We start from the raw sequence: 55,382 nt of genomic DNA, 5'->3' as shown, positions 1-55,382 counted from the left end.
GCGATGCGCCCAGGAGCGCATCGATCTCGGCCTGGCTCGCCTGCCCGGCCGCCGCGACCGCCTGTGCGCTGTAGGCGCGGTGCTGCTCGAGCCGTTCCCTGAACGTGGCGAAGGTGAAGGGCTTGACGAGGTACTGCATGACGCCGAGGGCGGCCATCTGACGCACGGTCTCGGCATCGCGCACAGCCGTGATCGCGATCACATCGACGACTATCGATCGTGCGCGCAGATGACGGAGGACGTCGAGCCCTGAGCCGTCCGGCATCGTCATGTCGAGCAGGACCAGATCGATTCCCTCCTTCGGAGGGCTCTCGATCAGCGCGGTGAGGGCCGCACGGGCGCCGCTGCATTCTCCGACCACCGCATAGCCGTCGATCCGCTCGATGTAATCCCGATGCAGTTCCAGAGTCAGCGCGTCGTCGTCGACGAGGAGCGTGTGGATCATGGCAACGGTCCCTTCGTCTCCGCGCGGGATGCACGTGCACCGGGCAGTGTCACACGGAACGTCGTCGGCTCGTCGAGGATCTCCACTGTCCCTCCTGCCTCGTTCACGATCGATCGCACCAGTGCGAGTCCCACTCCTCTGCCCTCTGCGCCGGCGGGCTTCGTCGAGAATCCGTGCTGGAAGATCTGCTCGCGCACGGCTGCCGGAACTCCTGCGCCGCTGTCGGAGACCTCCAGCACGAGCCCGCCGCCGTTCGATGCGGAGCGGAGCACGACACGCAGCCAGCGCACGGGGGCGGCTGCGGCGGCATCCAGAGCATTGTCGATGAGATTGCCGAGCACCGCGATGCTGTCCATCGGCGCGAGGACGGAGCGGGGTGCGTCGGGGGCGATGTCCGCTGACCACTCGACTCCGCTCTCCTTCGCCTGAGAGGCCTTGTCGAGCAGCAGCGCTCCGACGGTCGGATCGCCGTCCCGCCGTGCGGTGACCTGATCCACGAGCGACTGGCTCTGCTGCGACGTCTCCGCAAGGATGTCGATGGCCTCACGGGTGCGGCCGAGCTCCAGCAGCGCGATCGCCGTGTGCATGCGATTGCCGTGCTCGTGCGTCTGTGCGCGCAGCGCCTCGCCGAGGGTGCGCACCGACTCGTACGACGCGACCGCGTCCCTCACCCGGCCGGCCGGCAGATCGCCCGCTATGCGGCGCGTATAGCGGCGCGCGAGGAAGGCACCCAGAGAGCCGGCGGCGATGATGAGTGCCGCGATCGCGACCGCAGATGGCAGCCGCCCGAGGAACGATTCGGCGACGGACTCGACCGTGACGCCTGCCGCGACCCACCCGACGCTCTCACCAGCCGCGTTCGCGACCGGCGTTATCGTGCGGATCGAGGCGCCGAGCGTGCCGGTGAACTCCTCGGTGAGCGTCGTGGGCGTGGCGGGGATCGTGCCGAGGTACTGCTCGCCGAGCCGGGCGGGGTCGGGATGGGTCACGCGCACTCCCGTCGACGTCATCACGGTGATGAAGTCGAGCGCGGAGTGCTCGACGACCGCGGTGGCGTAGGGCTGCAGCGCTGCGGAGGCGGCATCCGCGTCTGCACCGTCGAGCGCCTCGATCACGCTCGGCGAGTCGGCGAGGGACTGAGCGAGCGCGCGTGTGAGCTGCTCGGCCTCGGCTCGGGATGAGCGCTGAGTCTGAAGTGCGAGGATGGCCGCCGCGATCGCTCCGACGAGGACCGCGGCCACGAGGAGGACGACGAACACGTGTGATGCCGCACTGCGGCTGCGCTCCGAACGCACCATCGCGATCTCCCTCTGCTTACTCGGCCCGGTGGGCCACGACCAATACGACCACAAATGGTCAGCGTCTGAGAACCCAGGGAGGGTGAGTTCCGTTCACCCGGCGCTTCGCCGGACGTCATGTGACGACGCAGTTCATGATCACGGAGGTAACCCATGGCCATCACGACGAGCTTCTCGCTTCCCGGCTACAACTGGCGAAAAGGCAAACGCTCCTGGGACAAGCACACCTGGTTGTACGTGTCCGTCCTCATCGCCGTCGTCCTCGGCGCGGCCGTCGGCCTGATCTGGCCGGAGTTCGCGCAGAGCCTGGAACCGCTCGGCAAGGGCTTCGTCTCACTGATCAAGATGATGATCGCACCGATCATCTTCTGCACGATCGTCGTCGGCGTCGGATCGATCGCGAAGGCGGCCACCGTCGGGAAGATCGGCGGTCTCGCGCTCCTGTACTTCATGCTGATGTCCACGTTCGCGCTGGCGATCGGTCTTGTCGTGGGAAACATCATCCACCCCGGCACCGGGCTGAACATGGCCGGCGCGTCGTACGACGCGACCACCACGGAGGCGAAGTCCACGCAGGACTTCATCCTCGGCATCATCCCCACCACGTTCTTCTCGGCCTTCACGGGTGAGAGCGTGCTGCAGGTGCTCTTCATCGCGCTGCTCGTCGGATTCACCGTGCAGGGACTCGGCGAGAAGGGCGCGCCGATCATGGCCGCGGTGAAGCACCTTCAGGTGCTGGTGTTCCGCATCCTCGGCATGATCCTGTGGCTCGCGCCGATCGGTGCGTTCGGTGCGATCGCCGCTGTCGTCGGCAAGACCGGCATCGCGGCGATCTGGGGACTGGGCCTGCTGATGGTCGCGTTCTACATCACCTGCATCGTGTTCATCATCGGTGTGCTCGGCACGCTGCTGTACGCGGTGACGCGACTGAACATCTTCCAGCTCATCAAGTACCTGGGCCGCGAGTACCTGCTCATCGTCGGCACGTCGTCGTCGGAGTCGGCGCTCCCGCGGCTCATCGCGAAGATGGAGCATGTCGGGGTGTCCAAGCCGGTCGTGGGGATCACGGTGCCGACCGGGTACTCGTTCAACCTCGACGGCACGGCGATCTATCTGACGATGGCGTCCCTGTTCATCGCGGCGGGCATGGGGCAGCCCATGTCGATCGGCGAGCAGATCGGACTGCTGCTGTTCATGATCATCGCGAGCAAGGGGGCCGCAGGCGTCACCGGTGCGGGCCTCGCCACTCTCGCCGGGGGTCTGCAGGCGTACCGCCCCGACCTCGTCGACGGGGTCGGCGTGATCGTGGGCATCGACCGCTTCATGTCCGAGGGCCGCGCTCTCACCAACTTCACCGGCAACGCCGTGGCCACTCTGCTCATCGGAACCTGGACCAAGCAGATCGATCCGGCGCGAGCGCGGCGCGTGCTCGGCGGGGGCGAGCCGTTCGACGAGTCGATGCTGGACGGTTCGTCCCACGACGGGATGTCCACCGCGACGGATGCTGTCGGCACTCAGGGCCTGGAAGAAGCGGCCGTTGCAGAACTGGCGGCGAAGGAGACCAGGGCCAAGGCGCGCGCGCAACGCTGAACCCGAGCGTCCGCAAGAGGAAGAGGGCCATCCCGATCGGGGGTGGCCCTCTTGGTGGTCATCCGCTCTTGCGTCGGAACTCACGTCGCGTCTGCGGGGCATTCGCCGCGTGGACGGCGGAGTCGCCGTCCAGATGTGATTCACCGTTGCGGTGATGTGCGTTCTTCTTCTCGAGCGCTTCCTTGAACTTGCGCTTCATCTCCTCGGACGAGGAGGTTGCGCCTTCTTCGGTGCTCATGACGCCAGCCTAGCCGGACGGCAGACGAGTCGCGACAGGATTTCGTCGGCGCGCACGCCTGCGGATGAGCAGATCGATCAGCGCGCCGAGTCCGATGGCGACGACCACGGATATCAGCACCGACACGATCGGCGCGTCAGGGAGGATCGCAGCGAACAGGGCGCCGATCGCGGCCTGGTACGTCGCCCACCCCGTGGCCGCGAGCGCGACCAATCCCAGATAGCGGGGGAACGGGATCCGGGTCGCGCCGGCGACGAGGTTGATCGCGAGTCGCGCGAAGGGGATGAACCTCGCGGTGAACAGCACGACCGCCGTTCCCGCCTCCAGTCGGCCCCGCGCCCACCGCTGCGCGCGCTGCAGACGCTCGGTGCGCATCCATCGCCACCTGTCGAGCCCCACCCATCGGCCGATCCCGTAGCAGAGCAGATCCCCGCAGGCAGCGGCGACGGCTGCGCACAGGATCACCGTCCACAGCGGCGGCGTCCCGGTGGAGGTCGAGAGCGCACCCAGCGCGGTGACCGCTATCTCGCCGGGCACGATCACGAAGAACGCATCGCCGAAGACCAGCAGGCCCATCACCACGAGGGACCATGGGCCGGTCACCGCATCAGCGAGCGCTTCCGGAATCACGCGTCAACTCTGCGCGCCGAAGGTGAACGGAAACGGAATCGGGGACAGCCGGTGAAGGTCAGTCATGCAACAGGTGAACACTCGGGTACAGGGCCCGCCGTTGTCGGATGCGTGTGATCGGCGGCGTCATCCTGAGATCGTGAGAGTCGCAATCGTGACCGAATCCTTCCTGCCGCACATGAACGGCGTGACAGGGTCTGTGCTGCAGATCCTGCGCCACCTCGAGCGCAACGGCCACGAGGCCCACGTGATCGCGCCTGACGCTGTCGGCATCCCCTCCCGGGTGCACGGCGCCCCGATCGAGCCGGTGGCGAGCCTGGCACTGCCCGGCTATCGCAACGTCAGGATCGGCGCCGCGACCACTCGGCGCGTCGCGGCGTCACTGGAACGATTCCGCCCCGATGTGGTGCACCTCGCGTCACCGTTCGCGCTGGGATGGCGTGGTGCGCTCGCCGCATCCAGTCGCGGCATACCCGCTGTCGCCGCGTATCAGACCGACATCGCCGCCTACACGGAGCGCTACCGGCTCCCCGCGACCACGACGTTCGCGCGCAACCACATCGTCCGCCTGCACCGCCGGGCGACCCTCACGCTCGTCCCCTCGACCGAATCCGAGCATCAGCTGACCGGGCTCGGCGTCGACCGCATCCGCCGCTGGGGGCGAGGAGTGGACGCTGAACGCTTCCACCCTTCGCGTCGCGACGAGAGTTGGCAGCGGTGCATGACGAAAGAGGTCATCGTCGGCTACGTCGGACGGCTGGCGGCAGAGAAGCAGGTCGAAGACCTCGCCGTGTTGCAGCAGGTGCCCGGCGTGCGCCTCGTCATCGTCGGAGACGGGCCGTCGAGGGCGCGCCTTCAGGCGGAGATGCCGGATGCCGTGTTCCTCGGCCATCTCGACGGCGATGCCCTCGCACAGGCGATCGCGTCGTTCGACATCTTCGTGCACCCGGGGGAGAGCGAGACGTTCGGGCAGACTCTGCAGGAAGCCCACGCGAGTGGCGTGCCGATCGTCGCGACGGGGCGGGGCGGCCCACTCGATCTGGTGCGGATGGGCATCGACGGATGGCTGTACCGGCCGGGGGACCTGGATGACCTTCGCATGCGGGTGGCCGATCTCGCTGGCGACGGTCGCAAGCGCCGTGCATTCGGGGTCGCCGGCCGGGCCGCCGTCGAGGGACGCAGCTGGCAGGCGGTGTGCGGCCAGCTGCTCGGGCACTTCGAAGAGGCCCGCGGGCTGCACGGTCTCGATCGGCAACTGCGCAGCGCGCGCGTCCGCAGGCCGGAGCCCGCGCCGCCGACGGCGGGGCGACGCTGGCAGCGCTACGTCGCGCTCGGCGACTCGTTGACCGAGGGACTCTGCGACCCAGCGCCCGACGGCGCGCTGCGCGGGTGGGCAGATCGCATGGCGCTCCTGCTGGCTGCCCGCGGCGGCCTGCACTATGCGAATCTCGCCGTGCGATCCCGGAGGGTGCGCGATGTGTCCGGGGAGCAGCTCACCAAGGCGCGCGAGCTGCGGCCCGACCTCGTGTCGATCCTGATCGGTGCCAACGATCTCGTGAAATCCCACGCCGACGTCCCTGCGCTCGCCGCACAGGTCGAGCAAGTGGTGCAGACACTCCGCGACGACGGGGCGGACGTGCTGCTCGTGACACCGTTCCTGCCCGACCGGAGGGCCGCGCGGCTGTTCACCCGCAGATTCGCCGACTTCGCCAGTCGGCTGGCCGGTGTCGCGGAGCGCACGGGAGCGATGCTCATCGACACCGATCTGCACCCGGAGCTCTCGTCCAGGCCGAACTGGGGCGAGGACCTGGTGCATCTCAGCAGCCGCGGACACCGTTTCCTCGCCTATCAGGCAGGAGAGATGCTCGGTGTGCCGCACGCAGACACCCTCGGCGCGCTGGATCAGGTGCTGCACGACATCGATGCCACGACCCGAGCCGCGTGGTGGCAGCACCACGCCCTGCCCTGGGTATGGCGGCGTCTGCGTGGTCGGGTGGCCGGCGACGGACGTGTGGCCAAGCACGACGACTATGTCTACATCGGCCGTTCGTCGTCGATGCGGAGCGTCGAAGTCCATTGAGGCGCCCAGGTCATCCGCGAATTCTGCATGCGCTGGTAGGCTGGGACCGGACTGCTGTGTGCAGTTCGCGCGCCGTGTTGTGCGCGCTGACGTATGATCTCGCCCGTCACACGGACGGACGAGTCTAAACAAAGAAGGAGAGACCTCTTGGAAGGTCCTGAAATCACTGCCGCCGAGGCCGTTCTTGACAACGGCCGCTTCGGCACCCGCACCATCCGCTTCGAAACCGGCCGCCTCGCTCAGCAGGCGCAGGGTTCGGTTGCGGCCTACCTCGACGGGGAGACGATGATCCTCTCCGCCACCAGCGCGGGCAAGCACCCTCGCGAAGGATTCGACTTCTTCCCGCTGACCGTCGACGTCGAAGAGCGTTCGTATGCAGCAGGCAAGATCCCCGGCTCGTTCTTCCGCCGCGAGGGCCGTCCCTCGACCGAGGCCATCCTGGTCTGCCGTCTGATCGACCGTCCGCTTCGTCCGTCGTTCGTCGACGGCCTCCGCAACGAGGTCCAGGTCGTCATCACTGTGCTGTCGATCGCTCCCGGTGAGTACTACGACGCTCTGGCGATCAACGCGGCTTCCGCGTCGACCCAGATCTCGGGTCTGCCGTTCTCCGGCCCCATCGCCGGTGTGCGCCTCGCGCTCATCCCCGGCCAGGGCGAGAACGCCGACCAGTGGGTCGCGTTCCCGAACCAGGCTCAGGTCGAAGAGGCCGTGTTCGACCTGATGGTCGCCGGTCGGGTCGTCAAGAAGTCGGACGGCTCAGAAGACGTCGCGATCATGATGGTCGAGGCCGAAGCCACCGAGAACAGCTGGAACCTCATCAAGGGCGGCGCGGTCAAGCCGAACGAGGAGGTCGTCGCCGGTGGCCTCGAAGCCGCCAAGCCGTTCCTCAAGCAGCTCGTCGAGGCGCAGGCCGAGATGGCTTCGCACTCCTCGAAGGCTCCTGGCGTCTACCCGGTCTTCCCGGCGTACGAGCAGGCAACCTACGACTTCATCGCCGCATCCGCGACGGCTGATCTCGAGAAGGTCTACCTGATCGCCGACAAGATCGAGCGTCAGAGCGCCGATGACCAGGTCAAGGACCGCGTCAAGGCCGAGGTCGCCACCGCCGTCGAGGCCGGAACCCTTCCTGCTTCCGCCGCCGGTGAGGTCTCGGGCGCATACAAGTCGCTGACGAAGAAGATCGTGCGCGGTCGCGTGCTGTCCGAGGGTGTCCGCATGGACGGCCGTGGACTTGCCGACATCCGCCCGCTGGACGCAGAGGTGCAGGTCATCCCGCGGGTGCACGGTTCCGCGATCTTCCAGCGCGGCGAAACCCAGATCATGGGTGTCACCACGCTGAACATGCTCAAGATGGAGCAGCAGATCGACTCGCTGTCCCCGACGACTTCCAAGCGCTACATGCACCACTACAACTTCCCGCCCTACTCGACCGGTGAGACCGGCCGAGTCGGGTCGCCGAAGCGTCGCGAGATCGGGCACGGCTTCCTGGCCGAGCGTGCGATCGCGCCTGTGCTGCCCAGCCGCGAGGAGTTCCCGTACGCGATCCGTCAGGTGTCCGAGGCGCTCGGCTCCAACGGCTCGACGTCGATGGGCTCTGTCTGCGCCTCGACCCTGTCGCTGCTGAACGCGGGTGTGCCGCTGCGCGCAGCCGTCGCCGGCATCGCGATGGGCCTCGTCTCCGACGAGGTCGACGGCCAGACGCGCTACGCCGCCCTGACCGACATCCTCGGCGCGGAAGACGCACTGGGCGACATGGACTTCAAGGTCGCGGGTACCAGCGAGTTCATCACTGCCATCCAGCTCGACACCAAGCTCGACGGACTCCCGTCCGACGTGCTCACCGGTGCGCTGACGCAGGCGAAGGACGCGCGTCTGACGATCCTCGGTGTTCTGAACGCCGCGATCGACGCTCCTGACGAGATGGCGCCCACCGCGCCGCGCGTCATCAGCGTGCAGATCCCCGTCGACAAGATCGGCGAGCTGATCGGCCCGAAGGGCAAGACGATCAACGCGATCCAGGACGAGACCGGTGCGCAGATCTCCATCGAGGAGGACGGCACCGTCTACATCGGCGCAACCGACGGTCCCTCGGCCGAGGCTGCTCGTGCCCAGGTCAACGCGATCGCCAACCCCACCAACCCGGAGATCGGCGAGCAGTTCCTCGGAACTGTCGTGAAGATCGCATCGTTCGGTGCCTTCATCTCGCTGCTGCCCGGCAAGGACGGACTGCTCCATGTCACCGAGGTGCGCAAGCTCGCCGGTGGCAAGCGCGTCGAGAACGTCGACGACGTGCTCTCGGTCGGCCAGAAGATCCTCGTGAAGATCACGAAGATCGACGACCGCGGCAAGCTGTCGCTCGAGCCCGTCCTCGACGACGCAGCCGCTGAGGCACCGGTCGCCGAAGCCGCGCCCGAGGCGGAGACCGCCGAGGCGTAAGCCACACGGAAAGGCCCGGATTCCGCTCCACGTGAGCGGGATCCGGGCCTTCTTCGTATCTGATGTGACCGAAACGTTATGCAAAGTTTGCCGAGCGTTACCGCCAATGGTCAGAGTCGTCTCCGACGTCGCTTACTCTCGAAATACGCACCGGGGGGTGCACACAGATCACGCAGTTCGTAGCTACAGGACATGTGCGGGGGTGATGAGGATGCGATTGTTCAGCGCAGACGCTGCTGATCAGCAGGCGAGCCTGCAGGAGCATTCGCTCGTGCATCCGTCCGCCCCGATCCCCGTGGTCGGTCCAGGGGTCGGCGAGGGCATCCGCGTACCGCTCGGCGAGACAGGCTTGGAGACGTTCCCGCTCATGCTGGGAGCGGCCGAGTTCGGTTGGAACGTCGACCTCGAGACGAGTCATGCGATCCTCGATCGCTATGTGGAGTTCGGCGGCAACGCGATCCACACGGCAGACGGCTTCTCCGGCGGTCGCAGCGAGCACATCATCGGGCAGTGGCTGAGCTCGCGCGGGCATCGGGATCGCACGCTGCTGAGCGTGCGCATCGGCTCACACGCCGATAACCCGGGTCTCGGCTCGGTGAACCTCGTTCGTGCGGTCGAAGGGTCACTCACCAGACTCGGGGCGGAGCGTATCGATGTGCTGCACCTCGATGCGACCCTCGATCAGCAGACGAATCTGGAAGACACGCTGGCCACGGTCGAGTGGCTGCGCGATGCGGGCAAGATCAGCGCGGTCGGGGCTTTCGGCTTCGCGCCTGAGCGACTGGTCGAGGCACGCATCCTCGCGGCCGCGGGGTACCCGCGCATCGAAGTGCTCGACGAGCCCTACAACCTGATCCGGCGACAGACGTTCGAGGGCGACCTCCGACTGGTGGCCGGCGCGCAGAGCCTGGCCGTGACTCCCTCTCACGCGCTGGAGCACGGTTTCCTCTCCGGCAGGCACCGCAGCAAGGCGCTGATGTCGCAGGGCGTGCGTGGGGAGCAGCTGCGCGGACACCTGAACCGTCGCGGCATCCGGATCCTCCGCGCGCTCGACCAGGTGGCGACCGAGATCTCGGCCCCAGTGGCTGCCGTCTCGATCGCCTGGCTGCTCGCGCAGCGCACGATCGCCGCTCCCATCGTCAACACGTTCGCGACGCAGCACGTCGAGGAGCTCATGCAGGGCGCCGGCATCACCCTGTCGCGCACGCAGATCGCCGACCTGACGCGCGCCGGGAACTGACGCGCGTCGATTCGTAGCCGCTTGTCACAGGGGTGACATAGGGTGGAATGACGCCTGGGCGAAAGCCAACGACGACGAAGCGAGTGGGTCTTGACGCATTACCTATACCTGGTCAGACATGGTGAACAGCAGGACGCGGAACACGGACTCGATGACGGACCCCTCTCGCCTCGGGGCGTTCGTCAGGCGGAGCTGATCGCCGACCGGCTCTCCGGTCTCCCTTTGGATGCGGTGTGGCATTCTCCTCTGATCCGCGCGACGGAGACGGCTCGGACGATCGCAGAGCGTTTGCCGGCGGTGACTCCGAAGCCCTCGGCACTGCTGTTCGACTGCGTGCCGACGGGTATGACAGACGAGACGCCCGCGGCGTACGAGCCGTTCTTCGGATCGGTGACGGATGCGGAGATCGAGGCGGGCAGCGCTCAGATGGCGGATGCCGTGAACGAGTTCCTCATTCGCAAGCAGGGCGATGTGCACGAAGTGCTCATCACGCACAACTTCGTGATCTCGTGGTTCATCCGCGAGGTGCTCGGTGCACCGGCGTGGCGATGGATGACGATGAACCAGGCCAATGGCGGACTCAGCATCATCGCGCAGAAGCAGGGCCGTCCGTGGACGATGCTCACTCACAACGATCTCGCGCACCTGCCGGTCGAGCTTCGCACCGGCCTGCCCGACCCGATGCCGGTGTGAACTGCATGCCGGTGTGAGCTGCATCGCCGTTCAGAGCATCTTGCGATACCAGCGCGTCGCATTCTGGTTGTCGTTGTAGGCGTCGATCCGTGCGAAGCCGCTCCTGGCGTACAGCCCGCCCGCGGCTTCGAGCGTGTGGTGCGTGTCGAGCACGAGCTCCACGGCATCCCACTCGCGGGCGCGGCGTTCGAGTTCGCCCAGAATCGCACGCCCCCACCCCTGGCCACGCGTCTCCGGCTTGAGGAAGAGATGCTTGACCTCGTAGCGGACGCCGGCATCGCTGTCCTCCAGACGCCTGATCCCGCCGCAGCCCACTGGTGCGCCTTCGGGGCCGGCCAGCAGGAAGACGCCCGCCGGAGCCTCGAACGCCTCTGGTCTCGGGAACACCGTGGTGTACGAACCCCCGGGGAACTCCTGCGCACGCAGCGCGAAGTACTCGGCGAGGATCGCATGGGATTCGGCTGTCGCGGGTGAGGCCGGGCGCAACTCGAGCATGCTCTCAACGCTACCCGCCGCGCCGTGCTCGGGTGTCACTCGGCGATCAGTCGCTGAATAGACTGGAGGCATGACCAAGCAGGTGGCACTCGTCGGTGGAACCGGCAGACTCGGCACGATCATCGGGCAGGTGATCGACGAGCTCGAGGGTTTCGAAGTCGTTCGCGTGCTCACCTCGTCCAGTGACCTGGCAGAGCTGGATGGATCGGACCTCGTCGTGGACGCGTCGACGCCGCAGGTGAGCATCGACGTCGTGCGCGCATCAGTCGAGCGCGGCATCAACGTACTTGTCGGCACGTCCGGCTGGTCCGCTGAGCGCATCGCACTCATGCGTCCGCTGGTCGATGCAGCGGAGACAGGCGCCGTCTTCATCCCGAACTTCTCCCTCGGCTCGGTCCTGGGCTCCGCTTTGGCGGCCGCTGCCGCACCCTTCTTCCCTTCGGCGGAGATCGTCGAGGCGCACCGCGACACCAAGACCGACTCGCCGAGCGGCACCGCGGTGCGCACCGCAGAGCTCATCGCCGCCGCGCGCGCGGATCTGGGCCCCGTCAACGCCCCGCACGCGGACCAGCGTGCCCGTGGGCAGCAGGTGGCCAGCGTGCCGATCCACTCGCTCCGACGCCCCGGCGTGATCGCTCGCCAGGACATCGTCCTCTCCGGCGCAGGTGAGTCGCTGACGTTCACGCACGACACGGTGGATTCGGCTGAGGCTTATGCACCAGGCATCCGGCTGGCTGTCCCGTTCGCGCTCGACGCGCGCGGCGTGTTCGTCGGGCTCGAGAACATGATCGACATCGGGATCCAGGCCCGATCGTGATGACGCGCATCGCGGTCACCCTCATCGGGGTGTCGCTGGTCCTCTACTTCGTGCTCATAGGGCAGAAGGCGATCCTGTTGATCGCGAGCGGGGAACCGGTCGGCGTCGCCATGGGTGTCGCCTTGATCGTGCTTCCGCTGATCGGGGTCTGGGCGCTCGCGCGCGAGATCCAGTTCGGCGTTGAGGCCGAGCGGCTGGGGACGAGACTCGACTCCGAGGGCGGGATGCCGGCGGCGGAGACCGACCTCACTCCGAGCGGTCGCATCGCGAAAGGCGACGCGGAGACACTGGTCGAGCGCTATACGGCCGAGGCGGATGCCGCCGACGACGATTGGCGAGCGCGTTACCGGCTCGGCGTCGTCCAGGATGCGGCGGGCCGTCGCAAAGATGCTCGTGCGAGCATCCGTGCGGCGATCCGCCTCGCCAAGCAGAAGGCTTGAGCGGAGTTCCTCAGGCGAGTGTCGCCTCGAGGGTGATGTCGATGCCGGCGAGCGCCTGAGACACCGGGCAGCCGGTCTTCGCGCCCTCGGCGATCTCCTGGAACTTCTCGGGCGTCAGACCCGGAACGGACGCGTTCACGTTGAGATGGCTGCCGGTGATGCCGACGCCGGGCTTGAACGTGACGGATGCCGTGGTGTTGACGCGCTCCGGCGGGGTGCCGTTGTCAGCCAGGGCGTTGGAGAGCGCCATGCTGAAGCACGACGAGTGCGCGGCGGCGATGAGCTCTTCCGGCGTGGTCGTCGTGTCGGAGCCCTCGCTGCGGGCCTTCCAGTTGATCGGGAAGGTTCCGAGGTTCGAGGAGGAGAAGGCGACGTTGCCTGACCCCTCCATCAGGGAACCGTTCCAGGTGGTGGTGGCTTCGCTGGTGACAGGCATGGTTCCTCCAAGGTTCGTGGCGGGGTGTGCGGCCAGCCTATCGACCAGGAGCCCGGTGGGGAACCTTCGGCTCAGGCAGCAGCCGCTCTGCCGATGATGCCTGCTCGCTGAAGGACCAGGTAGATCTGGCAGCCGAGGCAGAAGTCGAACGCGGCATTGAGGAACGCCGCGATGAAGGCCGCACCCGCCGCGACGGGCAGCGCCCACGGCACGCCGGCCAGGTGCAGCACCAGACCGATGCCGACGACGAAGAGTCCGACGCCCTGCGCGAACCGAGGCGGGCGCGGATCCTCCGACTCGGTCGGAGGAGTGAGCCGCGGCCGCACGGCGCGGCGGAACAGCACGCCCCACGGGGCCGTGCGCGGCGAGAGCACGCCCCACAGGAAAAGCAGCGCGATCACGACGAGGAGCAGGAAGCCGGGATCAAGGGCACGCTGTGCCAGCGCTGAGGCCGGAAGCGCCCAGCCGCTGGTGTCGGGCACGAAGACGGCGTCAGCGAGCGGCTGGTACGCGAACCAGGTGGCGTCCGCCCGTGCCGTGGAGATCCCGATCAGGCTCAGCACCAGAGCGATCAGCAAGAGCGTCGCGGTGATGGAGGCGGCGAAGCGCGGCCCTCGTGGGTCGATGCCGGCGGGCGCGGTCATGCCTGCTCCTGAGGTTGAAGGGTGAGAACGTTCGCCAGCGCATCTTCGATCGTGCTTCGTTGCGGAACTCCGCCCCAGCGCGAGAGCACCGTCCCGGATGCGTCGACGAGGAAGGTCGTCGGCGTCTGCAGCACGTGATAGCGAGTCGCGAGGTCGTTGCGATTCGTGAGATCGATCTCGACGCGTTCGACGCCGGGGTGCTCGTCTGCGATCTGGCCGAGCAGTCGCCGCACCTGCGGGCACCGAGCGCAGAATTCGGTGCTGAACTGCACCAGCGTCGCCGTCTCCGCGAGCGATCGCCCGCTGAGATCCTCCGATCGGACCGCGAGGTGTCCGCCGGAGCGCCGCCGACCGTCCTGCGCGCGCACGATGAGTCCGCCGGCGATCGCAAGCGCGACGACGGCGCCGGTGATCAGGAGCGCGATGGAGACGGGCATTCCATGAGAATATGCCGCCCGGCCACGGCTGCGGCGGATATGACGGAGGATGACGCACGACCCTCGCCACGGCATCCGCCTGCGTTGCCTGCGAGCCGGGTATCGTGGCAGATATGAGCGCAGCCGTCCCCACGCCGTACGAAGATCTGCTCCGCGAAGTGCTCGAGAGCGGCACGCACAAGGACGACCGAACAGGCACCGGCACGACCAGCGTGTTCGGCCGTCAGATCCGCTTCGATCTGTCGAAGGGCTTCCCTCTCATCACGACCAAGCGCGTGCACTTCAAGTCGATCGCGTACGAGCTGCTGTGGTTCCTGCGCGGCGAATCGAATGTCAAGTGGCTGCAGGACAACGGCGTCACGATCTGGGACGAGTGGGCGGATGCCGACGGCGATCTCGGACCGGTGTACGGCGTGCAGTGGCGCTCGTGGCCGACGCCGGACGGCGGCCACATCGACCAGCTGTCGCAGGTGATCGAACAGATCAGGGCCACTCCCGATTCGCGGCGCCTCATCGTCTCCGCCTGGAATCCGGCAGACATCCCCGACATGGCTCTGGCACCCTGCCACGCCCTGTTCCAGTTCTACGTCGCCGACGGCAGACTGTCGTGCCAGCTCTATCAGCGCAGCGCCGACATGTTCCTCGGCGTGCCGTTCAACATCGCCAGTTACGCGCTGCTGACCATGATGATCGCTCAGCAGGTCGGCCTGGAACCGGGCGACTTCGTCTGGACCGGCGGCGACTGCCACGTTTACGACAACCACATCGAGCAGGTGCGCGAGCAGCTCACCCGCGAGCCGTACCCGTATCCGACGCTCAGCTTCGCGCGGAAGCCCGAGTCGATCCTCGATTACGACTTCTCGGACTTCGTCGTCGAGGACTACCAGCACCACCCGCCGATCCGCGCGGCGGTGGCGGTGTGAACGCGGTGCCTCTGGAGCTCCCGTGGGTCGGTCTGATCTGGGCCGAGGCAGCGGGCGGTGTGATCGGCGCATCGGGCGGTATGCCGTGGCATGTGCCGGAAGACCTCGCTCACTTCAAGGAGATCACTCTCAGCGCTCCCGTCGTGATGGGACGCAAGACCTGGGACTCACTTCCGGAGCGCTTCCGTCCGCTGCCCGATCGCGACAACGTCGTCATCACGCGCCAGCAGGACTGGACGGCAGACGGAGCGCGTCGCGCGGCTGATGCGGCTGACGCCGTTCGAGGCCTGGACAAGGTCTGGATCATCGGCGGCGCGGAGATCTTCGCACAGGTGATCGCCCACGCGGATCGGCTGGAGGTCACCGAACTCGATCTCGAGGTCGACGGAGACGCCTACGCGCCCTCCAAGGAGGGCTGGCGTCTCGTCGATGAGGGGGAGTGGCAGACCTCGCGCACCGGCATCCGATTCCGCTTCCTCGGATACGAGCGCTGATGCCCACCGCGCTGATCACGGGTGCCAGCGCGGGCCTCGGTGCGGAGTTCGCTCACCAGCTCGCCGAGCGCGGTGCTGACCTCGTGCTCGTGGCCCGTTCTCAGGACGCGCTGGACACGTTCGCCGCTGAGCTGCGAGCGGCCTACGGTGTCGTCGTCGAAGTCGTCACGGCGGATCTGGTCGTCGAGGACGACGTGAAGCGAGTGGCCGCGCGGATCTCGGCGCCGGAGCATCCGATCGACCTGCTCGTGAACAATGCCGGTTTCGGGTTGCCGCTCCAGTTCGCCGACAACGACATCGAGGACGAGGTGCGCCATCTGCGCATCCACGTCGAAGCTCCGATGAGGCTCATGCATGCCGCTCTCGGCACGATGCGCGGCCGCGGCGGGCGCATCATCAACGTCGCCTCGGTGGCGGGTTTCATCTCGCGCTCGACCTATTCGGCATGCAAGCAGTGGCTCATCGGGTTCAGCCGGTGGGCGAACTCCGAGTACGCATCGGACGGCGTGACGGTGACGGCCGTGTGCCCCGGCTTCACGCACACGACGTTCCACGAGCGCATGGGCCTGCAGAAGGGCCATGAGGGCATTCCGGAGATCGGCTGGTTGCAGGCGCGCGACGTGGTGCGGGAAGGGCTGAGCGCGGCCTCCCGCGGCCAGGCCGTGTGCGTTCCGTCGCTGAGGTACAAGCTCGTCGTGGCGGTCACCAAGGTGCTGCCGTCATCCCTCACCGCGCGCGCAGCCAGGCGCGGACGAGTCTGAGCAAGGCCCGAGAGCGGGACCGATCAGCCGAAGCGGCCGAGGTGGATACCCGCATATGCGAGTGCGGCAACCGTCTCGCCATCGCTGATCCGGCCGTCCGCGACCATCGTGATCGCTTCGGCGAACGGCACCCAAGAGACTTCGTCGATGCCCTCCTCCTCGCGGGCCTCGCCTTCGGCGTCATGCAGTCCGCGGGCGAGGAAGACGTGCTCGGGTGCGACGGTCACACCGTTCAGGGCATTCATCGTGCCGATCATGCGCCACTCGTCGGCGCGCATCCCGGTCTCCTCGAGCAGTTCTCGCTGTGCCGCGGTCAGGGGGTCCTCACCGTCGCTGCCACCGGCGGGAACCTCGATGGATCGCCCGACCGTGTAGCGATCGAGGGACACCAGGCACACCCGCTCGTGCTCATCGAGGGCGACGATGAAGACCGCAGGATGGCGCAGCGTCACAACACCGTAGACGCCGGCGCCTGCGGGGCCGGTCACCGCGTCCTCGCGAACCGAGATCCATGCGTTCTCGTACACGATTCGGGAGTCATCGGTCCGCCACGTCATGCCCAGGAGCCTATCCGGCGCGATGCGACGGGACGCGAACCGATACGCTGGAGCAATGACGCATTCGGGCAATCCTTTCGGACAGGTTCTCGTCGCGCTCGTCACTCCGATGACGCCCGACGGCGAAGTCGACTGGCCCGCCGTCGAGAAGCACATGGATGACGTCATCACCGCGGGTGCGGACGGCATCGTCGTGACGGGAACGACCGGCGAGACCTCGACCCTCACGGACCCCGAGAAGCTCAAGCTCGTCGAGGTCGGCAAGTCAGTGGCTGCCGGACGCGCCAAGATCATCACCGGTGGTGGCTCGAACGAGACCGCGCACGCGATCGAGCTGTACAAGGCCAGCGAGAAGGCCGGCGCGGACGGCATCATGATCGTCACGCCCTACTACAACAAGCCGACACAGGCCGGAATCCTCACGCATTTCCGCCTCGTCGCTGATGCCACCGACCTCCCGGTCATCCTGTACGACATCCCCGGCCGCACCGGAGTGCCGATCAAGTACGAGACCATCCTGCGTCTCGCCAAGCACCCCAACATCCTCGCCGTGAAGGACGCCAAGGGCGACTTCAGCGAGGTCAGCCGCGTGCTGAACCAGACCGATCTGATGTACTTCTCCGGCGATGACGCCAACGCGCTGCCGCACCTCGCGATCGGGGCCACCGGACTGATCGGCGTCACGGCGAACATCACGGCGACGCCGTACCGCACCATCGTGGATGCCGTGAACCGCGGTGATCTCGCGGCCGCGACCGCTGAGCACAAGCGTCTCGAGCCGCTCGTGCGCGCGACCATGACCCATGTGCCAGGCACGGTGTCGGCGAAGTACATCCTGCACGGCCTCGGCCGTATCTCCAGCCCCCGCGTCCGCCTGCCCCTGGTGGGGCCGGAGGAGTGGGAAGCCGCGCTCATCGAAGACGAGCTCGCCCTCGTCACCGATGTGCCAGGCGCCGATTTCTCGAACTTCCGCCCCGACCGCAACGCGGCCGCCGGCGGCGCGTTGCCGAAGGTGCATGGCACGACGCGCTGAGACGACGGGCGCGTCGCGCGCCCATAAGCACGAACGGGCACGACGAGTGTCCGACTGAGGAGACATCAATGTCCATTCCCATCTCCGTCCCCGCACCGCTCGCCGAAGGCGCGCTCCGTGTCATCCCTCTGGGTGGTCTCGGCGAGATCGGTCGCAACATGACGACCTTCGAGTACGACGGCAAGATCCTGATCGTCGACTGCGGCGTGCTGTTCCCCGAGGAGCACCAGCCGGGCGTCGACCTGATCCTTCCGGACTTCGAGCCGATCAAGGACCGCCTCGACGACATCGTCGGTGTCGTGCTCACGCACGGCCACGAGGACCACATCGGCGCCGTGCCCTATCTGCTGCGTCTGAAGAGCGACATCCCGCTGATCGGATCGGGCCTCACGCTGGCGCTCGTGGAGGCGAAGCTCAAGGAGCACCGCATCCGACCGTTCACGCTCACCGTGAAGGAGGGCCTGGAAGAGAAGGTCGGCCCCTTCGATCTCGAGTTCGTCGCGGTCAACCACTCCATCCCCGATGCCCTGGCCGTCGCCATCCGCACCCCGGCCGGTATGGCGCTGGCGACCGGCGACTTCAAGATGGATCAGCTGCCGCTCGACGGTCGCATCACCGACCTGCGCGCGTTCTCCCGCCTCGGCGAAGAGGGCGTCGACCTGTTCCTCGTCGACTCCACGAACGCCGACGTACCCGGATTCACACCCACAGAGCGTTCGATCGGCCCGGTGCTGGATCAGGTGATCGCGAAGGCGCCGCGCCGCGTCATCGTCGCCAGCTTCTCGAGCCACGTGCACCGCGTCCAGCAGGTTCTGGATGCCGCGCACGCCAACGGTCGCCGCGTCGCGCTACTCGGGCGCAGCATGGTGCGCAACATGACGATCGCCGCCGATCTCGGTTACCTCAAGGTGCCGGAGAACGTGCTGATCGACTACAAGAAGGCCCGCGACCTTCCCGACGAGAAGATCGTCTACATGTCCACCGGCTCGCAGGGCGAGCCGATGGCGGTGCTGAGCCGCATGGCCAACCTCGACCACGCGATCGAAGTGGGCGAGGGCGACACGGTCATCCTCGCCTCCAGCCTGATCCCCGGCAACGAGAACGCCGTGTACCGCGTGATCGACGGACTCACCAAGCTCGGCGCGAACGTCGTGCACAAGGCCAACGCCAAGGTACACGTCTCAGGGCACGCAGCAGCGGGCGAACTGCTGTACTGCTACAACATCCTGCGACCGAAGAACGTGCTGCCCGTGCACGGCGAATACCGTCACCTGGTGGCGAACGCCAAGCTCGCACAGGACACGGGTATTCCCGAGGCGAACACGATCCTCGCGTCCAACGGCACGATCATCGACCTCAAGGACGGCCGGACGACCATCGCCGGTCAGCTCGACATCGGCTTCGTGTACGTCGACGGCTCGACCGTCGGTGAGATCACGGATGCCGATCTCAAGGACCGTCGCATCCTCGGTGAGGAGGGCTTCGTCTCGATCATCATCGTGGTGGATGCCGCGACCGGACGCATCATCACCGGGCCGGAGATCCACGCCCGTGGCATCGCCGAGGACGACTCGGTCTTCGACGACGTGGTCCCGAAGATCGTGGCGGCGCTCAAGGAGGCCTCCGGCAACGGCGTGCGCGACACCCACGCGCTCTCCCAGGTGGTTCGGCGCACGATCGGTCGCTGGGTGAATCAGAAGCTCCGCCGCCGTCCGATGATCGTCCCGCTCGTCATCGAGGCGTAGGTCATTCGGCGGGAAAGCCGCGTCATTACGCGGCTTGTCGGCGCCTCGCCGTAGGCTTTCACCATGGCCAGGAGCACCACCAAGACCTCGCGCGCGTCCGAGAAGTCTCCCGCGCGCTCGAAGGCGCAGACGGCCCCTACCAAGAAGCTGCCGGCGACCCCGAAGAAGTACATCGACGATGTCGACAGACCCCCGGTCGCCGTGCGCGCCTGGCTCGGCCTGGCACACGGCGTCGGTGGGCTCTTCCGCGCCTTCGGGCCAGAGGCGCTCGAGAAGGACCAGCGGCGCGACGGGTTCCCGTTGTTCCTGGTGCTGCTGGCGTGCCTGGGCGCGGTCACCGAGTGGTTCTTCATCGGCAACGAGATCGCTCAGAACATCAGCGCCTACTCGGTGGGCGGTCTGATCGGTCGTACCGCCTTCCTGATGCCGGTGCTGCTGCTGATCCTCGCGGGCTGGCTGTTCCGGCATCCCTCGTCAGTGCACGACAACGGACGCATCGGGATCGGCTTCGGCCTGTTCGTGCTCACGATCGCCGGAATCTGCCACGTCGCGGGCGGGCAGCCGGAGCCGAAATCGGGTATGCCGGCACTCAGCGCGGCCGGGGGACTCTTCGGCTGGATGCTGGGGGAGCCGCTGTCGTATCTCACCGACATCGTCGCCTACATCGTGCTGGGGCTGCTGGCCGCGCTCAGCATCCTGATCATCACGAAGACCCCGCCGAACCGCATCGGCGCGAGGCTCGGAGACCTGTACGCCTGGATGTTCGGCGCGGAGCGCGTCGAGAAGCCCGCTTTCGACGAGAAGGCCGCCGCAGACAAGGCGGAGGGCTCGTTCGACGAGGACGACGATCCGAACGTCCTCCCGTGGTGGCGCCGGAACAAGACCGGTCGCGAAGAGGATCCCGACGAGGGGATCGGCTCGCAGGACCTCACCGAGCTGCTGTCGCCGAATGACGGGCCGGTCGACAACACCGCCTATGACCAGGCTGTCATCGTCGCCGACCCCGCGGATGCCGCCACCGAGGTGCTCACCGACGTGCAGAGCGTGATGGACAAGCTCGGCGCCCAGGGGAGCACCGCACTGCTCGACGACTCCGGCGACACTGGCGAGCAGCCAGAGCTGCCAGGACTTTCCGGCTTCGGGACCGACGGTCCGGGAGAGCGCGGTCTGCAGGCTCCGAGCGCCCCGTACTCCCTGCCGTCGCCCGGCGTGCTCAGCGCCGGTCCACCCTCGGTCGCCCGCTCCGAGGCGAACGACAAGATCGTCGAGCAGATCACGAGCGTGCTCTCGCAGTTCAAGATCGACGCCAAGGTGACCGGATTCTCGCGCGGACCGACGGTCACGCAGTACGAGGTCGAGGTGGGCCACGGGGTCAAGGTCGAGAAGATCACGCAGCTGAGCAACAACATCGCTTATGCGGTGGCGTCGAACGATGTTCGCATCCTCTCGCCGATCCCCGGCAAGAGCGCGATCGGCATCGAGATCCCGAACACCGACCGCGAGACGGTCGCCCTCGGTGACGTCATCCGCTCCGCGGCTGCGCACAAGAGCACTCATCCGCTGACGGTCGGCGTCGGCAAGGACGTCGGCGGAAACTTCGTCGTCGCGAACCTCGCGAAGATGCCGCACCTGCTGGTCGCCGGATCCACCGGATCCGGTAAGTCGAGCTTCGTCAACTCGATGATCACCAGCCTGCTGATGCGGGCGCGTCCGTCCGACGTGCGCATGGTGCTGATCGACCCCAAGCGCGTCGAGCTCACGAGCTACGCCGGTGTGCCGCACCTGATCACGCCCATCATCACCAACCCGAAGAAGGCCGCAGAGGCACTCCAGTGGGTGGTGAAGGAGATGGACATGCGGTACGACGACCTGGCGTCGTTCGGATTCCGCCACATCGACGACTTCAACAAGGCCGTGCGCGCCGGTGAGGTCGAGGTTCCCCTCGGCAGCGAACGCGTGCTCAAGCCGTACCCGTACCTGCTGGTCGTCGTCGACGAGCTCGCAGACCTCATGATGGTCGCCCCTCGTGACGTCGAGGACTCGATCGTGCGCATCACGCAGCTCGCCCGTGCCTCCGGCATCCACCTGGTGCTCGCGACCCAGCGTCCGAGCGTCGACGTCGTCACCGGTCTGATCAAGGCCAATGTGCCCTCGCGTCTCGCCTTCGCGGTGACCAGCGTCACCGACAGCCGCGTCATCCTCGACAGCCCCGGCGCCGACAAGCTGATCGGCCAGGGCGATGCGCTCTTCTCGCCGATGGGCTCATCCAAGCCGTTCCGACTGCAGGGCGCGTGGGTCGAGGAGAGCGAGATCGACGCGGTGGTCAAGCACGTCACTGCTCAGGCTCGGCCCGAGTACCGGGTGGATGTGCAGGAGGCGCTGGAGCCGACCAGGAAGAAGGAAGTCGACGAGGACATCGGCGACGACCTCGAGGTGCTGCTCGCCGCCGCAGAGCTCGTCGTCTCGTCCCAGTTCGGCTCGACCTCGATGCTGCAGCGCAAACTGCGCGTCGGCTTCGCGAAGGCCGGGCGTCTGATGGATCTCCTCGAGTCCCGCGAGATCGTCGGCCCGTCCGAGGGCTCGAAGGCGCGCGATGTGCTTGTGACGGCCGAGCAGTTGCCGGACGTCATGGCGAAACTGCGCGGCGATGACCCTCCGGCCGCTGCGCCGGCACCCTCGCCGGCTGCGGCGCAGCCAGGACCCGCTCACGACCCGATCGAAGAGCAGTTCCGCGGACTGCCCGTGGTCGATGAGGACGATGCCGGCGAAGACGCCTGGGGATTGACGGGTCGCGACTGATGGCGATTCCGCGGCAGTTGCCGAACGCGATCACGATCGCACGGATCCCGCTCGCCGTGGTCTTCTTCGTCCTGCTGCTCCTCGGCGGGACGTACGGCCTCGACGACCTCGTGATCCGCTGGATCGCCGGTGTCCTGTTCATCGTGGCCATCTCGACGGACTGGGTCGACGGATATCTCGCCCGCAAGTACGACATCGTCAGCGACTTCGGAAAGCTCTGGGATCCGATCGCCGACAAGCTGCTCACCGGCGCAGGCTTCGTCGGACTCGCGATCCTCGCCGAATGGCCCTGGTGGATCGTCATCATCATCCTCATCCGTGAATGGGGCATCACGATCCATCGCTTCATAGTCGCCAGCAGCCACATCGTGGCCGCCGCGTGGTTGGGAAAGGTCAAGACCGCGGTGCAGGGCATCGCGCTCGGCTGGTGGCTGCTGCCTCTTCACCAGCTGATCGGCATGGATTGGTGGATCGGCGTCGGCATCGTGCTGATGTACGTGACACTTGCGCTCACCGTCGTCAGCGGGATCGACTACGTGCTCTCACAGGTGCGCGGATCACGCGCCGACAGATCATGACCGTGGCGGCGGAACTGGTGGCCGCGCTCACTGCGCGCGGATGGACACTGGGAATCGCCGAATCGCTCACAGGCGGGGCACTGGCAGCAGAGATCGTGTCGGTTCCAGGCGCATCGGCGACCCTGCTCGGAGGGGTCGTCGCATACGCGACGCCCGTGAAGGCCTCGCTGCTCGGAGTGGATGCCGCGCTGCTCGAGGAGCACGGGCCGGTTCATCCGCTCGTCGCGGAGCAGATGGCCGGTGGCGTGCGCGATGCCGTGAGCGTCGCAGGCAGATCAGCGGACGTGGGTCTGTCCACGACGGGGATCGCCGGTCCGGATTCGCCTGACGGGCAACCGGTGGGAACCGTGCACATCGGCATCGCCACGCCCATGCGCGTGCGTGCGTTCTCGCTGCGGCTCGATGGCGATCGCGCATCGATCAGAGCTCAGACCGTGGATGCGGCGATCGAGAAGCTGCTCGAAGAGATGGGGGAATAGCACACCGCCCATGATCGTTGTGAGAAGTGTGGCGATGGAAGATGTGCTCACAACGAAAGCACAGCGTGAAACGGTAGTTTTTTATTCAGAGAGTCGGGTTAGACTGGCGATCCGTTCGGAGCACGCTCCGATGAGGGGAATCGAGAGGAGGTTCCGATGATTCTTGTACGACAGGAAATCGGCGATGTGCTGAGGGACTTCCGCCTGCAGAAGGGGCGTACGCTCCGGCAGGTCGCGGGCAAGGCCTCCGTGGCGCTCGGATATCTCAGCGAGGTCGAGCGCGGTCAGAAGGAGGCCTCGAGCGAGATCCTCGCTTCGGTCGCCGAAGCGCTCGACGTGCCCATCTCGATCATCATGCGTGAGGTGGGCGACCGCATCTCCGTCCTCGAGGGCATCCAGGTGTTCCCTGATGTCGTTCCGGACGACCTGGTCGCGTCCATCGAACCCGAACTCTCACTGCACTGACCTGCGGCTCCTCGGGTAGACCTTCAATGCGGCGCAGTGAGTTCCTTCGCGCGGTCGACGACGAATTCGGTGCGCGCGCCGCGATGCTGACGACGGATCTCGTCCTGGATGCTCTCGGCAATCGGACGGCAGCAGAGGCCCTGGATGCAGGCGTCGCGCCGCGTGAGATCTGGCTCGCCCTCTGCGCCGAGACCGATGTGCCGGCGGAGCGTCGCTACGGAGTCGGACGGCTCGAGCCGCGCAGGCACTGAGGGCGCGGAGCTGCACTCGATTCTCTGATCGCGTCCGCTCTGTGCCGGATCGGCGTGTCGTCGAATATGTGTTCGAAGTGCGCGTAACGTTCTGCACAAGTGGTTTCGAGGTGAAGTCATCCCCGATTCGTGGGGCAGCCGATGCAATGTCGGAGGTCGCTCGTACGGTGATGACAGGCCGAAAAAGCCATACGCCTTGTCGGAGAGTTCGCCCCAGTCGGGGTGGCCGCGACAGCCTACAGGCGGCACCATGCGAATACATAGGAGCACGTCATGCCATCACCCGCAGACCGCGAGAAGTCCCTGGAATCAGCCCTCGCCCAGATCGACCGGCAGTTCGGGAAGGGCTCGGTCATGCGACTGGGCAGCGATGAGCGCGCCCCTGTTGCTGTCATTCCGACGGGCTCCATCGCCCTCGACGTCGCTCTTGGCGTCGGCGGCCTGCCGCGCGGCCGAATCGTCGAGATCTACGGCCCTGAGTCGTCGGGTAAGACGACGTTGACGTTGCACGCGATCGCCAACGCCCAGCGTGGCGGCGGCATCGCCGCCTTCATCGACGCCGAGCACGCGCTCGACCCTGAGTACGCGAAGAAACTCGGCGTCGACATCGACGCACTCCTTGTGTCTCAGCCGGACACAGGCGAGCAGGCACTCGAGATCGCCGACATGCTCGTGCGTTCCGGTGCCATCGACCTCATCGTCATCGACTCCGTCGCTGCGTTGGTCCCGCGCGCCGAGATCGAGGGCGAGATGGGCGACTCGCACGTGGGTCTGCAGGCGCGACTCATGTCGCAGGCGCTCCGCAAGCTCACGGGCGGTCTGAGTCAGACCAACACCACCATGATCTTCATCAACCAGCTGCGCGAGAAGATCGGCGTGTTCTTCGGGTCCCCCGAGACGACGGCCGGTGGTAAGGCGCTGAAGTTCTACGCTTCCGTCCGCCTCGACATCCGTCGCATCGAGACCATGAAGGATGGCACCGAAGCGGTGGGAAACCGCACCCGCGTCAAGGTCGTGAAGAACAAGATGGCACCGCCCTTCAAGCAGGCGGAGTTCGACATCCTGTACGGCACTGGCATCTCGCGTGAAGGCAGCCTCATCGATTTCGGTGTGGAGCATGGGCTCGTGAAGAAGTCGGGTTCGTGGTACACCTACGACGGCGATCAGCTGGGTCAGGGCAAGGAGAACGCACGTTCGTTCCTCATCAAGAACGCTGACGTCGCCCTGGAGATCGAGACGAAGATCAAGCAGAAGCTCGGCATCGGCGGAGCGGTCGCCGACGAGGCTCCTGAAGCTGCGGCCGAGCTCACGCAGCGTATTCCGGCCTGATGACTGTCGGTGACGGGGGCGAGGCGCGCCTCGCTCCCGTGATCCCACTCTTCGGGGACAAGGTGGCGCCGGCGTCTGCACTGCCGCACCAGCCCTCGCACGGGCCCTCGCACGAGGCGGCTGCCGTGAACGAGCGATCGGAAGTTCTGCACCGCTCAGAGGTTGCGGTCGCGGGGGAGCAGCCACCAGAGCGCGACCCGGATCAGATCCGTGCAACCGGTGAGGAGTCACTGCTGCGCAAGCTGCGGGCGCGCTCTCTGTCGATCTCCGAGGCACGGCAGGTGCTGCGCGGCCATGATCTGGACCTCTCGCAGATCGACGACGCGGTCGACGACTTCTGCAGGCGTGGCTACCTCGACGACCTGATCCTCGCTGAGCAGCTGGTGATATCGGGCATCGAGCGCAAGGGACAGGGGCGCGTCGCACTGTCGAGGGCTTTGGCACAGCGTGGCATTCCGCGCGACGTCATCGACACCGCGCTCGGGGATCTGCCGGATGACGATGCCGAACGGGCGCTGGAGTTCGCCAGGACCAAGGCGCGTTCGATGACCCGGCTCGACTTCGAGACCGCGCTTCGGCGACTCATGGGCCAGCTCGCGCGACGCGGATACGGCGGCTCCGTCGCCATGAACGCGGCGAGGACGGCGCTGACCGAGACGTCGCTGGGCAAGCCGACAAGCGGCGTGCGGTTCGTCGACTCGGAGTGACCCGGCCCGAACGCTCGTAGAATGGGTTCACCATGACTATCCTCAGCAGCGAACCGACGATCATCCAGGCCTCGTCGGCGGCCGTCGACGCCGACGGACGTCAGCGGACGTACGAGGTGCGCACCTTCGGGTGCCAGATGAATGTGCACGACTCCGAACGTCTCTCCGGCTCGCTGGAGAGCGCAGGCTACCTCCGAGCCGATTCCGGCGCGGAGGCGGATGTCGTCATCATCAACACCTGCGCCGTTCGTGACAACGCTGCGGGCAAGCTCTACGGCACGCTCGGGCACTTGGCATCCGTCAAGCGTCGCAAGGAGGGCATGCAGATCGCCGTCGGCGGCTGCCTCGCCCAGATGGACAAAGACGCGGTCCTCGACAAGGCGCCCTGGGTCGACGTCGTGTTCGGCACCCACAACATGGGCTCGCTGCCCGGACTACTCGAACGCGCACGCCACAACGGCGACGCCGAACTCGAGATCCTCGAATCCCTCGAGGTCTTCCCCTCGACGCTGCCGACCAAGCGCGACTCCGCTCACAGCGGATGGGTGTCGATCTCGGTCGGCTGCAACAACACCTGCACCTTCTGCATCGTGCCGAGCCTGCGCGGCAAGGAGAAGGATCGTCGCCCCGGCGACATCCTGAACGAGATCCGCCTGCTCGTGGAAGACGGCGCGATCGAGGTCACGCTGCTCGGTCAGAACGTGAACTCGTACGGCGTCGAATTCGGGGATCGTCAGGCCTTCGGCAAACTGCTGCGCGCCGCCGGCGAGATCGACGGACTCGAGCGCATCCGGTTCACCAGCCCGCACCCCGCCGCCTTCACCGACGACGTCATCGACGCCATGGCGGAGACACCGGCGGTCATGCCACAGCTGCACATGCCGCTGCAGTCGGGCAGCGACCGCGTACTCAAGGCGATGCGCCGCTCGTATCGCAGTTCGAAGTTCCTCGGCATCCTCGATCGCGTTCGTGAGCGCATGCCGTACGCGGCGATCTCCACCGACATCATCGTCGGTTTCCCTGGTGAGACCGACGAGGACTTCGAAGACACCATGCGCGTCGTGGAGCAGGCCCGTTTCGCCAATGCCTTCACATTCCAGTACTCCATCCGCGAGGGCACGCCTGCGGCGACCATGGAGGACCAGGTCCCCAAAGAGGTGGTGCAGGAGCGGTACAACCGGCTCCTCGCCCTCCAGGAACGCATCTCTCTGGAAGAGAATCAGAAGCAGGTCGGCCGCGAGGTCGAGGTGCTCGTCTCCGTCGGCGAGGGCAAGAAGGACGCCGAGACGCATCGGCTCACGGGGCGCGCCGAAGACAACCGCCTCGTGCACTTCGAGGTCACCGAGGGTTCTGACATCCCGCGTCCTGGCGACGTGGTGACGGTCACGATCACGCACGGCGCGCCCTTCCACCTTCTCGCCGACGACGCGAGCGGCGCTCCGCTGCGTATCCGGCGCACGCGCGGTGGAGACGCGTGGGATCGCGCGCAGGCGGAGTCGTGCGGCGTCCCGGCCCCGTCCGGAGACACCGGTGCACCGCGAGCGGTTTCGCTCGGTCTCCCCACGCTCCGCGTCGGTGTCTGATTCGCCCGCAACCCGCCTGTGGGCGATCGTCGGCGCGACGGGAACCGGCAAGAGCGACCTGGCGCTGAACCTCGCAGAGCTGCTGCGCGAACGCGGCAATCCGGCCGAGATCGTCAATGCCGACGCGATGCAGCTGTACCGGGGCATGGACATCGGCACGGCCAAACTCTCGGGGGCCGAGCGTCGCGGCGTTCCCCACCACCTGCTCGACGTCCGCGATATCCGCGATGAGGCCGCTGTCGCCTGGTATCAGCCGCTCGCGCGCACCGCGATCCAGGGCATCCATTCCCGCGGTGGCGACGCGATCCTGGTGGGCGGCTCCGGCCTCTACATCTCCAGCGTGATCTTCGACTTCCGCTTCCCTCCACGCGACGCCGAGACGCGAGCGCGTCTCGAGCGCGACCTCGAGACGCACGGTGCCGCTGCACTTTTCGCGCGTCTGGAGGCGGCGGACGCTGCCGCTGCCGCACGGATCGATCCGAAGAACGGCCGCCGCGTCGTCCGTGCACTGGAAGTTCTCGAGCAGGGGGAGAAGACTCACGGTGCTGCTCTGCCGGAGACTCCTGAGCTCTGGCATCCGACCACTCGTATCCTGGGGCTCCACGTCGACAGACCCGAACTGGTCGAGCGTCTGGACAGGCGAGTCGAGCGGATGTGGGCGGACGGGATGCTGGAAGAGGTCGAGCACCTGCGTCAGAGGGGGCTGGAGGAAGGCGTCACGGCGAGTCGCGCGATCGGCTATGCGCAGGCGCTCGCACAGCTGAGGGGTGAGCTGACCGAGGCTGAGGCCGTGGCGTCGACTCAGGCACTCACCCGTCGCTACGCGCGCCGCCAGGTGTCGTGGTTCAAACGCTATCCGGAGCTCACCTGGCTCGCTCCGGGAAGTGATCCCGCAGAACTGCTCTGAGCGATGTCGGTGCCCGGGTTCATCATGGAGTCATGAGCACGCATTTCTTCACCGCCTCCAGTCTCGACGGTTTCATCGCAACGCCAGAGCACTCGCTCGATTGGCTGCTGACACAGGACATCGATGCCGAAGGACCGATGGCCTATCAGCAGTTCGAGAAGACGATCGGCGCCCTGGCGATGGGGGCATCCACGTACGAATGGGTACTCGATCACGAGCAGGGTGTCTGGGGGTACTCGCAGCCGACGTGGGTGTTCACCCATCGCGAGCTGGCGATTCCCGACGGGGCCGAGGTGACACTCACCAGGGACGCGATCTCCGAGGTGCACGCCGCGATGACCGCGGCCGCAGGCGGTAAAGACCTGTGGGTGGTCGGCGGTGGTGATCTGGCCGGCCAGTTCGCCGACGCCGGGCTCCTCGATGAGGTCTGGGTGCAGTTCGCGCCGGTCACTCTCGGCGGTGGAGCGCCGTTGCTGCCGCGAACTCTCGACCTCGAGCTGCTCGACGTGGCGCGCAATCGCAACTTCATGTGCGGCCGTTACCGCGTGGTTCGTGGCTGATCGATCGCCGCCGATCTCTCTAGACTGTTCGCATGGTCGCATTCACCAAGGGGCACGGTACCGGCAACGATTTCGTCATCATCCCTGACGCCGACGGTGAGCTGGATCTCACGGCCGCGCAGGTCGCGGTGCTCTGCGACCGCCACTTCGGCATCGGCGCTGACGGCGTCCTCCGTGTGGTGCGCTCGGCAGCTCTTCCGGAGGGCGCGGCAGCGCTCGCTGAGGAACCTGCTGCTGAATGGTTCATGGACTATCGAAACGCCGACGGATCGATCGCCGAGATGTGCGGCAACGGCATCCGTGTCTTCGCGCACTATCTGGTCGGTGCCGGCCTCGCGGTGATCGAACCAGGTACGACTCTGCCGATCGGCACCCGCGCCGGTGTGCGGGATGTGACGGCCAGCGGCACCGGGTATCAGGTGGATCTGGGACGCTGGCGCCTGTCCGGCGACGACCCGCTCGCAAAGGCGCGTGGCCTTGATGTCGCTCGCCCCGGGCTCGGAATCGACGTGGGCAACCCGCATGTCGTCGTCGCTCTCGCATCGGACGAAGAACTCGACGGTCTCGAACTCGAATACATCCCCGAACTCGAGCCGCCCCTGCCCTCCGGCGCGAACGTGGAGTTCGTCGTGCCGGGAGAACCCCTCGTGCGCGACGGGATCGGGCACGTCAGGATGCGGGTGTTCGAGCGAGGGGTGGGGGAGACGCTCAGCTGCGGCACCGGTGTCGCGGCTGCCGCTCTCGCCGTGCGGTACTGGGCGGGTGACCGCGCCCCGGACAACTGGAGCGTCGAAGTGCCAGGGGGCACACTGGGCGTGCGGATGTTCCCCGCAGAAGACGGCGAGCACGTCGCACTCTCAGGGCCGGCGCAGCTCGTCTACAGCGGCACAGTCGACCTCGTGTGAGTCGCCCGTTCGCCTGCGATTGAGTCGTCGCGTTACAGCCGACAAGAGATCGAGGCGCGTCGTGGTTCACCATGGTGCGTATGAGCAAGCAGATCCGCTTCAACGCGTTCGACATGAACTGCGTGGCGCACCAGTCCTCCGGCATGTGGCGGCATCCGCTCGATCAGTCGGCGCGCTACAAAGAGCTCGGCTACTGGACTGAGCTCGCACAGCTCCTCGAGCGCGGCAACTTCGATGGCCTGTTCATCGCCGACGTACTCGGTACGTATGACGTGTACGGCGGCTCCAACGAAGCCGCGGTCCGCCACGGCGCCCAGGTGCCCGTCAATGATCCCGTACTGCTGGTGAGCGCCATGGCCGCTGTCACCGATCACCTCGGCTTCGGCGTGACCGCTGGCACCGCGTACGAGCACCCGTACCCCTTCGCCCGGCGCATGTCGACCCTCGATCACCTCACGAACGGCCGGGTCGGCTGGAACGTCGTGACCGGATACCTGCCCTCCGCAGCCCGGAACATGGGGCATGACGACCAGCTCGAGCACGATCAGCGCTACGACGTGGCCGACGAGTACCTCGAGGTCACGTACAAGCTCTGGGAGGGCTCCTGGGAAGACGACGCGGTCATCCGCGACCGTGAGTCCGGGGTCTTCACCGATCCGTCCAAGGTTCATGACATCGGCCATCACGGTGAGCACTTCACTGTTCCCGGCATCCACATCTCCGAACCGTCGCCGCAGCGAACGCCGGTGATCTTCCAGGCCGGCGCATCACCGCGCGGTATCGCGTTCGCGGCGGGCAACGCGGAGGCGATCTTCGTCGCCGCACCCACCAAGACGGTGCTCGCTGGAACAGTGAAGCGCATCCGCGACGCCCTCGAAGAGGCGGGGCGCGACCGCTACTCCGCGAAGATCTACACGCTTCTGACGATCATCACCGACGAGACGAGCGAGAAGGCGCACGCCAAGCACGAGGACTACCTGCAGTACGCCAGCGATGAGGGCGCATTGGTGTTCATGTCGGGATGGATGGGCATCGACCTGTCGCAGTTCGACCTCGACGAGCCGATCGGCAACGTCAAGAGCAACGCGATCCAGTCGACCGTGGCGAATTTCCAGCAGGCGAACGACGACGGCAAGGAATGGAAGGTGCGCGACATCGCCCGACTGGGCAACATCGGCGGTCTCGGCCCGCGCGTGGTCGGCTCGCCTGAAGAGGTCGCCGATTTCCTGCAGGACTGGGTCGACGAGACCGACGTCGACGGATTCAACCTCGCCTACGCGATCACGCCCGGAACGTTCGAGGACATCGTCGAGTTCATCGTGCCCGAACTGCAGCGCCGTGGCGTGTATCAGACCGAGTACGTTCCGGGGACGCTTCGTCACAAGCTGCACGGACGCGGCGACCGGTTGCCCGATGAGCATCGCGGTGCGGGCTACAGCGTGCGCCGCATCGCCAAGGTCTGACGCGCTCGGCCCGCTCGGCCGGTGAGTCCGTCCGGTGCGCTCAGGTGAGGGAGATCGGTTCCGTCGGAGGATTGCCGTGCTTTCGCACCTTGAGCACGCGATATCCCTTGCCCGTCGCGGTGCGGAAGACGCTGTACCCGGGGTGGAACGTCGATCCGAGCCATCGCTGGAGTGAATCGGCGCCGAGGTTTCGCTGCACCACCAACCATGCATCGCTGCGCTCGTCCAGACGGGGTATCCACCGCTCGAGCATGTCGTGCAGCACGTCCTTGCCCACTCTGATCGGCGGATTCGAGCGGATGGTGCGGAACACGACGTCATCGGGAACATCGTCGGGCAGTACGGCGTTGACATTGGTGATGCCGAGAGCCTCGGCATTTCGACGGACGAGGTCCAGCGCCCGCTCATTCACGTCGACAGCCCATACCGTGGCGTGGGGCGAGGCGAGAGCCATCGTGATGCTGATGGGCCCCCAGCCGCTTCCGAGGTCGAGGAAATTCCCGCTCGGTGGCAGCGGAGGCATGCTGGCGAAGAGGACTGCGGTGCCGGCATCCACGCGGTCGGGGCTGAAGACGCCACCGGCAGTGGTCACTTCGAGTTCACGATCTGCGAGCGTCACACGAATGGTTCGCAGGTTCTCCGCGCTTGCCGGGGCCGCAGTGAAGTAGTGATCAGACCCCATACGGCGAGCGTACCGGACAGCAGGGTTAAGGTTAAGGCGTCGAACACAGAAGGCAGAGGATGACGAAAGCCACAGACGAGACAAGTGCTGAGCAGACACTCGATGACGAGAGACTGGATCGGGTGCTTGCGAGCGCACAGCCGCGCACCCAGGCGCGGGTGTTCGGTGCCGCACAGGCGCTGCAGGACTCCGGCACGGCCGCGTACTCGGATCGAGACGGCGATCAGTGGGATCTGGAGGACCGCCACGCCCTGCGCCGCGTCGCCGGTCTGTCGACCGAACTCGAAGACGTCACTGAGGTCGAGTATCGGCAGTTGCGACTCGAGAACGTCGTGCTCGTGGGCGTGTATCCGCAGGGTGCCCAGACGGATGCCGAGAACTCGCTTCGCGAACTCGCAGCGCTTGCCGAGACGGCAGGAGCGGTCGTGCTCGACGCCGTTCTGCAGCGGCGTCCGAATCCGGACCCGGCCACATATCTGGGCCGTGGCAAAGCGCAGGAGCTCAAGGATCTCGTCGCAGCCACCGGTGCTGACACCGTGATCGCCGACACCGAACTCGCACCCAGCCAGCGGCGTGCTCTGGAAGATGTCGTCAAGGTGAAGGTCATCGACCGCACCACCGTGATCCTCGACATCTTCAGCCAGCACGCCAAGAGCCGGGAGGGCAAGGCGCAGGTCGAGCTGGCGCAGCTCGAGTACCTGCTTCCGCGTCTGCGCGGCTGGGGTGACTCGATGAGCCGCCAGGCCGGTGGCCAGGTCGGAGCCGGCGGCGCCGGCATGGGTTCGCGCGGTCCAGGTGAGACCAAGATCGAGCTCGATCGACGCCGCATCCGCACGAAGATGGCGCTGCTGCGCCGTCAGATCCGTGATTTCGGCCCGGCACGAGAGGCCAAGCGCGCCGAACGCAAGCGCAACACGATCCCCTCGGTGGCGATCACCGGATACACCAACGCCGGCAAGTCGAGCCTGCTCAACGCGCTGACCAGCGCAGGCGTCCTGGTCGAGAACGCGCTGTTCGCGACGCTGGATGCCACGGTGCGACGCACCGAGACCTCCGACGGACGTGTCTACACGTTCACCGACACGGTCGGCTTCGTACGCAACCTGCCGCATCAGCTGGTCGAGGCGTTCCGCTCCACGCTGGAGGAGGTCGGTGAGGCCGACATCGTGCTGCACGTCGTCGACGGGGCGCACCCAGACCCAGCAGGTCAGCTGCAGACTGTCCGTGATGTGATGGGCGATGTCGGAGCACGCGACCTTCCCGAGATCGTCGTCTTCAACAAGGCCGATCTCATCTCGGACGACGACCGGCTGGTGCTGCAGGGCCTCGAGCCACGCGCGCACTTCGTGTCGTCACGATCCGGCGAGGGGATCGAAGAGCTACGGGCCGCGATCGACGAGGCACTGCCGAAACCGGCCGTCGAGGTGCACGCACTCGTCCCGTACGAGCGCGGTGACCTGGTTGCGGCCATTCACGAGACCGGGATGCTGCTGTCGGCGGAGCACGGTGAGAAAGGCACGGATGTCCGTGCGCACGTCTCAGAGCGGTTGGCAGCGGAACTGGCGCAGTTCGCGGTCTGAGCGTCGTCGCTCAGTGGGCGTTGAAGCGGGCCTCAACGGTCGCTGACACGACGATCTCGTCGGGTTCGTATTCCATCGACGGTGCGGAATCCGCCGCGGCGAATGCGGCGCCGCGCGCCTTGAGAATCTGTGGTGCGCCTGGTGCCTGGCCCTGAGAGATGAGTCCGACATCGGCGATCTCGATGGGTGTGACGTCGGTGAGACCCAACGCGGCGGCGTATGCCTCCGCTCGTGCGACGGCGACGCTCACGGCTGAGGAGGCGACGTCGCGTTCGACGCGGGCACGCGTCTCCGGCGTGAGATGCCAGTTCACCCAGCCGACCTCGACGCCGTCCCAGGCGGAGATGTCCGACACCCAGATGGAGAGCTCGGATGGATCGGTGAACGTGGCGCTGAAGTCGACGCTCGCGCGGTAGACCAGCGCCAGGCGTTTGCCTTCGTTGTTCCAGGGGCGTTCTGCGCTCACCGCGAGACGCTTGCTGGTCCACTCGGCCACGGTCCCGGCATCCTTGCGGTCGGTGATGCTCTTCCGCAGCGGTTCGGACAGTCGCATCACCTGGTCGACCACCGATGCGCGCTCCGCGCCTTCGGTTCGTACCGTGACGCGGATCGTGGCGCGCTCCGGGGCAAGGCGCGACTCGTTCTCGCCGCGGACTGTGATGACGACATCGCTCATGAGAGCGACTCTACGCCAGAGCATCCTGTTCAGACCGGTCGCGGAATAGCATGAAGCCCGGATCCGTTGTATCCTGTGATGCTCGGGTGTTTCGACATCCGAGCTGATAAATCCACAGAGTGACAGTGGTTCCTTCGAAAGAAGACACACGGGGCTGATCGGTTTCGACAGTGCTTGTGAATTCACGTGAAGCGGGCCGAGGATGCAGGGTTATCTCGTGAACGCTCCCTGCAAAACTATAGTTGCCGAAACAAAGCGCAACGACTTCGCCCTCGCTGCATAAGCGAGCCCGAGTCCGTCAGGCCGTATGTGATTCCGATACGGATCCTGGCGTCATCTAGGAATCTTGCTGTGTGACGGCGTCTGGACGTCACACGGGACTCTTCCCAGGCTGGGCTTGTCGACTTAGGTGTCTGTGACAAAGGTCGGAGCCGAGTAGAACGTCTGCACAGACTGCGCCCGGAGAAGCCGTGGATACTCAGCGTTGGACGGGGGTTCGATTCCCCCCAGCTCCACAAAGCCGCTGTCACAGAACAAGCCCCACCATCCGTACCAGGATGGTGGGGCTTGTTCGTGTTCTCGCGCGGGCTCGGCCCGGTTCACTCGAAATCGACGAGGACGAGACTCCGCCGCGTGTCGGCGACCTTCACCCAGCCGTCACCGAACTCGTACGTCATCCCGAAGCCGTCCTCATCCGGCGCCATCGCGGTATCGGGGTTCTCGGTGATGTACACGCGGCCGTCGGAATCCGCGCGCTGCCAGCCTTCGTCGAGAAGCTTCTGCTGCCCGTCGCCGGATGCCGCCTGATCGAGCGGCGCCCATCCGAACACCTGAACATGGTCCGACGGCACCGTGTAGTCGCCCCAGACGCACTGGATGCCACCTTCGACTATGTGCTCGCCGAAGCGGAATTCGTGTTCCCGGTAGGTCCAGCCTTGCTCGGTCAGCGCCGCGACCGTGCTGGGCGCGATGATCGTCTCGCACGTCGGCGCGGCGCCGGGAGTCTCTTCCGGCTCTGGTGTCGTGGTCGGCGTCGGTTCGGGCGACGGGCTTGTGGTCTCTGTGGGCTTCGGCGTGGTCGTCGGAGTAGTTACGGGGTCGGCCGCGGCGGAGCATGCCGACAGCGTCAGGGCGATCGTCACGGCCGCGAGCACGGCAAGGGAGGTACGGCGGATCATCGCTGCTTTCGGGTCAGGTGTTCGTGGGGGAGTGAGCGAGTCGGAGGAAGGCTTCGTGAAGCAGACCGTTGCTGGCCAGTGTCGAACGGGCCGCGATCGTGTCGACGCCGTCGAACGACGTGAACCTCCCGCCCGCTTCGCGCACGATCGGCACTGCGGCGGCGATGTCGTATTCCTTGACATCGAACTCCGCGACCATCTCCAGACGGCCCTCGGCAAGCAGCATGTACGAGTAGACGTCGCCGTAGGCGCGGTCTCGCCAGACGCGGTCCGCGATGCGCAGCAACGCGGGCAGCTGTCCGGCATCCGCCCACTGGGTGATGCTCTGGAAGCTCACGGACGCGTCATCCGGGGATGAGACCGCCGACGTCTCAAGGCGCCGAGGTGCGGCATCGGTCGCCGTCCATGCGCCGGCTCCGGTCGATGCCCACCATCGGCGGCTCAGCGCAGGCATGCTGACGACGCCAACCTGAGGTACGCCGTCGACCGCGAGCGAGATCATCGTGCCCCAGAGCGGAACCCCTCGCATGAAGTTCGCCGTGCCGTCGATCGGGTCGATGATCCACTGGCGATGGGCGTCGCCCTCTGTCCCGAACTCCTCGCCGAGAATGCCGTCGTCGGGACGCTCCTGGGCGAGGAGGGCGCGGATGGCGCGTTCCGTCGCGAGATCGGCATCCGTCACATGGGAGCGGTCCGCCTTCGTCGACACCTTCAGGTCGCTCACATCGAATCGGGGGAGCGACTGCTCGTCGGCGACGTCTGCCAGCCGGAGGGCGAGTGCGAGATCGTTCGTGAAATCGGCGGCTGCGGGGGAGTCGGTCACCCCTTCAGGATAGTCGGCGCCACGTGCCTGCGAACGCTGGTTCGATTTCGCATGATGCGCCGCAACTGGTAATGTAATTCCTCGGCCGGGGAAACCGGGCCACGCACCTCTAGCTCAATCGGCAGAGCAATTGACTCTTAATCAATGGGTTCAGGGTTCAAGTCCCTGGGGGTGCACGGATCAGCCTCAGACTCTCTCGCCAGAGTCTGAGGCTTTTCTGCTTGTCGGGTGCCACGGGGCGATCGATTCCGATGATCCGGCGCGACGCACCCCTCCGGGATCTGAAGGCGACGACGTCGATGAGCGAGCCGTCCGGCAGTTCCACGATGTGCCAGGTTCCGCTGGCCAGATCGTCCATGCGGTCAGCTCCTCAGACCTGTCATCGCGGCGCTTCGCTCCCAGAGCTCACGAGCCAGATCGTCCCTCGTGCTCTGCGGGTTCACTCGCGCCGCGATCGAGCGCTTCTCGTAGTAGAGGCCCGGCACCCACGCCTCGCCTGGAGTCGTCTCGGCCAGCCACACGAGCTGGTCGGCGCCGGATGCCGGAGTGCCGAGGAATCTGCGTGTGAACGAGTTGTTGTACAGGAAGCCCATCGCCCTGCTGCTCGTATCGGCGGCGAACGCAGAGGCGATCACCCCGGGGTGAAAGGCCGCCGCGTTCAGCCCCAGCGGGTGGAAGCGGTTGTGCAGTTCGCGCGTGAAGAGGATGTTCGCCAGCTTGGCTGCGCCGTACGCCTTCGTCGGCGTGTGGTCGCGAGGGTTGTCGAGGTCGCTCAGATCGATACTGCCGAACAGGCGTGCCGCAACGCTCGAGGTCTGGATGATCGTGGCGCCGCTCGCGAGCAGCACGTCCTGCAGCAGATTCGTGAGCAGGAACGGGGCCAGGTGGTTCACCTGGAGCGCCTGCTCGAAGCCGTCGACCGTCTCGACTCTCGCACCGAACATGCCACCCGCGTTGTTCGCGAGAACATCGATCCGCGGATACCTCGAAGCGAGCGTGGCAGCGAGTTCGCGCACATCATCCAACCGCGAGTAGTCGGCCACGACGTGATCCGCCGACAGCTCAGCGGCGATCGCGCGGGTCTTCGCCGGCGAGCGCCCCACGATGACGACCTCGTGCCCATCAGCACGTAGTCGCCGCGCAGCGGCCGCACCGATCCCGTCGCTGGCTCCGGTGATGACGACCGTCTTCTGTTCGCGCAAACTGCTCTCCTTCGGCTCGCCCGCGACTCTCGCGGTCCACACCGGCTGCAGCGAGATGCTGTGTGACGATGATGCTGCGCTCAGGAAGTTCTGGGTCGCTCATGGGCCCAACCGTACCGAATCAGACGCGGTGCGCGTCGGTCAGGCTGCGTCCCCGACCGTGATCGCCTCAGCATCCTCGATCGCGGCATCCGCCGGTTCGTCATCGATGTGAGCGAGCGCTCCGCGACCGAGGAAGATCGTCAGCGTCGCCAGCAGGACCGATGCGGCGGCGAAGAGATACGGCACCGTCGAGTTGAACGCGTGCCACAGCAGCGCGGCCACGGGCGGTGCGATCGCGCCGCCGATGAAGCGCACGGCCGAGTACGCCGACGATGCGACTGAACGAGGCAGATCGGTCGCTTCCATCACGGCTTCGGTGAGCACTGTGTTCATCACGCCGAGCAGCAGTCCACCCACGATGATGCAGGTGACGAGCGCGGGGGCGATCTCTGCCACGAGGCCAGCGACGATCAGGTCCAATGCGAGCAGCGGCAGCACGGTCATGATGACAGTCGTCCGCCGCATCCGCCGCATCATCCACGGGGCGACCCACACGCTGGTGATCGCCAGCGCGACACCCCAGCCGAAGAAGGTGAAGCCGATGCCCATCGCGCCGAAGCCGAGCGGGAAGGGCGAGAACGCCAGCAGCACGAAGAAGCCGATGTTGTAGAACAGGGCGGTGACGGCGAGGATCGCCAGGGCCGGGCGGCGCAGCGCCTTGAACGGCGCGGAGAACGGCACCGGCCGGCGCTTCTCCCGCGGGCCTCGCAGCAGCGTGAGGATCGCGATGAATGCGATCGCCATGAGTGCGACCACGCCGAAGAACGGTCCGCGCCAGCTGACCTCGCCGAGGAGTCCGCCGAGAAGCGGCCCGATCGCGATTCCGAGACCGAGCGCGGCCTCGTACAGGACGATCGCGGCGCCGCTGCCACCCGAGGCGGAGCCCACGATCGTCGCGAGTGCGGTCGAGATGAACAGCGCATTGCCCAGGCCCCAGCCGGCGCGGAAGCCGATGATCGCGTCCACGCTGTCGCTCAACGCGCACGCGAGTGCGAAGGCGACGATGAGGGCGAGCCCGATCATCAGCGTCGCCTTCGCGCCGATGCGGCTCGAGATCCAGCTGGTGAACAGCATCGCGACGCCGGTGACCAGCAGGTAGCTGGTGAACAGCAGCTCCGTCTGTGTCGGGCTCGCCTGGAGGGAGTCGGCGATCGCGGGCAGGATGGGGTCGACGAGGCCGATGCCCATGAACGCGACGACACTGGCGAACGCCACGGCCCAGACCTGCGCGGGCTGTTTCCAGACGGAGGTGACGGCCTTGCCGCCGCTCACTCGCCTGCCTCCTTGGTCGTGAGGGTCTCTCTGCTGTGGGTGGTGAGGATCTCGGCGGCGCGTGCCAGCGTCGCCCAGTCGACGACGTCGAGGTCGTCGAAGTGCGGCGCGAGCGTGATGCGGAATTCATCCCGCCATCCCCGCAGGGCGGCGAGTCCGGCATCAGTGATGTGCACCACGGTCGCCCGTGAGTCCCCGGCGTCTGCCGTGCGGGTGACGAGCTCGGTGCGTTCGAGATCGCCGAGCAGTCGGGTCATGCCCGGTTGCGTCGTGCGGGCGGCGGTTGCGAGCGTGCCGACGCGCTGGCCGTTCTCGCGTTCCAGGATGCTGAGCACACGCCACTGGGCGGAAGGGGTGTCATTGTGCGCCTGCCGCGCCGCGATCCGCGCGAGCGCATGAGCGGAGATGACGATCGAAGGGATGATCTCGTCACGATTCATATCCGCAAGTATATACCATGAGGTATGTATCTGCTTCAGCGCCGAGAGCTCGCGATGCGTGACGAGAGCTGGTGGGCGTGCGCCAACAGCGTACGCCCGAGGTGCGCGATCCGATCGGGGCCGAATCGGAACTCCACGCCTGTCAGGCTCAGTGCCCACTCCGGGCGGCCCGCGCGATCGAACACGGCGGCGCCCATTCCCCAACTGCCCTCCACGATGAGGCCGGGGTTGATCGCGTACCCGCGTTCTTTGGTCTCGACGAGCCTGGTGCGCAGCGGCTTCACCCCGTGGGTGCGGCCCCAGCGTTCGCTGAGCTCGGGATGCCGATCCAGATACGCATCCACATCGTGGTCAGGCAGGAACGATAGGATCGCGAGGCCGGCACTCGCGACCCCGAGCGGGAAGCGGACACCCTCGCTGAGCACGAACGAGCGGATCGGGAACGACCCCTCCTCGCGAAGCAGGCACACCGTCTCATCCGCGCGCCGCACCGAGAGGAAGGCGCTCTCCTCGGTCTTCACCGCAAGGGAACGCACGATGTCACGCGCCAGCGCGGTGATGTCGTATCGGGCGGCCGCCAGGGATCCCATGAGGAACAGCTCCGGTCCCGGCATCCATCTGGCAGTGTCCTCATCGCGGTCGACGAGCCCCTCCGCGCGCAGTGCGCTGAGCAGCCGGTGGGTCGTCGAGCGGGAGAGCCCGGCGGACTGCGCGAGTTCGTGCAGGTTCGTGCCTTCCTCGCCGCTCGCTGTCACAAGACGCAGCAGACTCGCGGCACGAGCGACGGCCTGCGCACCGGGAACAGATCGGGATGTGTTCATAATGTGGACGCTATCGATGCAATCGCCCACATCGCAAGACCGGGTTTCGATTCCGCTCTCGACAGGCGGATGCTGGAAGAAGACCTCACACGAAGGAGTGCTGCGTGATCGACAAGCAATGGGCATCGGCTGAAGAGGCCGTCGCCGACATCCCCGACGGCGCATCTCTCGCGGTCGGAGGGTTCGGACTCTCCGGCAATCCGATCGCCCTCATCCAGGCGCTGCTCGCCCAGGGGACCACTGACCTCAGCGTCGTCAGCAACAACTGCGGAGTCGACGACTGGGGTCTCGGCGTCCTGCTGAACGCGCAGCGCATCCGCAAGATGACGTCGTCCTATGTCGGCGAGAACAAGGAGTTCGAGCGTCAGTTCCTCTCCGGTGAGCTCGAACTCGAACTCACGCCCCAGGGCACTCTCGCCGAGAAGTTGCGGGCAGGTGGATCAGGCATCGCCGGGTTCTACACCCAGACGGGCGTTGGCACTCAGGTCGCAGAAGGTGGGCTGCCTCGGCGCTACAACTCGGACGGATCCATCGCTGTCGCGTCTCCCGTCAAGGACGTCCGCACGTTCGATGTGAACGGCACTCCCAAGGAGTTCGTCCTCGAAGAGGCGATCACGACCGACTTCGCGCTCGTGCACGCGATGGCGGGGGACCGGCACGGCAACCTCGTCTTCAACAAGGCCGCTCGCAACTTCAACCCGCTCGCGGCGATGGCGGGCCGCGTGTGCATCGCGCAGGTCGAGCAGCTCGTCGAACCGGGCGAGATCGACCCCGACCGGGTGCACCTGCCTGGCGTCTTCGTGCACCGCATGGTCGAGGTCGGCACCGACATCGAGAAGCGCATCGAGCGTCGCACCGTCTCCAAGAGCACCGTGACGAAGTCCGCAGACACCACGGAAGGGGCCTGACATGGCACTCACCCGCGAGCAGATGGCCGCGCGCGCCGCGGCCGAACTCACCGACGGCTCCTACGTGAACCTCGGCATCGGCCTGCCCACCCTTGTCCCGAACTACGTGCCGGACGGCGTAACCCTTGTGCTGCAGTCCGAGAACGGCATCCTCGGAGTCGGTCCCTACCCGACCGAGGAGAACGTCGACCCCGACCTCATCAACGCGGGCAAGGAGACGGTCACGACGCTCCCCGGCACCGCCTTCTTCGATTCGGCCACGAGCTTCGCAATGATCAGAGCAGGCAAGATCGACGCCGCGATCCTCGGCGCCATGCAGGTGTCGGCGACGGGCGACCTCGCGAACTGGATGATCCCGGGGAAGATGGTCAAGGGGCCAGGCGGCGCCATGGACCTCGTGCACGGCGCTGACCGCCTCATCATCCTCATGGAGCACGTCGCCAGAGACGGCTCGGCGAAGATCGTGAATGAATGCTCTCTGCCATTGACCGGCAGGGGAGTGGCACACCGGATCATCACCGACCTCGCCGTGATCGACGTCACCGACGCCGGACTCGTGCTGGTCGAGACGGCACCCGGAGTGAGCGTGCAGCAGGTCATCGACGCCACCGAACCCCCGCTGATCATCGCGGACGAACTCAAGGAGAACTCATGACCGACATCGTCATCGTCGCGGCGGCACGCACCCCGCAGGGGCGTCTGAAGGGAAAGTTGTCCTCCTTCACCGCACCCCAGCTCGGCGCCTTCGCGATCAAGGGTGCTCTCACGCAAGCCGGCGTCGACCCGTCCGCCATCGACGCCGTCATCGTCGGACAGGTACTGTCCGCCGGCTCCGGTCAGAACGCCGCCCGTCAGGCCGCGATCGGCGCCGGCATCGGATGGGACGTCCCTGCGCACTCGGTGAACAAGGTGTGCCTGTCAGGACTCACCGCCATCATCGACGCCGCGCGCATGATCCGCACCGGCGATGCCACCACCGTGGTGGCCGCCGGAATGGAGTCGATGACGCGCGCACCGCATCTGCTCATGGGCTCGCGCGACGGCTGGACCTACGGCAGCGTCGAGGTACTCGACCACATGGCCTTCGACGGACTCACCGACGCCTACGACAAGGAGAGCATGGGCGCGTCGACCGAGCGTCACAACGAGCGCTACGAACTCACCCGCGAGGCGCAGGATGCTGTGGCAGCCGCCTCGCATCAGCGCGCGGCGGAAGCCACCGATTCCGGTGCCTTCGACGCCGAGATCGTGCACGTCGAGGTGCCGCAGCGCAAGGGCGCCCTTCGACAGGATCAGGGACCGACGTTGCTGACGAAGGACGAGGGCATCCGGCCGGAGACCACCGTCGAGACGCTCGGAAAGCTGCGGGCGGCGTTCGCAGAGGGCGGCTCGATCACCGCGGGCAACTCTTCGCAGATCTCGGACGGCGCATCAGCGGTCGTCGTGACCACGCGCGAGAACGCCGAGGCGCAGGGATGGCCGGTGCTCGTGACCGTGGGCGCAAGCGGGCAGACCGCAGGGCCGGACAACTCGCTGCAGGCGCAGCCGGCTCGCGCGATCGAGCGCGCACTCGAGAAGCAGGGCATCGCCGTGGCCGATCTCGATCTCGTCGAGATCAATGAGGCATTCGGTGCTGTCGTTGCCCGTTCCACGGCCGAGCTCGGCATCTCGGACGACATCGTGAACATCCATGGTGGCGGCATCGCGATCGGACACCCGATCGGCGCATCGGGCAACCGGTTGGTCGTGCACATGGCTCACGAGCTCGCACGTCGTGGCAGCGGCACGGCGGCTGTCGGTCTGTGCGGCGGCGGCGGTCAGGGCGAGGCGCTGATCCTCACGCGCTGACCATCGAAGGCGGAGGGCCAGGAAGAGGTCAGCGCTTCTGCGCGGCCTTGAGCCGCTTCTCGAGCTGCTTCGATTCCTTCTTCGACCGCTTCGACTGCACCTTGGCGAAGGGGGAGTCTGCGGCGACCTCGACACCGCGTTCATCGCGGCGCATATCGACCGCGGCGCCGATCGCCAGGGCGAGGCTGATCCCCCAGCTCAACCAGGCGAGCGCCGCACGCCAGGTGATCGGCGTCTCGCGTGTGCCGCGGATCAGAGACACACCGGTGGAGATCGCTCCGAAAAGTCCAGTGCTGAAGACGTAGCGCATACCGTCCAACCTACTCGCACTCGCTTCGATAGAATCGATGCGTGCGAGAGTCATGACCCAGACACACCCCGTCGGTCCGACGAACCTGTTGCGCGAGGCCGGTCTCGCATACTTCATCGTCGCGTTCGTCGCCCGTCTTCCCTTCGCGATGATGGTCGTCGGCGTGCTCACAGTTGCGGTCTCGGCCCGCGGCTCGCTCTCCCTCGGCGGACTCACATCCGCAGCGGTGGGCATCGGCACCGCGTGTTTCGGCCCGCTGCTCGGCGCGGCAGCAGATCGCTTCGGGCAGCGTCTCGTGCTGCTGGCGCTCGCGATCGCGAACGCCACGATGCTCGTCGTCTTCACGGTCGCCATCTACAGCGCGGCCACCGATCTCGTGGTGCTGGCAGCCGCATTCGGGATCGGGGCCACAGCGCCGCAGGTTGCTCCGATGTCACGTTCTCGCCTCGTCACGATCATCTCGGAGCGGATGCCGGAGGCTCTGCGCCCCCGCACTGTGTCGACGACCATGGCCTACGAGTCCGCCGCAGATGAGACCGTGTTCGTGTTCGGTCCGTTCATCGTCGGAGTGCTCGCATCGTGGATCGCACCGTGGGCACCTCTCGTCGGAGCCGCGGCGCTCACCGTGATCTTCGTCGGCGCGTTCGCGCTGCACCCGAGCGGCAGGTACATCTCCAGCCACCGCGACGCGGACGGACGCGCCCCGTCGCGCGTGACCGAGCTGTTCCGCCCGGAGCTGCTGGTCGTCGTGGCAGGCATCCTCGGGGTGGGCATGTTCTTCGGCACCATGCTCACTTCCCTGACGTCGTTCATGGCCGATCGCGGAGTGCCGGAACAGGCGGGCCTGCTCTACGGCGTGATGGGCGTTGGGTCGGCGATCCTCGCGCTTGGCATGGCCTGGCTGCCACCGCGCTTCTCGCTGCGGGCCCGCTGGTTGGTGTTCTCGGCAACGCTCCTGCTCGGATCGCTGCTGCTCACCCTGGTCGACACGACGGCAGGTATGACGGCGGCGCTGGCGATCATGGGTGTCGGCATCGGGCCGACGCTGGTCACGCAGTTCAGCTTCGGTGCGGCGCGGAGCCCGCTCGGAAGGACAGCCACCGTCATGACGATGCTGGGCTCGGGCGTGATCGTCGGACAGTCGATCGGCGCGGCCGCCGCGGGTGAGATCGCCGAGTCCGCCGGCACTTCCTCTGCGCTGCTGCTGCCGATGCTCGCCGCCGTCATCACATTCGCCGCCGGCATCCTGAACTGGCACCTCAGCCATAAGCGTCCGCGCAGTCGATAGCCTGGGAGAAACCGACCGCCGACGTGAGGAGTCCCCATGACCACCGCTGATTTCGTCGTCGTCGCCAACCGGCTGCCTGTTGATCGCGTGGTGAGCGCCGACGGCGAGGAGATCTGGCGGACCTCCCCCGGTGGACTGGTCGCGGCGCTCGAGCCCGTCATGAAACAGGTCGACGGCGCATGGGTCGGGTGGGCCGGTCAGGCCGATCTCGAACTCGCGCCCTTCACGGCGAACGACATCCGACTGATCCCGATCTCGTTGAGTGCTCAGGAGGTCGCCGAGTACTACGAGGGCTTCGCGAACGACACGATCTGGCCGCTCTATCACGACGTCATCGCGCCACCGCAGTTCCACCGTGAGTGGTGGGACGCGTACGTCGCGGTCAACCGGCGATTCGCAGAGGCCGCGGCCGCCGCGGCGGCAGAGAACGGCACGGTGTGGGTGCACGACTATCAGCTGCAGCTCGTCCCCGAGATGGTGCGGGCGCTGCGGCCCGACGTGACGATCGGATACTTCCACCACATCCCGTTCCCGATGCACGGGCTCTACGCCCAGCTCCCGTGGCGTGATCAGGTGCTGCGCGGACTGCTCGGGGCGGACGTCGTCGGCTTCCAGCGCGCACAGGACGCGACATACTTCCTCGCCGCGGTGCGCCGCCGGCTCAAGTACGAGGTGAAGGCGACGACAGTCGCAGTGCCGGGTGAGAACGGCCACCGCACGGTCATCGCCAAGGCCTTCCCCATCTCGATCGACACCTCTCCGTATCTCGAGCTCGCAGCACGGCCGGACGTGCAGGCCCGCGCACTCGAGATACGTGAGAGTCTCGGAAATCCGAAGCGCATCCTGCTCGGCGTCGACCGTCTCGACTACACCAAGGGCATCCGGCATCGGATCAAGGCGTATGGCGAGCTCCTCGCGGCGGGGAGGCTGAAGGTCGAGGACGTCACCCTCATCCAGGTGGCGAGCCCGAGCCGCGAGCGCGTGGACGCGTACATCCACCTTCGCGACGAGATCGAGCTCGCGGTCGGTCGCATCAACGGCGACACCGACACGATGGAGCACACGGCCATCCGCTACCTGCACCAGGGGTACCCGCGCGAAGAGATGGTGGCCCTCTATCTCGCAGCGGACGTGATGCTCGTCACGGCCCTCAGGGACGGCATGAATCTCGTCGCCAAGGAATACGTCGCGTCCCGCATCGACAATCGTGGCGTGCTCGTGCTGAGCGAGTTCACCGGCGCGGCGGACGAACTGCGGCAGGCCGTGCGCGTCAACCCGCACGACATCGAGGATCTGAAGGATGCGATCATCACGGCCGTCGAGATGACGCCGGGGGAGCAGGGCAAGCGGATGCGCTCGTTGCGGCGCCGTGTGCTCGAGCACGACGTCGTCGCATGGTCCGCGTCGTTCCTCGAGGCACTGTCCGCCGCGCGAGCTTCCCGACCGTGACAACACCGGCACCCGCACCGATCCCGACGAGGAGAGACGCTGTGACCCGCACCTGGACACCCGGATCCGCCGACGACGCACTGACGGCCATCGCCGGCACGCCGCGACTGGTCATCGCGCTCGACTTCGACGGCACCGCGTCGCCGCTGGTCGACGAGCCCATGGCCGCACGCGCTCTGCCAGAGGTGAAGACCCAGCTCGACCGGCTTGCGGCGCTTCCCGACACCTTCATCGCCTACGTCTCCGGCCGCAGCATGAACGATCTGCAGGAGATCAGTGAGCACACGGCCGATTCGCTCGTCGCCCTCGCCGGATCGCACGGCGCGCAGTACTGGTTCCCGGGGGTCGGCGACGCGGACGTGCCAGAGGTCCCCGCCGCAGAAGGCGCGCTTGACGCACTCTGGGCCGCTGCGCAGCCGATCGTGGATCGCCACGAGAACGTGCGGCTGGAGCGGAAGACCTTCGGCATGGGCATCCACACCCGCCTGGCGACGCCAGAGGCCGAGACCGCGGCCTTCGCCGAGATCGACGCGATGATGGCCGAGCGATTCCCGCATTGGCGCCGCAGGGCAGGGCACCGGGTGCTGGAGTTCTCCTCGCGGGCCGAAGGCAAAGACGCCGCGATACATGCCCTGCGGGGGCACTACGACGCCACCGGCATCGTATTCGCGGGCGACGACGTCACCGACGAAGACGCGATGCGCGTACTGCAGCCGGGCGACCTCGGCGTGCGCGTCGGACCGGGGGAGAGCGCCGCGACCCTGCGTGTGGAGAACCCACAACAGATGGCTGCGCTTCTGGGGGCGCTCGTGGCCGAGCGGGCTGCCGGACGGGAATAGACTGCCGTCATGTCCCCGCAAGATCCTTCTTCGAACGCGCCCATCGACATCAAGCCCCGAAGCCGAGTCGTCACCGACGGCATCGAGGCCACCACCTCGCGAGGAATGCTCCGTGCCGTCGGCATGGGCGACGCGGACTGGGACAAGCCCCAGATCGGCATCGCATCGAGCTGGAACGAGATCACGCCGTGCAACCTGAGCCTGGACAGGCTCGCCCAGGGGGCGAAGGAGGGCGTGCACTCCGGTGGCGGCTACCCGCTGCAGTTCGGCACGATCTCCGTCTCGGACGGCATCTCGATGGGCCACGAGGGCATGCACTTCTCGCTCGTCTCCCGTGAGGTCATCGCCGACTCGGTCGAGACCGTCATGATGGCGGAGCGACTCGACGGCAGCGTGCTGCTGGCAGGATGCGACAAGTCGATCCCCGGCATGCTGATGGCCAGCGCGCGCCTCGATCTCTCCAGCGTGTTCCTGTACGCCGGCTCCATCGCACCGGGTTGGGTGAAGCTCTCGGACGGCACCGAGAAGGACGTCACCATCATCGACTCGTTCGAGGCCGTCGGCGCCTGCCGCGCGGGCCTCATGAGTGAAGAGGACCTCAAGCGCATCGAATGCGCGATCGCACCGGGCGAGGGTGCCTGCGGCGGCATGTACACCGCCAACACCATGGCGTCCGTGGCCGAGGCGCTCGGACTCAGCCTGCCCGGCTCCGCCGCACCGCCCGCCGCCGACCGCCGCCGCGACTACTTCGCGCACCGTTCGGGTGAGGCCGTCGTGAACCTGCTGCGTCAGGGGATCACCACCAGGGACATCCTCACTAAGGAGGCGTTCGAGAACGCGATCGCACTCGCCATGGCCCTCGGCGGCTCCACCAACGTCGTGCTGCACCTGCTCGCGATCGCCCGCGAGGCGGATGTCGAACTGAATCTGCACGATTTCAACCGCATCGGCGACAAGGTCCCGCACGTGGCCGACATGAAGCCGTTCGGCAAGTACGTCATGAACGACGTCGACCGTCACGGCGGCATCCCCGTCATCATGAAGGCCATGCTCGACGAGGGACTGCTGCACGGCGACGCCCTCACCGTCACGGGCAAGACGCTCGCCGAGAACCTCGCAGACCTCGACCCGCAGCCGATCGACGGCGAGGTCATCCACACCTTCGACAACCCGATCCACGCCACCGGCGGCCTGACGATCCTGCACGGATCCCTCGCCCCCGAAGGCGCGGTCGTGAAGACCGCCGGCTTCGACGCCACGGTGTTCGAGGGCCCCGCGCGCGTGTTCGAGCGCGAGCGCGCGGCGATGGATGCCGTCGCGAACGGCGAGATCAACGCCGGTGAGGTCATCGTCATCCGCTACGAGGGCCCCAAGGGCGGCCCCGGCATGCGGGAGATGCTCGCGATTACCGCGGCCATCAAGGGCGCTGGGCTCGGAAAAGATGTACTACTCTTGACTGACGGACGATTCTCAGGCGGCACAACCGGCCTGTGCATCGGCCACATAGCACCCGAAGCGGTGGACGCAGGTCCTATCGCCTTCGTGCGCGATGGTGATCTGATACGGGTCGATATCGCAGCTCGCTCTCTTGACTTACTCGTCGATGAGGCAGAGCTCGCCTCCCGCCGCTCTGGCTGGGAGCCGCTTCCCCCGCGCTATACCCGTGGCGTTCTTGCCAAGTACTCGCGACTCGTGCGTTCCGCTGCAGAAGGCGCGACGACCGGTTGACACTTCGACAGGCTCAGTGACCGAATTCTGGTTTGCCTGACGACTTCTCAGATCACCAAGGAAAGACATGACTGCTGATTCTGTTTCGGCCGTTCCACGGCCACCGTCCCAGAAGGCCGCCGCTCCCGAGATCACGGGGGCTGAAGCCGTCGTCCGCGCTCTCGGGCTCCTCGGCGTCACCGATGTGTTCGGCATCCCCGGCGGCACGATCATGCCCGTCTACGATCCGCTCCTCGACGACGACACCGTCCGGCACATCCTCGTCCGCCATGAGCAGGGCGCAGGCCATGCGGCAGAGGGATACGCCGCGGCGAGCGGCCGAGTGGGCGTGGCGATCGCGACCTCCGGCCCCGGTGCGACCAACCTCGTGACCGCCATCGCGGACGCCTACATGGACTCGGTGCCGCTGGTGGCCATCACGGGTCAGGTGTTCAGCCACCTGATGGGAACGGACGCGTTCCAGGAGGCCGACATCGTCGGCATCACCATGCCGGTGACGAAGCACTCCTTCCTCGTGAAGCACCCGGAGGACATCCCCGGGGCACTTGCCGCGGCGTTCGAGGTCGCTTCGACGGGCCGCCCCGGTCCTGTACTCGTGGACATCACGAAAGACGCGCAGCAGAAGTCGGCGCCGTTCGTGTGGCCGCCCAAGATCGACCTGCCCGGCTACCGACCGGTGACCAAGGCGCACGGCAAGCAGATCCAGGCGGCTGCCGCGCTGCTCGCTGAGGCGAAGAAGCCGGTGCTGTATGTCGGCGGTGGTGTCGTCCGCGGCCGTGCCGCGGCCGAATTGCTCGCTCTGGCCGAGTCGAGCAACGCTCCGGTCGTGACGACACTGATGGCACGTGGAGTCTTCCCCGACTCGCACCAGCAGCATCTCGGCATGCCGGGCATGCACGGCACGGTTCCCGCCGTGCTCGCGCTGCAGGAGTCCGACCTCATCGTGGCTCTCGGTGCACGCTTCGATGACCGGGTCACCGGTAAGGCTGCGGACTTCGCTCCCAACGCGAAGGTCGTGCACGTCGACATCGATCCGGCCGAGATCTCGAAGATCCGCAACGCGGATGTGCCGATCGTCGGCGATGTCCGCGACGTGCTGATCGACCTGGACGCGGCATTCCGCGGAGCCGTCGGCACCACGAAGCCGGACATCGCCGAGTGGTGGTCGTACCTGGACGGACTGCGTGAGGAATTCCCGCTCGGGTTCTCTCCCACGGAGGACGGCCTGCTCGCCCCGCAGCACGTGATCCAGCGGATCGGCGAGCTCACCGGACCCGAGGGCATCTACGTCGCCGGGGTCGGACAGCACCAGATGTGGGCCGCGCAGTTCATCAAGTACGAACGCCCGAACGCGTGGCTGAACTCCGGTGGTGCCGGCACCATGGGCTACTCGGTTCCGGCCGCCATGGGCGCCAAGGTCGCCGAGCCCGACCGCGTCGTGTGGTCGATCGACGGCGACGGATGCTTCCAGATGACCAATCAGGAGCTCGCCACCTGCGCGATCAACAACATCCCGATCAAGGTCGCTATCATCAACAACTCCTCGTTGGGCATGGTGCGTCAGTGGCAGACCCTGTTCTACGACGGACGCCACTCCAACACCGACCTCAACACCGGCCACGGAACGATCCGCATCCCCGACTTCGTCAAGCTCGCCGAGGCGTACGGCTGCCTCGCCATCCGGGTGGAGAAGGAAGAGGAAGTGGATGCCGCGATCAAGCTCGCACTCGAGACCAATGACCGACCGGTCGTGATCGACTTCGTCGTCTCGGCCGACGCGATGGTGTGGCCGATGGTGCCGCAGGGCGTCAGCAACAGCTACGTCCAGTACGCGCGTGATCATGCGCCCACGTTCGATGAGGAGATCTGAGCCATGTCGACCCACGTACTGAGTCTTCTCGTCGAGGACACCCCTGGTCTTCTGACGCGTGTCGCGGGGCTCTTCGCGCGCCGCGGCTTCAACATCGAGTCTCTCGCCGTCGGCGTGACCGAGGTGCCGGGTGTGTCCCGCATCACGGTCGTCGTCGACGTCGACCAGTTGCCGCTCGAGCAGGTCACGAAGCAGCTGAACAAGCTGATCAACGTGATCAAGATCGTGGAACTCGATTTCGCCACGTCCGTGCAGCGTCATCATGTGCTGGTCAAGGTGCGCACGGACAACGCGACCCGCTCGAACGTGATCGAGATCGTGAACCTGTTCCGCGCCTCGGTCGTCGACTACGCCTCGGATGCGCTGGTGATCGAGGTCACCGGCGACAAGGGCAAGGTCGAAGCGATCCTGCGAGCCCTCGAGCCGTTCGGTGTCAAGGAACTCGCACAGTCCGGGCTGCTCGCCATGGGCCGAGGCGGCAAGAGCATCACCGAGCGCGTCCTGCGCGGCTGACCACATCTGAACTTCACGAACCACAATCAAGGAGAAACACAACGTGAGTACTGAGATCTTCTACGACGCCGACGCCGACCTGTCCCTCATCCAGGGCAAGAAGGTCGCGATCGTCGGCTACGGCTCGCAGGGTCACGCCCACGCGCAGAACCTGCGCGACTCGGGTGTCGAGGTCGCGATCGCGCTGAAGGACGGCTCGAAGTCCGCAGCCAAGGCTGAGGAGGCGGGCTTCCCCGTCAAGTCCGTCGCGGATGCCACCACCTGGGCCGACCTGATCATGATCCTCGCGCCGGACCAGCACCAGCGCACGATCTACTCCGAATCGATCGCCCCGAACCTCGCGGAGGGCAAGACCCTCGCGTTCGCGCACGGCTTCAACATCCGCTTCGGCTACATCGACGCGCCGGAGGGTGTCGACGTCATCCTCGTCGCACCGAAGGCGCCTGGTCACACCGTGCGCCGCGAGTTCGTCGCCGGCCGTGGCATCCCGGACATCATCGCCGTCGAGAAGGATGCGTCCGGCCAGGCCTGGGCGCTCGCGCTCTCGTACGCCAAGGCCATCGGCGGCACCCGCGCCGGCGTCATCAAGACCACGTTCACGGAAGAGACCGAGACCGACCTGTTCGGCGAGCAGGCCGTGCTCTGCGGTGGCGTCAGCCACCTCGTGCAGGCCGGTTTCGAGACGCTGACCGAAGCGGGCTACCAGCCGCAGATCGCCTACTTCGAGGTGCTCCACGAGCTCAAGCTCATCGTGGACCTCATGTGGGAGGGCGGCATCGCCAAGCAGCGCTGGTCGATCTCCGACACCGCCGAGTACGGCGACTACGTCTCCGGCCCCCGCGTCATCGACTCGGCAGTGAAGGAGAGCATGAAGGGCGTGCTCGCCGACATCCAGTCGGGTGCTTTCGCGAAGCGCTTCATCGACGACCAGGACAACGGTGCCAAGGAGTTCCAGGAGCTGCGTGCCAAGGAAGAGCAGCACCCGATCGAGGTCACCGGCAAGGAGCTGCGTTCGCTCTTCGCCTGGAAGCAGCAGGATGAGGACTACGTCGATGGCAGCGCTGCGCGCTGACCGACCTTCGTCACACAGAACGGGCGCCCCTTGCGGGGCGCCCGTTCTTGTTTCATGGGGGAAGTCGGCTTCGACTCACTGCGTTCGCTCAGCCCGTTTCGTCTCCTCGCTTCGCTCGTCGCTCAACGCCCCGCGGGTTCCGCCACTGCGGGTCGTTGAGCGAGCGGAGCGAGACGAAACGCGTTGAGCGAGCGGAGCGAGTCGAAACGGTCACTTCACCGGGTGAGCTCCTCCAGCACCTCGACCACGTGGCGGTAGGGCCAGCCCACCTGCGTTCGGCCGAAGAGCGTCTCGTAGAGGCGCTGCTGGGGGAGTAGGACTACTCGGAATCCGACTCCGGCGCTGCATCCTCCACCTGGATCGGAGCGTCAGCCGGGTCTGCCCACACCGGCGCAGGCAGGAGCGTGTCGGTGGCGCCGGCCTGGATCTCGCGCAAGGCGTCGGCGATCTCGTCCGCATTCTCCGGCACGGCCAGTCCGCAGGTGTTCAACTCCGAGGCGAACTTCAGTGTGAGGCGGATCTTGCCCGCCTCCACGGCTTCGGCTGTGGTGCCAGTGCGCTTCTCGCTGCCGGTCTGGATGTCGGAGACCTGGCCGCACACGTGGTAGACGGCGCCTCCGTCGACCCAGACGACCTCGTCCTGACCCAGCAGCTGGATGACGGTCGACTGGTCGGCCGTGTACTGCTCGACGGACGGCGGGTTGTAGTCGATGCCGAGCGCCACGGCCACGACGGCGAGGACGACGCCGATGATCCCGGCCGTGGTCTTCTGACCCTTGTCCATGTCCTTGTTCAGGAAGATGAGGATGATGAGCGGAAGGAATGCCACGACGGCGATGATGGCGCCGAGCTGGTTCTGTACGAAGAAGCGCAGTTTGTCGGACTTCTTCGCGGGATCGAGTCGGTTCGCCTTCTTCCAGAGGAAGGATCCGGTGATCGACAGCGCAGCGATGACGACGAGAGCCACGATGAGCGTGATGAACGCCCACTGCGGGAACACCGCCGTGACGTTCTGCTCCTCCAGAAGGCCGGTGTCGGGGTTGCGGACGAGTCCGCCGTCCTCGCCGACGAACTCACGCTGACGAAGAAGCCAGAAGATCGCGACGGCCTCGGCGGCGATGGCGACGAACCAGAGCACCGCCGCGATCCAGCGCAGCGTCGTGGCCTTCTGCTTCGAGCCTGCCGTCGGCTTCCAATCCGCTGCGGCCGCGCCGTCGGCGTCCGCCGCCGGTGATGCGACGGACTTCTCATTGCGCTCAGCCACGTGAGTTCCCCTCTTTCTGTGAACGCCCTGAGCATATCGGGCGTGACGAGGCCTCGCTACGCTGGGGTCATGACATCGGATGCTGACGACGCCCTCTCCTGGGAGGGCGATGACGATCGGCCGACGCAGAAGCCTGTTGCGGAGCCGGAGCAGAAGGCGGCGCTGCCGCGCGGCTGGAACGCCGTGGGCAAGCGCAGCGAGACCGTGGGCCGCATCCGAGAGGACGGGACCGTCCTTGATCCTGCAGAGAAGCCACCCCTCAGTACGCCCATGCTGCTGCTCGTCGGCATCGTCGGCGGCATCTACCTTCTGTACACGATCGGCTGGATCATCGGCGGGCTGACGCTGCAGAGCAGCGCGATGTTCCTCATCCCCGATGTGATGTACCAGGTCGCCCTGTGGGCCGCCGTGCTCGCCCCGGCCCTCTGGTTCGGCGCTGTGTGGTTGCTGACGAGGCGTTCAGCGACCTGGGTGCGCGTTGCGGGGTTTCTCGCCGGAGTGCTGCTGCTCGTGCCGTGGCCGTTCGTGATGACAGGGGCGGTGGGCGCATGACCGAAAACATCGTCGCAGCGAAGCAGCCGCTCGGGCTGTGGAAGAGCATCATCGTGGGCATCGCCGGCCTCTTCTACGCCTACGCGGTCTGGAATGCCCTGTCGTACACGTTCACGGTCGCTCCCGCCGGGATCAATACTTACGGCTGGTTCGTGCTCATCTTCTCGGTGCTGTTCCCGATCCTCGTGTTCGTCATCGTGTACGTGCTGGCCCGCCGCCGTACCGCGGCCGAGCTGACGATCGCGATGATCGCCGGGCTGGCCCTCGTCGCCGTGTTCTGGATGAACGTCGCGGCGCTGAGCATGCTGACCACCTCGTTCCTCTCGCTCTGATCATCCCCGTCACACGGCACGGGGCGGCGCGCGCCCTCGGGTAGGGTGGAGACGATCGCGCCCCGACGGTGTGCGGCGCATCGATCCCACCCGCGCGTACTCACGCTCACCCCGAAGGATCCTCTGTGCCGAAGACTGCCGTGCCGAAGACAACCGTGCCGAAGCCCGTCGTGCTCATTGCCGAAGTTCTCTCACCCGCCACGATCGACGCCCTCGGGCCCGACTTCGACGTCCGTCAGGTCGACGGCACGGATCGCGAGGCGCTGTTCTCCTCGCTGGCCGACGCGGATGCCGTGCTCGTGCGCTCCGCGACGAAGATCGACGCTGAGGCGCTCAGCCACGCGCCGAAGCTGAAGGTCGTCGCGCGCGCCGGTGTCGGACTCGACAACGTCGACATCCAGGCATCCACCAAGGCCGGCGTCATGGTCGTCAACGCGCCCACCTCGAACATCATCTCCGCCGCTGAACTCACCTGCGGCCACATCCTCAGCCTCGCCCGCCACGTGCCGGCCGCGCACGCCTCGCTGGCCGCCGGCCAGTGGAAGCGCAGCGCCTACACGGGCACCGAGCTGTACGAGAAGACCCTCGGCATCGTGGGCCTCGGCCGGATCGGCGCGCTCGTCGCCGCCCGTATGCAGGGCTTCGGCATGAAGATCGTCGCGTTCGACCCGTACGTCACCGGCGCACGCGCGCAGCAGCTCGGTGTCGAACTGCGCACTCTCGACGAGCTCGTCGCCGAGGTCGACTTCCTGACCATCCACATGCCGAAGACGCCCGAGACGACCGGCATGATCGGCGCCGAGCAGTTCAAGGCCATGAAGAAGACGGCCTACGTCGTCAACGTCGCGCGAGGCGGCCTGATCGACGAGGCGGCTCTGCGTGAGGCGCTCGTGGCCGGCGAGATCGCCGGTGCCGGCCTCGACGTGTTCACCTCCGAGCCTCCGGCAGAGGGGGGCTCGGCGCGGGAGCTGCTGGATCTGCCCAACGTCGTCGTCACCCCGCACCTCGGGGCGTCGACCGACGAGGCGCAGGAGAAAGCGGGCATCTCCGTGGCCCGCTCCGTGAAGCTCGCGCTCGAGGGTGACCTGGTTCCGGATGCCGTCAACGTCGCAGGCGGTGTGATCGATCCGTTCGTCCGCCCCGGCATCGCGCTCGTCGAGAAGCTCGGACAGATC

57 protein-coding genes, 1 tRNA gene and 1 other RNA gene (2 of these 59 cut by a window edge) are annotated in these 55,382 nt (G+C 66.7%); 40 read left to right on the top strand and 19 right to left on the bottom strand.

Features of this window, described 5'->3' with window-relative positions; all coding sequences use genetic code 11:
* A protein-coding gene (locus JF52_RS0100560) for a response regulator (protein WP_033104613.1) crosses the window boundary here: on the bottom strand, positions 1-445 show its 5' portion. The gene continues 236 nt to the left of window position 1, outside the view; 445 of the gene's 681 nt are visible here — the first part of the coding sequence; its start codon is at positions 443-445; its stop codon lies beyond the left edge, outside the window.
* Positions 442-1,743, bottom strand: coding sequence for a sensor histidine kinase (locus JF52_RS0100555; protein ID WP_033104612.1), 1,302 nt, complete (start codon positions 1,741-1,743; stop codon positions 442-444). The genes JF52_RS0100560 and JF52_RS0100555 overlap by 4 nt, the downstream gene beginning before the upstream one ends.
* Before the next feature lie 153 nt (positions 1,744-1,896).
* On the opposite strand from JF52_RS0100555, the gene JF52_RS0100550 reads away from it, so the two are divergent.
* On the top strand, positions 1,897-3,333 hold the full coding sequence (locus JF52_RS0100550) for a cation:dicarboxylate symporter family transporter (protein WP_033104611.1): 1,437 nt from the start codon (positions 1,897-1,899) through the stop codon (positions 3,331-3,333).
* Positions 3,334-3,391: 58 nt separating this feature from the next.
* Here JF52_RS0100550 and JF52_RS0100545 read toward each other — a convergent pair whose 3' ends face one another.
* Both JF52_RS0100545 and JF52_RS0100540 read right to left on the bottom strand, forming a co-directional pair.
* Positions 3,392-3,571: a DUF5302 domain-containing protein gene (locus tag JF52_RS0100545; protein WP_033104610.1), complete on the bottom strand. Its 180-nt coding sequence runs from the start codon at positions 3,569-3,571 to the stop codon at positions 3,392-3,394.
* Between the two features lie 9 nt (positions 3,572-3,580).
* The gene (locus JF52_RS0100540) at positions 3,581-4,201 is read right to left on the bottom strand and encodes a DedA family protein (RefSeq protein ID WP_052166645.1); all 621 of its coding nucleotides are present in this window, start codon (positions 4,199-4,201) and stop codon (positions 3,581-3,583) included.
* A 154-nt stretch (positions 4,202-4,355) separates the two neighbouring features.
* Between JF52_RS0100540 and JF52_RS0100535 the strand changes: the two genes are divergently transcribed.
* From JF52_RS0100535 to JF52_RS0100520, 4 genes are all read left to right on the top strand, one after another.
* On the top strand, positions 4,356-6,281 hold the full coding sequence (locus JF52_RS0100535; protein ID WP_234000164.1) for a GDSL-type esterase/lipase family protein: 1,926 nt from the start codon (positions 4,356-4,358) through the stop codon (positions 6,279-6,281).
* A gap of 147 nt (positions 6,282-6,428) precedes the next feature.
* Positions 6,429-8,717, top strand: coding sequence for a polyribonucleotide nucleotidyltransferase (locus tag JF52_RS0100530; RefSeq protein ID WP_033104608.1), 2,289 nt, complete (start codon positions 6,429-6,431; stop codon positions 8,715-8,717).
* Between the two features lie 211 nt (positions 8,718-8,928).
* Positions 8,929-9,957: an aldo/keto reductase gene (locus JF52_RS0100525; RefSeq protein ID WP_084595442.1), complete on the top strand. Its 1,029-nt coding sequence runs from the start codon at positions 8,929-8,931 to the stop codon at positions 9,955-9,957.
* Between the two features lie 90 nt (positions 9,958-10,047).
* Positions 10,048-10,650, top strand: a complete 603-nt coding sequence (locus tag JF52_RS0100520) for a histidine phosphatase family protein (RefSeq protein WP_033104607.1) — start codon at positions 10,048-10,050, stop codon at positions 10,648-10,650.
* A 30-nt stretch (positions 10,651-10,680) separates the two neighbouring features.
* Here JF52_RS0100520 and JF52_RS0100515 read toward each other — a convergent pair whose 3' ends face one another.
* Entirely contained in the window at positions 10,681-11,145 is a 465-nt protein-coding gene (locus tag JF52_RS0100515; protein ID WP_033104606.1) for a GNAT family N-acetyltransferase, read from the bottom strand.
* A gap of 70 nt (positions 11,146-11,215) precedes the next feature.
* On the opposite strand from JF52_RS0100515, the gene dapB reads away from it, so the two are divergent.
* Both dapB and JF52_RS0100505 read left to right on the top strand, forming a co-directional pair.
* Complete coding sequence (gene dapB, locus JF52_RS0100510) at positions 11,216-11,962, top strand: 4-hydroxy-tetrahydrodipicolinate reductase (protein ID WP_033104605.1); 747 nt, start codon at positions 11,216-11,218, stop codon at positions 11,960-11,962.
* Positions 11,962-12,402 carry a hypothetical protein gene (locus JF52_RS0100505; protein ID WP_200880930.1) on the top strand — a complete coding sequence of 147 codons (441 nt, stop codon included), beginning with the start codon at positions 11,962-11,964 and terminating at the stop codon, positions 12,400-12,402. The genes dapB and JF52_RS0100505 overlap by 1 nt, the downstream gene beginning before the upstream one ends.
* 10 nt (positions 12,403-12,412) lie before the next feature.
* Here JF52_RS0100505 and JF52_RS0100500 read toward each other — a convergent pair whose 3' ends face one another.
* The 3 genes from JF52_RS0100500 to JF52_RS0100490 all read right to left on the bottom strand — a co-directional run bounded on the left by JF52_RS0100500 (position 12,413) and on the right by JF52_RS0100490 (position 13,919).
* Positions 12,413-12,838 (bottom strand): OsmC family peroxiredoxin, encoded by a 426-nt coding sequence (locus JF52_RS0100500; protein ID WP_033104603.1) that lies wholly within the window; start codon positions 12,836-12,838, stop codon positions 12,413-12,415.
* A 71-nt stretch (positions 12,839-12,909) separates the two neighbouring features.
* Positions 12,910-13,482 carry a DUF4395 domain-containing protein gene (locus tag JF52_RS0100495; protein ID WP_033104602.1) on the bottom strand — a complete coding sequence of 191 codons (573 nt, stop codon included), beginning with the start codon at positions 13,480-13,482 and terminating at the stop codon, positions 12,910-12,912.
* On the bottom strand, positions 13,479-13,919 hold the full coding sequence (locus tag JF52_RS0100490) for a TlpA family protein disulfide reductase (protein ID WP_033104601.1): 441 nt from the start codon (positions 13,917-13,919) through the stop codon (positions 13,479-13,481). Before JF52_RS0100490 ends, JF52_RS0100495 begins: the two co-directional genes overlap by 4 nt.
* Before the next feature lie 113 nt (positions 13,920-14,032).
* On the opposite strand from JF52_RS0100490, the gene JF52_RS0100485 reads away from it, so the two are divergent.
* From JF52_RS0100485 to JF52_RS0100475, 3 genes are all read left to right on the top strand, one after another.
* Positions 14,033-14,842, top strand: a complete 810-nt coding sequence (locus JF52_RS0100485; RefSeq protein WP_033104600.1) for a thymidylate synthase — start codon at positions 14,033-14,035, stop codon at positions 14,840-14,842.
* Positions 14,843-14,922: 80 nt separating this feature from the next.
* Positions 14,923-15,336, top strand: a complete 414-nt coding sequence (locus tag JF52_RS0100480; protein WP_234000296.1) for a dihydrofolate reductase — start codon at positions 14,923-14,925, stop codon at positions 15,334-15,336.
* Positions 15,336-16,097 carry an SDR family NAD(P)-dependent oxidoreductase gene (locus tag JF52_RS0100475; protein ID WP_033104599.1) on the top strand — a complete coding sequence of 254 codons (762 nt, stop codon included), beginning with the start codon at positions 15,336-15,338 and terminating at the stop codon, positions 16,095-16,097. The genes JF52_RS0100480 and JF52_RS0100475 overlap by 1 nt, the downstream gene beginning before the upstream one ends.
* Before the next feature lie 23 nt (positions 16,098-16,120).
* On the opposite strand, the gene JF52_RS0100470 is transcribed toward JF52_RS0100475, so the two are convergent.
* Positions 16,121-16,654 (bottom strand): NUDIX domain-containing protein, encoded by a 534-nt coding sequence (locus JF52_RS0100470; RefSeq protein ID WP_033104598.1) that lies wholly within the window; start codon positions 16,652-16,654, stop codon positions 16,121-16,123.
* A 55-nt stretch (positions 16,655-16,709) separates the two neighbouring features.
* Between JF52_RS0100470 and dapA the strand changes: the two genes are divergently transcribed.
* The 14 genes from dapA to JF52_RS0100400 all read left to right on the top strand — a co-directional run bounded on the left by dapA (position 16,710) and on the right by JF52_RS0100400 (position 31,458).
* On the top strand, positions 16,710-17,687 hold the full coding sequence (dapA, locus tag JF52_RS0100465) for a 4-hydroxy-tetrahydrodipicolinate synthase (RefSeq protein ID WP_033104597.1): 978 nt from the start codon (positions 16,710-16,712) through the stop codon (positions 17,685-17,687).
* A gap of 68 nt (positions 17,688-17,755) precedes the next feature.
* Positions 17,756-19,432 carry a ribonuclease J gene (locus JF52_RS0100460; protein WP_033104596.1) on the top strand — a complete coding sequence of 559 codons (1,677 nt, stop codon included), beginning with the start codon at positions 17,756-17,758 and terminating at the stop codon, positions 19,430-19,432.
* Between the two features lie 63 nt (positions 19,433-19,495).
* Positions 19,496-22,231: an FtsK/SpoIIIE family DNA translocase gene (locus tag JF52_RS0100455; RefSeq protein WP_033104595.1), complete on the top strand. Its 2,736-nt coding sequence runs from the start codon at positions 19,496-19,498 to the stop codon at positions 22,229-22,231.
* Positions 22,231-22,809: a CDP-diacylglycerol--glycerol-3-phosphate 3-phosphatidyltransferase gene (pgsA, locus tag JF52_RS0100450; RefSeq protein WP_033104594.1), complete on the top strand. Its 579-nt coding sequence runs from the start codon at positions 22,231-22,233 to the stop codon at positions 22,807-22,809. Before JF52_RS0100455 ends, pgsA begins: the two co-directional genes overlap by 1 nt.
* Positions 22,806-23,288, top strand: a complete 483-nt coding sequence (locus JF52_RS0100445) for a CinA family protein (protein WP_033104593.1) — start codon at positions 22,806-22,808, stop codon at positions 23,286-23,288. The genes pgsA and JF52_RS0100445 overlap by 4 nt, the downstream gene beginning before the upstream one ends.
* Before the next feature lie 156 nt (positions 23,289-23,444).
* The gene (locus tag JF52_RS0100440) at positions 23,445-23,753 is read left to right on the top strand and encodes a helix-turn-helix domain-containing protein (protein WP_033104592.1); all 309 of its coding nucleotides are present in this window, start codon (positions 23,445-23,447) and stop codon (positions 23,751-23,753) included.
* Between the two features lie 26 nt (positions 23,754-23,779).
* Positions 23,780-24,004, top strand: coding sequence for a DUF3046 domain-containing protein (locus JF52_RS0100435; protein ID WP_033104591.1), 225 nt, complete (start codon positions 23,780-23,782; stop codon positions 24,002-24,004).
* Between the two features lie 273 nt (positions 24,005-24,277).
* Positions 24,278-25,333, top strand: coding sequence for a recombinase RecA (gene recA, locus JF52_RS0100430; protein WP_033104590.1), 1,056 nt, complete (start codon positions 24,278-24,280; stop codon positions 25,331-25,333).
* Positions 25,333-26,040 carry a regulatory protein RecX gene (locus JF52_RS0100425; RefSeq protein WP_033104589.1) on the top strand — a complete coding sequence of 236 codons (708 nt, stop codon included), beginning with the start codon at positions 25,333-25,335 and terminating at the stop codon, positions 26,038-26,040. The genes recA and JF52_RS0100425 overlap by 1 nt, the downstream gene beginning before the upstream one ends.
* Before the next feature lie 32 nt (positions 26,041-26,072).
* Positions 26,073-27,623, top strand: a complete 1,551-nt coding sequence (miaB, locus tag JF52_RS0100420) for a tRNA (N6-isopentenyl adenosine(37)-C2)-methylthiotransferase MiaB (protein WP_033104588.1) — start codon at positions 26,073-26,075, stop codon at positions 27,621-27,623.
* On the top strand, positions 27,616-28,530 hold the full coding sequence (miaA, locus tag JF52_RS0100415) for a tRNA (adenosine(37)-N6)-dimethylallyltransferase MiaA (RefSeq protein WP_033106119.1): 915 nt from the start codon (positions 27,616-27,618) through the stop codon (positions 28,528-28,530). The genes miaB and miaA overlap by 8 nt, the downstream gene beginning before the upstream one ends.
* Before the next feature lie 32 nt (positions 28,531-28,562).
* Positions 28,563-29,090, top strand: coding sequence for a dihydrofolate reductase family protein (locus JF52_RS0100410; protein WP_033104587.1), 528 nt, complete (start codon positions 28,563-28,565; stop codon positions 29,088-29,090).
* A 32-nt stretch (positions 29,091-29,122) separates the two neighbouring features.
* Positions 29,123-29,995 (top strand): diaminopimelate epimerase, encoded by an 873-nt coding sequence (dapF, locus tag JF52_RS0100405; protein WP_033104586.1) that lies wholly within the window; start codon positions 29,123-29,125, stop codon positions 29,993-29,995.
* 80 nt (positions 29,996-30,075) lie between these two features.
* Positions 30,076-31,458 (top strand): LLM class flavin-dependent oxidoreductase, encoded by a 1,383-nt coding sequence (locus JF52_RS0100400; RefSeq protein ID WP_033106118.1) that lies wholly within the window; start codon positions 30,076-30,078, stop codon positions 31,456-31,458.
* Between the two features lie 40 nt (positions 31,459-31,498).
* Here the strand turns inward: JF52_RS0100400 and JF52_RS0100395 are convergent, their stop codons facing one another.
* Positions 31,499-32,140 carry a class I SAM-dependent methyltransferase gene (locus JF52_RS0100395; protein WP_033104585.1) on the bottom strand — a complete coding sequence of 214 codons (642 nt, stop codon included), beginning with the start codon at positions 32,138-32,140 and terminating at the stop codon, positions 31,499-31,501.
* Between the two features lie 59 nt (positions 32,141-32,199).
* On the opposite strand from JF52_RS0100395, the gene hflX reads away from it, so the two are divergent.
* Positions 32,200-33,720 (top strand): GTPase HflX, encoded by a 1,521-nt coding sequence (hflX, locus tag JF52_RS0100390; protein ID WP_033104584.1) that lies wholly within the window; start codon positions 32,200-32,202, stop codon positions 33,718-33,720.
* Positions 33,721-33,730: 10 nt separating this feature from the next.
* Here hflX and JF52_RS0100385 read toward each other — a convergent pair whose 3' ends face one another.
* Positions 33,731-34,396, bottom strand: coding sequence for an SIMPL domain-containing protein (locus JF52_RS0100385; RefSeq protein ID WP_033104583.1), 666 nt, complete (start codon positions 34,394-34,396; stop codon positions 33,731-33,733).
* Positions 34,397-34,546: 150 nt separating this feature from the next.
* Here JF52_RS0100385 and ssrA point away from each other — a divergent pair.
* Positions 34,547-34,914: a transfer-messenger RNA gene (gene ssrA, locus JF52_RS16715) on the top strand.
* Between the two features lie 81 nt (positions 34,915-34,995).
* Here the strand turns inward: ssrA and JF52_RS0100380 are convergent.
* Complete coding sequence (locus tag JF52_RS0100380; protein WP_033104582.1) at positions 34,996-35,574, bottom strand: hypothetical protein; 579 nt, start codon at positions 35,572-35,574, stop codon at positions 34,996-34,998.
* A 13-nt stretch (positions 35,575-35,587) separates the two neighbouring features.
* Entirely contained in the window at positions 35,588-36,397 is an 810-nt protein-coding gene (locus tag JF52_RS0100375) for an inositol monophosphatase family protein (protein WP_033104581.1), read from the bottom strand.
* Between the two features lie 103 nt (positions 36,398-36,500).
* Between JF52_RS0100375 and JF52_RS0100370 the strand changes: the two genes are divergently transcribed.
* Positions 36,501-36,573, top strand: a tRNA-Lys gene (locus JF52_RS0100370).
* A 186-nt stretch (positions 36,574-36,759) separates the two neighbouring features.
* On the opposite strand, the gene JF52_RS0100365 is transcribed toward JF52_RS0100370, so the two are convergent.
* From JF52_RS0100365 to JF52_RS0100350, 4 genes are all read right to left on the bottom strand, one after another.
* Positions 36,760-37,599 carry an SDR family NAD(P)-dependent oxidoreductase gene (locus JF52_RS0100365; RefSeq protein WP_033104580.1) on the bottom strand — a complete coding sequence of 280 codons (840 nt, stop codon included), beginning with the start codon at positions 37,597-37,599 and terminating at the stop codon, positions 36,760-36,762.
* Between the two features lie 141 nt (positions 37,600-37,740).
* Positions 37,741-38,973, bottom strand: a complete 1,233-nt coding sequence (locus JF52_RS0100360) for an MFS transporter (RefSeq protein WP_033104579.1) — start codon at positions 38,971-38,973, stop codon at positions 37,741-37,743.
* Complete coding sequence (locus tag JF52_RS0100355; protein WP_033104578.1) at positions 38,970-39,413, bottom strand: MarR family winged helix-turn-helix transcriptional regulator; 444 nt, start codon at positions 39,411-39,413, stop codon at positions 38,970-38,972. Before JF52_RS0100355 ends, JF52_RS0100360 begins: the two co-directional genes overlap by 4 nt.
* Before the next feature lie 35 nt (positions 39,414-39,448).
* Positions 39,449-40,234 (bottom strand): IclR family transcriptional regulator, encoded by a 786-nt coding sequence (locus tag JF52_RS0100350; RefSeq protein ID WP_033104577.1) that lies wholly within the window; start codon positions 40,232-40,234, stop codon positions 39,449-39,451.
* A gap of 104 nt (positions 40,235-40,338) precedes the next feature.
* On the opposite strand from JF52_RS0100350, the gene JF52_RS0100345 reads away from it, so the two are divergent.
* Genes JF52_RS0100345 through JF52_RS0100335 form a run of 3 tightly spaced genes read left to right on the top strand, consistent with a single transcriptional unit; the run spans position 40,339 to position 42,990 of the window.
* Entirely contained in the window at positions 40,339-41,142 is an 804-nt protein-coding gene (locus JF52_RS0100345) for a CoA transferase subunit A (RefSeq protein WP_033104576.1), read from the top strand.
* Position 41,143: 1 nt separating this feature from the next.
* On the top strand, positions 41,144-41,797 hold the full coding sequence (locus JF52_RS0100340) for a 3-oxoacid CoA-transferase subunit B (RefSeq protein WP_033104575.1): 654 nt from the start codon (positions 41,144-41,146) through the stop codon (positions 41,795-41,797).
* Positions 41,794-42,990: an acetyl-CoA C-acetyltransferase gene (locus JF52_RS0100335; RefSeq protein ID WP_033104574.1), complete on the top strand. Its 1,197-nt coding sequence runs from the start codon at positions 41,794-41,796 to the stop codon at positions 42,988-42,990. Before JF52_RS0100340 ends, JF52_RS0100335 begins: the two co-directional genes overlap by 4 nt.
* 28 nt (positions 42,991-43,018) lie before the next feature.
* Here JF52_RS0100335 and JF52_RS0100330 read toward each other — a convergent pair whose 3' ends face one another.
* On the bottom strand, positions 43,019-43,300 hold the full coding sequence (locus JF52_RS0100330; protein ID WP_033104573.1) for a hypothetical protein: 282 nt from the start codon (positions 43,298-43,300) through the stop codon (positions 43,019-43,021).
* Positions 43,301-43,352: 52 nt separating this feature from the next.
* On the opposite strand from JF52_RS0100330, the gene JF52_RS0100325 reads away from it, so the two are divergent.
* The 7 genes from JF52_RS0100325 (at position 43,353) to ilvC (ending at position 52,059) form a co-directional block, all read left to right on the top strand.
* Positions 43,353-44,588 carry an MFS transporter gene (locus tag JF52_RS0100325; RefSeq protein ID WP_033104572.1) on the top strand — a complete coding sequence of 412 codons (1,236 nt, stop codon included), beginning with the start codon at positions 43,353-43,355 and terminating at the stop codon, positions 44,586-44,588.
* 36 nt (positions 44,589-44,624) lie between these two features.
* Positions 44,625-46,037 (top strand): alpha,alpha-trehalose-phosphate synthase (UDP-forming), encoded by a 1,413-nt coding sequence (locus JF52_RS0100320; protein WP_033104571.1) that lies wholly within the window; start codon positions 44,625-44,627, stop codon positions 46,035-46,037.
* 41 nt (positions 46,038-46,078) lie between these two features.
* The gene (gene otsB, locus JF52_RS0100315) at positions 46,079-46,876 is read left to right on the top strand and encodes a trehalose-phosphatase (protein WP_052166644.1); all 798 of its coding nucleotides are present in this window, start codon (positions 46,079-46,081) and stop codon (positions 46,874-46,876) included.
* A gap of 9 nt (positions 46,877-46,885) precedes the next feature.
* Positions 46,886-48,604: a dihydroxy-acid dehydratase gene (gene ilvD / locus JF52_RS0100310; RefSeq protein WP_033104570.1), complete on the top strand. Its 1,719-nt coding sequence runs from the start codon at positions 46,886-46,888 to the stop codon at positions 48,602-48,604.
* A gap of 67 nt (positions 48,605-48,671) precedes the next feature.
* Positions 48,672-50,474: an acetolactate synthase large subunit gene (locus tag JF52_RS0100305; protein WP_033104569.1), complete on the top strand. Its 1,803-nt coding sequence runs from the start codon at positions 48,672-48,674 to the stop codon at positions 50,472-50,474.
* Positions 50,475-50,477: 3 nt separating this feature from the next.
* Positions 50,478-50,987 (top strand): acetolactate synthase small subunit, encoded by a 510-nt coding sequence (gene ilvN, locus JF52_RS0100300; RefSeq protein ID WP_033104568.1) that lies wholly within the window; start codon positions 50,478-50,480, stop codon positions 50,985-50,987.
* A 25-nt stretch (positions 50,988-51,012) separates the two neighbouring features.
* Entirely contained in the window at positions 51,013-52,059 is a 1,047-nt protein-coding gene (gene ilvC, locus JF52_RS0100295) for a ketol-acid reductoisomerase (protein WP_327036967.1), read from the top strand.
* Between the two features lie 319 nt (positions 52,060-52,378).
* On the opposite strand, the gene JF52_RS0100290 is transcribed toward ilvC, so the two are convergent.
* Positions 52,379-53,323: a hypothetical protein gene (locus JF52_RS0100290; protein ID WP_234000179.1), complete on the bottom strand. Its 945-nt coding sequence runs from the start codon at positions 53,321-53,323 to the stop codon at positions 52,379-52,381.
* Positions 53,324-53,392: 69 nt separating this feature from the next.
* On the opposite strand from JF52_RS0100290, the gene JF52_RS0100285 reads away from it, so the two are divergent.
* The 3 genes from JF52_RS0100285 to serA all read left to right on the top strand — a co-directional run.
* Positions 53,393-53,875 carry a hypothetical protein gene (locus tag JF52_RS0100285; RefSeq protein ID WP_033104566.1) on the top strand — a complete coding sequence of 161 codons (483 nt, stop codon included), beginning with the start codon at positions 53,393-53,395 and terminating at the stop codon, positions 53,873-53,875.
* Entirely contained in the window at positions 53,872-54,207 is a 336-nt protein-coding gene (locus JF52_RS0100280; RefSeq protein WP_033104565.1) for a hypothetical protein, read from the top strand. The genes JF52_RS0100285 and JF52_RS0100280 overlap by 4 nt, the downstream gene beginning before the upstream one ends.
* 155 nt (positions 54,208-54,362) lie before the next feature.
* Positions 54,363-55,382, top strand: partial view of a phosphoglycerate dehydrogenase gene (serA, locus tag JF52_RS0100275; protein WP_033106115.1) — the 5' portion only. 585 nt of this gene lie beyond the right edge of the window; 1,020 of the gene's 1,605 nt are visible here — the first part of the coding sequence; the start codon lies at positions 54,363-54,365; its stop codon lies beyond the right edge, outside the window.

The organism is Microbacterium profundi (genome assembly GCF_000763375.1).
Lineage (GTDB): Bacteria > Actinomycetota > Actinomycetes > Actinomycetales > Microbacteriaceae > Microbacterium > Microbacterium profundi.
This window is presented reverse-complemented; position numbering and strand designations above follow the sequence as displayed.

Coding starts and splice junctions, on each gene's coding strand:
- recA (WP_033104590.1), top strand. CDS start 24,278: ATGCCATCACCCGCAGACCGCGAGAAGTCCCTGGAATCAGCCCTCGCC.
- JF52_RS0100445 (WP_033104593.1), top strand. CDS start 22,806: ATGACCGTGGCGGCGGAACTGGTGGCCGCGCTCACTGCGCGCGGATGG.
- JF52_RS0100320 (WP_033104571.1), top strand. CDS start 44,625: ATGACCACCGCTGATTTCGTCGTCGTCGCCAACCGGCTGCCTGTTGAT.
- pgsA (WP_033104594.1), top strand. CDS start 22,231: ATGGCGATTCCGCGGCAGTTGCCGAACGCGATCACGATCGCACGGATC.
- hflX (WP_033104584.1), top strand. CDS start 32,200: ATGACGAAAGCCACAGACGAGACAAGTGCTGAGCAGACACTCGATGAC.
- JF52_RS0100515 (WP_033104606.1), bottom strand. CDS start 11,145: ATGCTCGAGTTGCGCCCGGCCTCACCCGCGACAGCCGAATCCCATGCG.
- JF52_RS0100380 (WP_033104582.1), bottom strand. CDS start 35,574: ATGATCCGCCGTACCTCCCTTGCCGTGCTCGCGGCCGTGACGATCGCC.
- JF52_RS0100455 (WP_033104595.1), top strand. CDS start 19,496: ATGGCCAGGAGCACCACCAAGACCTCGCGCGCGTCCGAGAAGTCTCCC.
- JF52_RS0100280 (WP_033104565.1), top strand. CDS start 53,872: ATGACCGAAAACATCGTCGCAGCGAAGCAGCCGCTCGGGCTGTGGAAG.
- JF52_RS0100495 (WP_033104602.1), bottom strand. CDS start 13,482: ATGACCGCGCCCGCCGGCATCGACCCACGAGGGCCGCGCTTCGCCGCC.
- JF52_RS0100505 (WP_200880930.1), top strand. CDS start 11,962: ATGACGCGCATCGCGGTCACCCTCATCGGGGTGTCGCTGGTCCTCTAC.
- JF52_RS0100285 (WP_033104566.1), top strand. CDS start 53,393: ATGACATCGGATGCTGACGACGCCCTCTCCTGGGAGGGCGATGACGAT.
- JF52_RS0100355 (WP_033104578.1), bottom strand. CDS start 39,413: ATGAATCGTGACGAGATCATCCCTTCGATCGTCATCTCCGCTCATGCG.
- miaB (WP_033104588.1), top strand. CDS start 26,073: ATGACTATCCTCAGCAGCGAACCGACGATCATCCAGGCCTCGTCGGCG.
- JF52_RS0100460 (WP_033104596.1), top strand. CDS start 17,756: ATGTCCATTCCCATCTCCGTCCCCGCACCGCTCGCCGAAGGCGCGCTC.
- JF52_RS0100400 (WP_033106118.1), top strand. CDS start 30,076: ATGAGCAAGCAGATCCGCTTCAACGCGTTCGACATGAACTGCGTGGCG.
- JF52_RS0100470 (WP_033104598.1), bottom strand. CDS start 16,654: ATGACGTGGCGGACCGATGACTCCCGAATCGTGTACGAGAACGCATGG.
- dapF (WP_033104586.1), top strand. CDS start 29,123: ATGGTCGCATTCACCAAGGGGCACGGTACCGGCAACGATTTCGTCATC.
- JF52_RS0100435 (WP_033104591.1), top strand. CDS start 23,780: ATGCGGCGCAGTGAGTTCCTTCGCGCGGTCGACGACGAATTCGGTGCG.
- JF52_RS0100500 (WP_033104603.1), bottom strand. CDS start 12,838: ATGCCTGTCACCAGCGAAGCCACCACCACCTGGAACGGTTCCCTGATG.
- JF52_RS0100330 (WP_033104573.1), bottom strand. CDS start 43,300: ATGCGCTACGTCTTCAGCACTGGACTTTTCGGAGCGATCTCCACCGGT.
- dapB (WP_033104605.1), top strand. CDS start 11,216: ATGACCAAGCAGGTGGCACTCGTCGGTGGAACCGGCAGACTCGGCACG.
- JF52_RS0100545 (WP_033104610.1), bottom strand. CDS start 3,571: ATGAGCACCGAAGAAGGCGCAACCTCCTCGTCCGAGGAGATGAAGCGC.
- ilvD (WP_033104570.1), top strand. CDS start 46,886: ATGTCCCCGCAAGATCCTTCTTCGAACGCGCCCATCGACATCAAGCCC.
- JF52_RS0100475 (WP_033104599.1), top strand. CDS start 15,336: ATGCCCACCGCGCTGATCACGGGTGCCAGCGCGGGCCTCGGTGCGGAG.
- JF52_RS0100490 (WP_033104601.1), bottom strand. CDS start 13,919: ATGCCCGTCTCCATCGCGCTCCTGATCACCGGCGCCGTCGTCGCGCTT.
- JF52_RS0100550 (WP_033104611.1), top strand. CDS start 1,897: ATGGCCATCACGACGAGCTTCTCGCTTCCCGGCTACAACTGGCGAAAA.
- JF52_RS0100335 (WP_033104574.1), top strand. CDS start 41,794: ATGACCGACATCGTCATCGTCGCGGCGGCACGCACCCCGCAGGGGCGT.
- JF52_RS0100425 (WP_033104589.1), top strand. CDS start 25,333: ATGACTGTCGGTGACGGGGGCGAGGCGCGCCTCGCTCCCGTGATCCCA.
- dapA (WP_033104597.1), top strand. CDS start 16,710: ATGACGCATTCGGGCAATCCTTTCGGACAGGTTCTCGTCGCGCTCGTC.
- JF52_RS0100485 (WP_033104600.1), top strand. CDS start 14,033: ATGAGCGCAGCCGTCCCCACGCCGTACGAAGATCTGCTCCGCGAAGTG.
- JF52_RS0100525 (WP_084595442.1), top strand. CDS start 8,929: ATGCGATTGTTCAGCGCAGACGCTGCTGATCAGCAGGCGAGCCTGCAG.
- JF52_RS0100395 (WP_033104585.1), bottom strand. CDS start 32,140: ATGGGGTCTGATCACTACTTCACTGCGGCCCCGGCAAGCGCGGAGAAC.
- JF52_RS0100325 (WP_033104572.1), top strand. CDS start 43,353: ATGACCCAGACACACCCCGTCGGTCCGACGAACCTGTTGCGCGAGGCC.
- JF52_RS0100385 (WP_033104583.1), bottom strand. CDS start 34,396: ATGAGCGATGTCGTCATCACAGTCCGCGGCGAGAACGAGTCGCGCCTT.
- ilvN (WP_033104568.1), top strand. CDS start 50,478: ATGTCGACCCACGTACTGAGTCTTCTCGTCGAGGACACCCCTGGTCTT.
- JF52_RS0100305 (WP_033104569.1), top strand. CDS start 48,672: ATGACTGCTGATTCTGTTTCGGCCGTTCCACGGCCACCGTCCCAGAAG.
- JF52_RS0100350 (WP_033104577.1), bottom strand. CDS start 40,234: ATGAACACATCCCGATCTGTTCCCGGTGCGCAGGCCGTCGCTCGTGCC.
- JF52_RS0100555 (WP_033104612.1), bottom strand. CDS start 1,743: ATGGTGCGTTCGGAGCGCAGCCGCAGTGCGGCATCACACGTGTTCGTC.
- JF52_RS0100440 (WP_033104592.1), top strand. CDS start 23,445: ATGATTCTTGTACGACAGGAAATCGGCGATGTGCTGAGGGACTTCCGC.
- JF52_RS0100480 (WP_234000296.1), top strand. CDS start 14,923: ATGCCGTGGCATGTGCCGGAAGACCTCGCTCACTTCAAGGAGATCACT.
- JF52_RS0100410 (WP_033104587.1), top strand. CDS start 28,563: ATGAGCACGCATTTCTTCACCGCCTCCAGTCTCGACGGTTTCATCGCA.
- JF52_RS0100340 (WP_033104575.1), top strand. CDS start 41,144: ATGGCACTCACCCGCGAGCAGATGGCCGCGCGCGCCGCGGCCGAACTC.